Origin of the sequence: Pseudomonas pseudonitroreducens, from assembly GCF_021603645.1 — a bacterium.
Lineage (GTDB): Bacteria > Pseudomonadota > Gammaproteobacteria > Pseudomonadales > Pseudomonadaceae > Pseudomonas > Pseudomonas pseudonitroreducens.
On sequence record NZ_BQHJ01000013.1, the window covers coordinates 1 to 55,650 of the forward strand.

Sequence of the window (55,650 nt, forward strand, 5' to 3'; positions counted from 1 at the left end):
GGGAGCGCGGGCTCCTGAGGCACCACGACAGGAACCTCCTTGAGCGTCGGCTCCTGGGAGAAGGCATGCAGCCAGGACGACAGGGCCGCCAGAGCGTCGATCGCTTCCGCGAGCGGCTCGTCACCAGCTGCTGGCAGGGCAAGATCGAACTTCAGCGTTGCGGAGTTTCCTTCGTCGAAGAATGCCGGTCGGTCGGAGAAGTGCCCAGCGCTGGCCGAAATGAGCTCCGCAGCGGTGCTGTTTCCACCGCGCTTGTAGGCAGCCAGGACTTGCGTGCCGTCGCATTGGGCGTTTGCGAAGGTCCAGCCATGGATGCTCGTGGGTAGCTGGTACATTACTCGGCTGCAACCTTCGACGAAGGCTGGGACAGAGGGCCGTTTCGCCCAAGGGTGTTCCAGCGCCTGCAGGGGCTGTTTGGTGCCTGTTTCTTGCTCCAGCCGGGCTTGCTCCTCGAGGCGCTTCCGTTCTGCCTCCAGGCGCGCTTCGCGCGCGATCTGCTCCTGGTGCGCACGCCACTGTGTCCACGCCACAAAGGCGCCGATGACGATCACCGCGATGACGATCAACTGAGCCAGCTCCGCTTTCGACAGCCCGAATACCAGCGGTCGGAGGCGATACTCGCGTTTGAGTTTGGACGGCTGAAGCAGCTCCTGGATGTCCAGGGGCTCACCGCCCATCTCGAATTCTGGCGGGAGGTACTCGTGCTCGAAGTTGATGCCACGGCTGCGCTGTTGTGCAACGCGCCGGCGCACTTCCGCGGCGGTGCCGATGAGATCGCAACCAGGGATGATCCCGCCGTCATGTACGGCTACGACCGCGTAGCGATCCTCATCAGTTTCAACCTGCCAAGCTGCGATCCAAGAGTTGCCGAGCTGACCGGCAAGGGTCGCGGCCAGGCTGTACATGCCCTTGGTCACGCCCTCGGTGCGCGATACGAAGCCTGCCTGGATGATGCGCGGGGTGCGCCGTATGGCGACGATGTCCAGGTCGTTGTCTTCCCCGAACTTGCGCGCTTCTTTCATGTAACCGGTGAGACTGCCCAGCGGGTGCCAGCGCAGGCCGGTCACGAAGTCCCTGCCACGGTACTGAAGGATCTGGACTCGCGAGCCCGTTACCTTGGGAGCGTCAATGCTCATCATCGCCCCTTCAGAAGGTCCAGCAGGTGCGCTGCTTGGAGCTGCACGATACCTGGGTGTGCTGCCCGTCATCGTTGGCAGCCAGGTTGGCGGCTGCCTGCAGGATGTTGGGGACGAACTGGATGCTGCCGTTGAGGTTGTCCGGCAGGACGATCGGAGTTACCAGGACGACCAGGGAGCTGTGAGTCGAGGTGCGGCTGCTGCCGCCTCCCAGGCCAAAGAAGCTCGGACTGCCTACCCCGGACTTGGAGGCGTTCTCGCTGTTCTCGTCGAATCCGGTCAGCACCAGAGTCTCGCCGCTGCGCAGTAGAACCTTGGGTGCTGCGTTCTTGGTGTCGTAGTCGGCGTTCTGCACCTTCGAGCCGTTACTTTCGAACTCCTGGAAGGTGGGTTTGCTGCTCATGCTGAGCGTGATCATCAGCAGCATGTTTTCGCGATCCAGGAGCTTGGGCAGCAACATCATGTTGAAGCCACTGGTGATCGTCGCAGGCGTCAAGGAAGTGCTGGAGCCCACCGATGCAGTAGTCGTAGTTGAGCTGGCAGCGACATAGCTCTTCACGTTGCCGATCTGGATGGGAGCGGGCTGCAGGTTGAGCGTGGTTACCGAGGGGGACCGCACTTCGGTAACGCGGCCTTGCTCGGACAGCGCCTGCAGGATTGCTTTGGTGCCGGCCCAGGGCGAGCTGGAGGTATCTAGGATGCTCCCGGTGGCAGAAATAGCGTCGCTGCTGATGCCAGACACGGTGTTGGACAGCGAGAAGCCCCACTTCCCGGAGACCGACTTGTACACGGCGTCCCAGTTCACGGCGTTCTGGTCCGTGTCGGTAAAGTTCACCTCGGCAACCTTCACATTGAACAGCACCTGGCGGGTGATGGTCCGGTTCGTATCTCGGAGGTAGGCCGCAACTCTGTTCAGGACCTCGGGCCTGTCGCTGACGGTCATCGCGCCTGTCGAGCGAGATAAGAACATGCGCCCTTCCGGTTGGACGCTGAGCATGGCCTGGACGTTCTTCTCGATGTCGGCCAGCAGTGAGGTCTTGATGATGGAGGTGGTGCTCTGGTTGCTTCCGGATTCGCCCGTAGCACCAGAGCTCGTCGACGTACCGCTGTCGCCCGAGCCGGAGCCAGTTGACGTCACCAGTCCAGACTTCACGGTGCTTTCGATGACCTGGTCATCACCAAAGGCCCAGACGTCGAATGTGCGGGTCTCGAAGTAGGTGATTCGAACGCCCTGCAGGTCTGGATCGTAGTTCCAGGACAGGCCAAGGCGAGAAGTTGCCTGGTTGAGCAGCCCGGACACAGGGCCGGAATATTTGATGCCCGCAATCAGGCCGGCGCTGGACAGCCCGATGTCGAAGCTACGCGCGCCGCTGGGGGCGGAGCCGATAACGTTGGCCGGCATCAGGCCGGCCAGGCTGTCTGGGCCAGCGGAGCTGATCGGCGCCGGCGCGCTGTTGTTGCTGCCCGACTGCTTGGAGGACGTCAGGATGCCGGGGTTGAGCGCATCAGGTGCCACCAGTACCGGCAGGCCGGTCTGCTGGGTGATGTACTGGGCCACTTCGGTGATCGACACGGCCGACACGGGCCGGTAGGCAATGTCGTGGTCCTTGCCGAAGGGAAGCCCGCGCTTGGTCACCAGCGGCTGGGTCGATACCCATGGCTTGTTGCTGAAGACGACGGTATCGCGAGCTTGCTCGGGCTGCAGGTTCTGCAGGTATTTGGTGTACTGCCCTGCGGATTTACCCTCGAGCTCAGCGCGAGCAACAGAATCGTTCACGCGCTGCAGCGAGCAGCTGCTCATGAAAAGGGCCAGCGGCAAGATGGCCCAGCGTACCCAGGGGCGTGCGGTCATTTCTTCTTCCTCTCGTCGACGTGCAACACACGCTGAGAGTCGCTGCCATCAACCACGAAGGAGCGCGGAGCGGTGTCGTATAACGGGAACAGTTGCTTGATCGCCTCTTCGAAGGAGCCTTCGAAACGAAGCGGGGCCTGGATCGGGTAGTCCAGGTCGTCCTGGCTCCAGATCAGCGTCCAATTGGCGTTCTTGGCCCAGGCCTCGACGCTCTGGCGCAAGGTTGATCCAGTTTCGGCCGCCCATACCTGGGGCAGCGGCCGTGGGATCGGCGCGGGGAACGTGACCGGCGCAGGTTGAGCGACAGCAGCTGCAGCAGGCACTGGAGATTTCAAACTCGCTGGTACAGGGAGCGTGCTGGCAGGCTTGGGGGCAGCGCTCGAGGTCGAGGCTGCAGTGATAGGGCCATCCTTGGCGGGTGCCACTGGGGGGAGCACTGCGGGTTTGGCTGCGGCCGCCGGAGCGGCAGCAGCTGAAGTGGTGATGGCGGGGCTGGAGGGCACCGCGGCAACTACGACAGCGCCGGTGGCAGAGTCCGGTGCCGGAGTGGCGGTCTTGGTACTGGCAGGTTGCTGGGCGTACATGGTAGTCGCCGGCCGCGGAGGCTCTGGCAACTGGTAGCCAGGGCGAAGCACGAAGCAAACCTGGCGGTTCACCTCGTCGACCTTGACCTGCCAAGCCGGACCGGCCAGCACCTGCAGAGTGTTGCGCAGGGTCATAGGCCCCAGCTTGTACTGTGCAGCTGGCAACGGCCGGGTGTAGAGGATATTGACGTGCCCGGAGCTGGCGGGACACAGCGCGTAGCCGGAGCGCTCAACGACGTACTGCATCGCATCCCGAACACTGGGGCTCATGTTCGAGGGAATGGTGACGTCGATGATCTGGGCCATCAGATCGCGCTGACCAGCGTCCGGTTGTGTCGTGACCAGGGTGTAGCGCCCATACCGGACGACGGGCTCCTTCTCTGGCACACCCCCACTGGGATAAAGGTCGGGCGATAGCATTTCCGGATTGCGGCTGCTATCGAATGCGGGCTTGGGCGTCTCGACCGGCTGGGTAGTGCAGCCGGTGAGAAGCGCGAGCAACGAGAGAGTGGTCAACTGCCTGGTCATGTACCGAAAGGCCCCCTTTGATGATGGGGGTCACGTTCGCAGGCGCAGTGCCAGTACGCAGTAGGAAATAGATAACGCGGCGTAGGGGTATTTATTCCGGGCCTATGCCGCGATGGTGGCTGCCAGTAGAGACTTCGCCAGCGCCTCCTGATCTGCCTCAGGCTCGATGAGCTCCATGCTGACCTGGCGTTTTGCCAACAGCATCTGCCACAGCTGCTGGTCGATGGTGTTTTCCACCAACGGGATCTTCACGATGACCATGCGCAACTGGCCGTTGCGATAGGCGCGGTCTTCGGCCTGGTCTTGCTGGCCAGGCGTCCAGGGCAGGCCGAGGAAAAACACGTAGTTCGCTGCGGTGAGGTTGTTGCCGGTGCCGGCGGCCGACGTCGTGCAGATGAACACGCGGCAGTCGGGGTCTTCCTGGAATTTGTCGATGGCCTTCTGGCGCTTCTTCAACGTATCGGTGCCGACCAAGGTGACGTTGCCGATGCCGGCCTGCTCGCAGAGCTCTTTGAGCATCACCACCGTTGGTTTGAACTCGCAGAAGAGGATTACCTTGTCAGCCGGATCCAGCTCGCTGACCAGGTCCATGGCCACGCGGACCTTGACCTGCTCCAGGTAGCGCCTGAGAGCTCCAAGGCGAGCGAAGATGGGCCTGTCCTCAAGGCGCAGCGTGTCGTACATGCGACGCTCGTCTGCAGCCAGCTCCACGGGTAGCAGCTGCCGCTGCTTGCCCTTCAGGTTGGGCAGGACGTCTTTGCGTCGGCGCAGCATCCAGTCGCCGAGCTCGGCGCGCAGGTTCTGGCGGAACTCAGGGTTGCCGGCGAAGCGTTCACAGAAGTCCTTGAGCGACAGCTGGCCAACAGAGTGCCCCGAGAGCCGGAGCAGAGTGTGGAGCTCGGTCTCGCGGTTGAGCACAGGCGTGCCGGTGAGCAGGTAGCGATTGGGCACCTTCGCAGCAATGTCGAATCCATGGCGTGTCCACTCGGCCGTGGGTTCCTTCAACCTGTGGGCTTCGTCGATGATCATGACGCTGAAGCGTTCGGCCTGCACCACGAAGTCGCCCAACCGCTCGTAGTTGATGACCATCCACTCTGCAGTCGGATCGTCGTGCTGCAGTGCAACCCGGGCTTCGGGGTAGACCGCATGAATCTCGCGCTCCCAGTTGATCAACAGGGACGACAGCGTGATCACCAGGATCGGCACGCCTGCAGCGCGGATCTGCGCCGCAATCACCGCCTGGCGTGTCTTGCCCAGCCCCATGTCGTCGGCCAGCAGCGCGCTGGTCCGCTGCAGAAGGTGAGCGATCCCCACAGGTTGGTGGTCCAGGAGTGAATAGCCGCGCAAGGCCTCCGTGATCGCGCTTTCGGTGTACTCGGTACGCTCGATCGGCGAGACAGCCGCCAGGTAGATATCGGTGGAGACGTCTTCGTCTCCAGCCGAGGTTGTGGGTTCCTGGGGAGGGCCACCGAGGCTGATCCCGGGCACGTCCTTCGCCGGCGCAACAGTGCCATCGCTCAGCAGCTCCTGGACGACATCGAGGATCTCGAACTGGTCCTCAGCTAGTCCGAGCTCCAGGATCACGTTGCTGCGCACTAGCTCTGCAGAAGCGTCGATGCGCCACGAGCTGGAGTGACCGAGGAAGACGCCATGCATGCGCCGCGCTACCGCAACGACGCCGGGGTGGTAGTCGCCCGAGAGCAGCACACCGCCGTCTGCCAGCGGGGCGATACGGAGCATCAGTCCCCAGGTGAACGCATCCCGGATGGGCGAGGCCTGGGCCTGCTCCAACTTCTGCTGGAAGCGCTGCCAGGTTTCGCTGTAGCGGTCCTCGGCGAGCTCCTGCAGGCGGTGGAACAGAAGGTCCAGTTCGTGGAAAAGCTTGTTCTTGGGTAGCCTCCAGTACCGGTGGTAGGGGTGGTCGCCTCGACGGATGAAGAATCCCCCGCGGGCAAGCAACACCTTGTTGGCACCTTCCAGGAACGGCAGCTGGAGGCCGAAGTCGTAGCCGTCGAACACGACCTTGCCGAGCAGCTCCGGGGAGCGATTCATCATCCGTGGCCGCTTCATGCTGCCTCCAGATGGGTGCTCACCCAGTGGGCAACCGCGCCGGCCAGCCGAGATTGCCAATGAGAGTCGGCAAATCTGGTCATGTGCTGGGTGTGGTCCGGCCAGTCCAAGTTGACCTGAACCGATCCAGCTTTGATCTGCTGCATCAGCCAGGCAAAGGCTCTGCCTTCGGCTGAGTCCTTCGGCACGGGGTCGTTGCCATACGAGCGCAGCTGTGCGCACTCCAGGTGGTGGACGGTCCGCGCGCCCTGGTGTTCATGACTCTTTCGATTGAGGACCAGTTCGGCGGATGCAAGTGAGCGCCCATCGCGACGCAGAGAAATCAACCTGCAATCACCGCAGTAGGCTGAGAAGTCATAGGAATCGATGCAGTGATCGAGGGATACGTGTTCGCTCCAGAGATCGGACGGAGAGAGCAGCTCAACCGCCTCGATACCGTTCGGGCATAGCACGGGGCCATCGACCAGCAAGGGCGTCCACCTGGCCGACTCGTCAGACGCTTTCAGTTCTGGCTTTTCAGCGTCGATTTCTTCGCGAATCTCGGCGAGTGCCTTGTGGAAGGCCGACACCTTGTTGGCGAGTTGCCGGTAGCTGCTGCGCTGGAAAAACGCCGATGCGTTGAGCTTGGCCTGTTGAATAACGTCGTACTGAGCATGGTTCGCGAAAGCTAGTCCCAACTGCCGGAAGACTTCGCCGAAGTCCTGCAGGGACGCCATGATTCTTGGCCAAGCCGGGTCATTCCAGCTGCTGGGGCATCCAGAAAGCAATCGATTCAGGTCCCAACGCTGCTGGTCTTTTGGGAGAGAGTAGTCGGGACGAACTTCCCAGGGAATGTGGTTGAACAACTGGAAGAAGACCGTCCAGTCACCATGAGTTTTCGGACGGCGATTTCCGAGGGAGGCGCCTGCGAGGAGGGCATGCCAGCCCGAGTTCTTGCCCTCGCGTAAAACGTGCGCAAGCGCGCCGCCTGCGATTGACGGCCGGCAAGAGCCGATGAAGCGAATCGACGAAGGTTGTACCTGGAAGTACCACGCCAGAAAGTCCGTCAGCGATAACCCTGCGTCGACGGTATGTCCCAGCATCTGATCGAAGGCGACAGGAGCGAGATATTCCTTGTGCAAGTCGGTGAGCTCGTAGGGGGCCAGGTCGAGCCAAGGTACTTGCAAAAAGGTGCCGGTAGCGGAGCACGGCCAAGAGATTTGGTCGGGAAGCACAAGCAGCGGCAGCAAAATCGGTTGGGCCTTGAGCGCCTGCTGGCGTCGCTCTTTGCAACCGGAGGCCAACCAGTTGTAGAGGGCTGGAGAAGGACAGCGCACGGAGCGAATGGCAAACAGGATTTCAGGGTCGAGCTGGCTACAGAATCCCTTGAGGACTGCCCCTATCTGTTTCAGATAAAACCGGGTTCGTGGCCCAAAGTACCGGTGGTGGCTTCCTCGTTGCGCAGGGCTCGGAACGTTACGGGCGAACTTCCCGAGGTCGTCCGTCGCCATGCTGCCGGCGAGCTGATGAGCTTTTTTACAGTAGGACGTGAGGAAGGCTGTGTCGGCAAACACTCCGCCGGCCTGGTGCCATCTCAGTTCAGATTCCAGCCGGCTGATGAGTGCGATGGCGCCGTTGCGTGTGGGTTTCCTCAGAGAAACACGATCACGTGTGGAAATCGTCAGTGCCCTGATGATTTGGCCGTCATACCACTGAAGGGTATTGCCAAAACGCGCTATGCCAAATGGAGTTTGGTCCGGGCCATGCGTGCCATTGACGAACCAGGCTCGAGCAGTGGAGGTTCGCTGCAGATAGGTCCGGATGAAGTCAGTGCGCTGCCGACCTGCCAGGCCGAAATGCGTTGCCCAGGTAGTGGCTACTGCGCGCTGCCTCTCTGTGAAGCGACGAAGGATGGGGTCGACCGGGGTATCTATGACCGCTGACATGTGCATGCTCCTCGAGGAGCATGCAGGCTGTCAGGTGGGTTCTGGCGGGGACAGGGGAAATAGAGACCTGGAGAAGGCGGAATTCGCGGGTACGGCTGTTCCCCAGCACCTACATTCCACGCGGATTGTTCATATCAGGTTTGCCCTTGACCGAGGGATAAGCCACCTTGCATCCGGAAGACCTGTATCCCGTGCAGCCCCAGAAATCGTATTGCCCAGGTTTCTGCTTGTGGACGAGTGGTTCCCCGCATTTGCCGCACTTGTACTCGCTGCTGGTAGGCCGTGAATCCGGTGCGGTAGCGCTTCGTTGCATGGTGGCGGACGGTTGCGTCTGCAGCTTCTGGAGTTCCGCCCCGAGGTGCTCATAGAACCGGGCCACGACGGAGCTGTACGTCTCTTGGCCCTGGGCGATCTTGTCCAGGTCCTTCTCCATGCTGCTGGTGAACTCCAGCTGCAGGAAGGTGAAGTTGCCTTCCAGCTTGGCGATAGTTTTCTCCCCCAGCGGACCTGGGACCAACTTGCGCTTTTCCTCGACGACCAGGCCCTTGCCAGTGATGTTCTTGACGATTGCGGCGAAGGTACTTGGGCGGCCAATCCCCAATCGCTCCAACTCCTTGACAAGGCTGGCCTTGGTGAAGCGCGGCGGCGCCTTCGTCTTCTGGCTGAGCACTTCGCCCTGGTGAACCGGGAGGATCTGCCTTGGCTGCAGTTTCGGGACCGGATTCTTCGCAGGCTCGGCCCTGTCTTCTTCAGCGTCATCGCCCTTGAGCAGCTTCTTCCAGCCGAGGTAGGAAATGGTGCTACCAGTTGCGGCGAATCGCAGTGGGCGACTATCCGGCCCCTTGGCCAAGAGCTTTACGGTGCGCACGTCGTAGATTGCGTCCGTAAGCTGACTGGCCAGCGCGCGAATTCGGATGATTTTGTAGAGCGACTGCTCATCGGGCGTCTCGCCCGCTGTCTCGTCAGCCCAACTGGTCGGCGCGATGGCTGGGTGGCCTTGCTGGGCCGCATCGCCGGCTTGGAATACCCGGCGCTCCTCGACTGCCTCCAGCCCCATCTGGCGTGCAACAGCCTTCAGATGCGCCATCGCATCGTCATCCAGGTTGGGGTTATCAGTACGGTGATAGCTGATGACGCCCTGCTCGTAGAGCTTTTGGGCAATCATCATGGTCTTGTCCGGATCCCACCCCAAGGCCACGCTGGCTGCCTGCTGCATCGTCGATGAGATGAAGGGCGCGGGTGGCCCGCGGCGTTTCTTGCTGTCGGTACAGGACTCGACGATTACGGCGCGCGTCCCAGCGACCTGGCTGGCCAGTGTGCCGTCCTGGACGTAAGGGTGCTCCTCAGTCGCAAAGTCAGGAACGGTCACCCACTCTGCCTTCCACTTCTGCTCCGTTGCCTCATCCAGAAAGGTCAGGTCCACGCCGAAGTGGTGAACGACCTTGAAGTTGCGAATCTCGCGTTCACGCAGGAGCACGATGTAGACGGCGACAGATTGAACGCGTCCTGCAGACGTGGGTTCACCGAGAGTGCGTCGAAGCTCCTGCGTTACGAGGTAGCCCACCAGACGGTCCAGAACGCGCCGGCATTCCTGGGACGCTACCAGGGGAAGATCGATCTTTCGCGGGCTCGCCAGGGCCTCTCGTACGGCGGACTGGGTGATCTGGTTGAAGGTGATGCGCTGATAGTCACGAATCCCCAGCGTTTGCTGGATGTGCCAGGCGATGGACTCACCCTCACGATCCGGGTCAGTGGCGATGTAGATTTCAGTGGCTCTCTTCAGAGCATCGCGCATGCTTTTCACGTTGCGCTGGCTCTTGGGCAGCACCTCGTACACGGGGCGCAGGTTCTTGAGCACGCCGGTGGTGATCATGGTGCTGTCCTGGCCCTTCTCCGGCAGGTCGCGGATGTGGCCGCCGCTGGCGACTACCATCCAGTCCTCGCCAGGGCGCAGCTTCTTCATCATGGGACCGAGCTTCTTCAGCTTGCCCGGTGCCTCGATGATCATGAGTTTCATGGGGTGCCCCTATCCGTTGATCCAGGCCGCACTGTTGCTGCCGGCCTGGTCTGGTTCAACGCGAAATGGGCATTAGAGGCGGGATGAATTCGGCGGGAGGGTCGTTGTGGACTAGAGGTCCAGCGTCAGCTGCTGGGCCTGCCGGTACCCTTTCAGCCAGCTGGCCAACATGGCGGGGTGCTTGTAGGGGCAGGCATGCACGGGAAGCCCTTTCTGCGCAGCTTCTGCACCAGCGGCTGCAATGGTCAGGTGAGGATTGTTGAAGTGCCTCCTGTCGACCTTTTGCTCTGGTGTGGACTGACCTGACACAGTGGACCTCCCGCGAATGAGGTTGGCGCTGTAGGGCTCTTTACTAGTTGGAAGCCTTGTTGACTGTCACGACGAGATGATAGCGGCAGTTGACCGCTTGGATATCCTGCTTGTCCTCCCGGGCCCACCTTAAATCGCAGCCGAAGTCGATGCTCTGCTCATTGCCGAGGAGTGCCTGCTTGGGCTGTGTGGACTCCACGTCGAGCAGGCTGGTCTGCGGAGCTCCGGTTGCGGTCACACCGGCTGCCGGGTTTACAAAACCCAAGACTTCGACGCCATGTAGCCGGTAACTGAGTTGAACGCGGTCCTCAGACATGACGACAGGGGTGATGTTCAGGTCGTAGCCGTGGACGTAAGTGGCTGGAGTTAGGCGCAGCTGCTCGCCATCGGGCGTCACCTTCGACACATAGGAGCTTGTGACCTGAGCCTGCGCTTCTAGGGGGTGGCCATCCTCGACGTTGTCGGCGAATGACATAACCAGGTAGTGGTCCCGGTAGAGAGCTCCCGATACCGAGAGCATGTATTTCAGAGCCTTCGTGCTCTTTGCAGCCGTAGCATTAGTGTCTGCTTTGTCCGACTTCTCCGAGGCCCAACAGGGCGAGTGAGCAAGGAGGATGAGTGCAAAGCAGATGGCGGTCTGGAGCTGTTTCATGGTGTATCACCGAGTTATGAGGGGCGACGTGCGATGCCTCGCATCCAGCGGTTTCACGATGAGGCGCGTTGATGCTGGGCATGGCTCGGCAAAGCTCTTTCAGATGCAAGACTCGGCCTGTCCAGGGCAGAAAACACCCGGAAATGCGCATTGTGAGGAAGTGGATTTCCCCACTCCGCAGGATCGTTCCACAAGAGACCTGGGCAGGCGCTGCGTGCAGCGCCCCCTTTCGGCCCAGCTGTTTCGGGCTGAAGCACCGAGGCTGCCATTGGCACCAACACTGCCACTGTGCTCCTGGTTGAGTGGTTCCAGTGGAGCCAGTTGTTCAACCGCCCGCCATGAGATCAAGGCTTGGCTGAGTGTTGCGGGCCGCAACACCACCACGTCAAGCAAGGGCGAAGTGTTACGGGAAACAGTTGTGGAGTGGATATGAGGTGAAACGCCACGACTCAGCTGCTCTTGGCGAGGGAGCTACACGAAGGGACGCGATTTAGCGTGGGTCAGCCTGAGAGGGAATCTGACGCAGTTGGCCCAGGAACTCGGTGTTCGAGAGCTTACCGTCTACACGGTCCTGAAGTATGGGGAGGAGTAGCGCCTGCTGTTCTTTGCTCAGCTTGCGGTAGAGCTCGACGAGCTCGAGCTCCGAGGGGGTGATGGGCTTGTTCAACAATTGGGCCATGGCGGTTGCTGCAAAAGATTGGACTGAAGACAGGAATGACGGAGCAAAGTTCTTGCCACCTGCAGCTTCGCGAAGGGCGGCCTCACAAAATGGCTCGCCAGAAGAGGGCTGATTGGGTGGTGCAGAAGCCTCGCGATGGGACGTCCTTGTCCCCGGAAGCCTCGCGAAGGGGCGCGCTGAATTAAGGAGGGGGTTACAGGGGAATGTCGTCGTCAAATCCGTCGTAGTCGCGCATGTCCTGGGTAGGGTGCTGCGGCGCCGGCGGCTGACGATCAGTCTGAGGATTCTGCTGTTGCTGTTGGCCGGCCCCGGAGGCCAGGAGCGATACCTGGGCAACCCGATGGGGGAGGATCGCAACTCGGCTCGCCTCGACCTTCAGTGCCTGGACCTCCTCGCCAGTCTGTTTGTCCTTCCAGCTGTCCATGATGGCGCGTCCCTGGACCATGACCCGCATGCCTTTCTGGAACACAGAGGCGAAGCGCTCGGCATCCTGGTGCCACCACTCGACGTTGCACCAGAACCCTCCACGGTCCTTATAGCCACCTTGGCCGTCCGGGATCGAGTTGTCGAACATGATGTTGAGACGCAGAAGTTGCCGCGGGCCATTGTTGCCGTTGGGGAAGCTCTTGTACTCGGGCAGGGAGCCGATGTTGCCTTCCCATACTACGGGTGTACTCATGGTGGATCTCCGGTCAGTTGTGTTGCGATGGGTTCGTGTTCTGCTGCAGGCGAACCAGGTACTCGGCCTCGGCCTGGCCCATCTTCTCCGCGCACTCGGCGGCCTGTTTGGCGATGGAGTGGATGAGGCTCATCTGCATGTTGAGGATGATTCGTTGCTGCTCGAGCGCGAGCAGGTCCTGCAGCAGGTGGGATGGAGTCTTGGGCTGCCGCAGCATTTCCGCCCAGATGCCCACCCCCATCTTTCGGGACTGGATGTGCTGCCAGCGAAGGAAGGTGGTGCCGGCCTGGGTGTTCTGCTCTATCAGGCGGACGGGCAGCAAGCTGAAAGGATGACGGCGGACCTGGGCCAGCACTTCCTGGGCGAGCTCCTTCAGACCGACCTCCAGCGCCTGGCATTGCTCAGCTAACTGGGTCATCTCCCCCTTACCTTTAAAGGGTCTTAAAAGGCCTTTTAGTGAGGCACTCTGTTGCAGCCCCTGATAGGCAGTCTGTTGCAGTGGTCGGAAGAGAGTCTGTTGCAGCTCATGCTCCGGACGGCTGTGCGGCAGCATGGTGATCAGTCCTCGCCGAGATCTTCGTGGTCATCGGAGAAGGGCTCGCGTGGTTGTGGTTGACCGCGAGTGATCGGTGGGGCGAAGGAAGAACGTCGGGTGCCCTCCAGGATGTCCTGGGGAATCTCGCCATGACGCTCGTACATTTTCCGCGCCTGCTCGGCCTTGGCGTTGTTGGCGGCAAAGTCGTCGCGGCATGCACCGGAAAAGCGATAGAGCTGGGCCAGGCCGAAGAGGCTACGAAGAACGCGGGCGCCTTCGTCGATCCACAGCTCCATGTCGCGCCGGCCGATGAGACCAACGTGCTGAGCCAGGAGGATGCGTCGAACGATCTCGTCGTAGGAGGTCAGCAGGTAGACCGCCTTGAAGCCCAATGGGTTGGAGATGAAGAGAGGCAGCTTGACGGGCTGGATCGAGAGGTTATTGCCGATGGTGATCATCGAAGGCAACTGGGCCATGACATCGTCCAGGCGCTTGTCGATGACCTTCAAGGCTTCGTCCGACTCGTTGATCTTCTCCTCGAGCCGGATCATCCACCAGTCGGAGTAGGGATCGTCCTGAGAGGCACCACGCGACATCTGATTCATCTTCGAGCAGAAGCCTGCCAGTCCGAGGATGCTGGGCTTGCCTTCAGTCTGAGGGCGGCCCATCCAGATTCGCGCTGCGTGGTGCGTGTGGAGGGTGAGCTCAACAGCACTCCGCAAGGAGCCAATGTTGAGCTGGTAGTTGTCAGCCATGGGCACGGTTTCCTTATTAAGGTTGAGGAACGTGCCCATGCTGCTAATCAGCGGGAGCTGCCGCAGCAGGAAATGCTCAGTCCGCCAAACTCGATTTTGTTGTTGCCATTACTACCCCTGCCAAAACGTCCCTAATGGCGCCCAGATCCAAGCCAGCAACACACCGCCGGCGAGTAGAACAAGCCATGTTTTCCAACTGCGAAGGTAAGGCCAGAGTGCGAGCAGCGCGAATAGTGCCAGGTCGATGAGAAGTTGCCTTTGTTGCATGGGAAGCTCCGGTTGATTGATAGAGCTTCCAGTGTTCAAGGTGGGCAGCGCTGGTGGTGGCTTTTTACAACCACATTCCGACCGAAAAACGGAGCTGTTTCGACTCATCTCTATGTGGCTCCGTCCAGGTCGACCTCGGCGCCAAGGTCCAGTTCCTGCCTGAGTGTTTCGGCCCGAAACACCCAACTCGCTGTCGGCGCCGGCGGTCAGGTCCTGGTCCCGTGTTGCCAGTGGCAACACCTAGCTCGCCGTCGGCACCGAGGACCTGGTCCTGGTCGAGTGGTGTGGGCCGCAACACCCAACTCGCCCACGGCGCCGATGGCCGGGTCCTGACCGAGTGATGCGGGCCGCATCACCCAGTTCGCCGTTGGCGCCGAGGACCTGGTCCTGGTCGAGTGGTGTGGGCCACACCACCCAACTCGCCCACGGCGCCGATGGCCGGGTCCTGACCGAGTGATGCGGGCCGCATCACCCAGTTCGCCGTTGGCGCCGAGGACCTGGCCCTGGCCGAGTGTTGCGGCCCGCAACACCCAGTATGCCGTCGGCGCCGACGATCATGTCTTGGTCGGGTGGCGATCATGACACTGGCTGATCAATCCGTCGGTGATCCCCCCTGCCTCGGTTTCAGTTGTTGCCAGATCGTGCTTAGGGCCGATTTGGCCGTCTGCATCCCAGCCTGAGATGGTGGGGACTGAGGGCGGGTAACTGGCGGCGTAGGGGGGGCTGGTTGCGCTTGAGCGACCTTGGGTTGAAGTTGCGGGCTAGGCTGCCAGTCAGCGTTGAAGTCTCCGCGAATAGCACGCGTTGCAAGCGATGACAGGTAAGCCATGGGCTTGCTGACTTCGCCCTCGATGCAGCGATGTGCCCACTGACCCATCACGGGTTCCCTAAGGTCATCCGGGACCGTTTGCATGATCGATCGGGCCCTGCTCCGGTTCTCTGCGCTGAGCATTTCCAAGGCAATCAGCCAGTTCGCCGCGGCATTCCTTGGATTACCCGCGGGAAGTACAGAGCTTTTACAAACATCTTTGTGTGTATCTGTATACGTACTATATGAGTTCGGATTCCGAACTGAGGGTGTACTCGGTGAATTTCCACTGAGTTCGGATTCCGAACTGAGGGGTAGAGCGCCTTGTTTCGCAGGGTTCGCACTGAGTTCGGCATCCGAACTCAGTGACGCCTCGCTGATTTCGTACTGAGTTCGGATTCCGAACTCAGGGGCTGGAAAAGCGTGCAGCTTGCTCTCGACTGCCCAGGCCTGACCATTCAGACGCTCAGCAATCGTATCGACGTGCGTCGGAAGGCGGCGTCCTACGTCCGGGTCACCGGTAAACTCGCGCCAGGAAATCTCCGCCACTTCCTTGATGGCCTTGTTTTGATGCTCCATAGATTGGAGCAGCAGCTGCATGTAGTCCTTGTCGAACTCGATGGCTTCAGCTGGGGTTACAGGTTCATCATGTAGGAGGTAAACGTTGCCCTGCACCTGGCCGCTTACCTCATTGCGTACTCTGCGTCCAAGGCTCAGCCAGCGTGTGAGCCGGAGCACGGTCAATGCTTTCGATACTGTTTCCCTGGAAGCGTGTTTCCCGGGGTTCATCCCCAGATAGGGGCGGAGCTGGTCGTAAGTCGGGAATGCGGTAACGCCGTCTTCATTGACGAGCAAGCGGAAGACCTGCCAGCAGTTTCTTTCGAGTGGCGTCAGGCGGTTGTCGAGCAGCAATTTTCGTGGAACCGTCTCATGGGGGTTCCCGCTAAAGATGATCCCTGCGTACTGCGAAGGGGGGGCGGACTGGGTAGCGGTCTCCTGTGCTCTCTTCTTTTGCAAATGGGCCTCGAGGTGTCCCGAGGCCGAATCTAGGAGCGTTGAAATGGGGAACCGGGCGAGCTTCATCTTGCTTCGTCGCCTTCCTCGGAGGTGACAGCCACCACCTGTTGTTGTTCGTGGAGCAGCAGCATCTGGGCACTATGGCGCCACGGGTTTTCTTTGTTGGGCGGATAGACTCCCTGGCTGATCCAGCTCGTGATGCGATGCCAGATTTGAGCCAGCGTCAGCCCATCGGTAATCAGCTCTTCGGCGACCAGCATGGCAACGTCGAGCATGGCCAGGCTGTCCTTCAGGTCTACCTGGTTCTCTTCCATGAGGTGGACCCATCTGTGCCAGACCAGGTGGTCTTGGTCCTCTGAAAGCTCAGGCCAGCGACCTCTAGGCGTCTTCACCCCGATGACCGCACGCTGCAGAGCAATTTCTTGAGGCGACAGTCCGAAGAACTTGTTGAGCAGATTCGTGGTTGCTCCCAGGCGAATTGCGCGCTCGATCAGCCGCATTTCTTCTTCAGAACGCGCAGCGCCGGAGATCAGCTTCATGACGATGGACTCGTCGATGCTGACCTTGGCCCAGGTGACTGGGGTATTGAGCAGCAGGCTCATAATGGTAGGGTGCTGGATTTGGCCCAGTACCTCGGGGGCAAGCCCCATCTCGATACAGCGATTCAGCTGACCGTTGCGCATCAGGTTCAGTATCTGCGACAGCACAGCTTCGTTTATTGGCGACTTGGACATTGCGATTCCCTCCCGTAATCGTCCGCGATCAGCTGTCGAGGGCTGGTGTGTGCTGAGCGTGCTCTTGGATCTCCAGGTCGATGAGGCGACGGGCGAGGCGCACGATCCGGAACAACTTGACCAGTGCGCCGTCGCTCAGTCGACCTCGGTCGTCCGGGACCTGGTCTTTTGCCATCGGCTGCCCGAGGAGCAGTTGGCCGAGACCCGCAGCAAATTCGAACTCCATGAGGCCATCGCGGGCTTCGGGCTGATCCTCCAGTAGTTTCAGAGCGATTGCCGTTGCACCGCTGAGTGACTGGAGGAGCGTCACTGTGTGATGGGCAGTCGCGGTGATTTCAATTTCTTCCTGGGGCTGCCGGTAGGAGAACCCGATGCCGCCATCTACCTCGAAGATGTCACCGGGGGCGCCAACAGCCTGAAGTATTTCCACAGCCAGGTTGGCGATGTGCTTACGCAGTTGGTCGGCCGCATCGATCTCGCGCTCGATATACCAGAGGTCGCTGATGGGGTGCAGTCCACCGGCCTGGACCGGGATGGCGATGAGTGCATTGGCATTGAAGTCAGGCAGTTGCTCGCCATCCAGCGCGGCCATCTTCTGCTTCATTTCCACTACACGAGAGCTGATGTTCGCAGGGGCGGCGACATGACCATCGATTCGAGCCTGACGGTCTTCGGCAGTCATCTGGTTGATGTCAGGAGTAGTGGTGATCCGCGTCCCCTGCCGTGCTGGCAGGGACGGCGGGATGGTCGCTGGTGTGTTCTTGCTGGTCGGCTGGGGCGGTAGAGCGGGCACCTGGGTTTCAGTCCCGCCGGTTTCGGCAACTTGAGGTGGCGGCGGCGGAGGGGATGGAACTTCGACAACCGGAGTGCTACGGCGCAGTTGGTCCTGCTGCTGGGTGATCTCGAGCAGCACGTCCTCGTAGCCGATGCCGAGCGGCCCTTTCATTTGACCGATCAGCTCATCCTGGAAGCGCTGGAACAGAAACTCTTCGGAATCACCTTCAAACTGAGCCAGCACGTCCTGAAAGAGCATCTCGAAGTCGATGCCGGCACCTTTGTAGTGCTTTTCCCAGCAGGTGCTGGCTGTTTTACGCAGAGATAGAATTTTGCTGACTCTGTCCACGCCCAGACCGCTGTAGAGCATTCCCGGAATAGCAGGTAGTAGGTATCGAATAGCGTCGAGCATGCGGCTGATGTGGGATTGCGAAACGGGATAGCCATCTGCGGCTAGGCGTCGCGACAGTTCTCTTTGCGATACTGCTTGGCCAGTCTCTGCCTCATAGTGAGTTTTGGCCTTATCGATGCCCACAGCGCGCTCAATGAACTTGAGATCGCCTTTCAGGTCGTTCTCGGCCAAGTGCCCTACCAAGGAAAGAATCTCGCCCCGGGCTTGATCCCAAGGGCGGAACAGGCAGTGGAACCGATAAAAGCGCTCGTCGCCGGTCTCCTGGTAAAGCTCTTTCAGGATGGCCAGGCGAGTGTTGCCCCCGTTGCGGATGCGATGCTTTTGTTCGCCTGGTCGGCGAGTGACTGGCGGGGGCGTATCAAGGCCGCGGGCCTTGATGGAGGCTTTAATTTCCTCGTACTTCGGGTTGCGAGTCGTCCGAGGGTTGTCGTCATACGGAAGGACGTCATCCAGCGTCAGCACCATCGGGGTGTCAACGACGGGATCGCTGAGTTGCGCCACGGGAGCGGCCTGCGGCTGGAAGCCAGGCTTGAGCATGGCGTCTTTCAGGGAGATCGGCTCGGCCATGATTACAGTCCCCGCGCGTCGTTGGCGGAGTCGGCACCAGTAGGCTGCTGGGACAGCAGCCGGTCGATGACCTGGTTGGCTCGCTGGATCTGCGACTCCAGTTCGTCAACGCGCTCCAGGCGATGGAGGATCTCGCGATTCAAGGATCGGTCGTTGTCCTTGGCCAGCTCGGCAATGCGGCTTTTCATCCCACAGGGCATGCGGACTACGAATTTGTCTTCGGGCTCTTTGGTGGCGGTTTGGCGATCAGCGCTCATGTCATTTCTCCGGAATTCTGGCGGCAGGTTTCTCAGCGACGCTTCAGCTGGTCGTGCAGCTGGGTCGGGAGGCCACGAATGGTCAGCACGTCGCGCTCTCCGTCGTACTCGACCTTGCTGCCCAGCAGGTGGGCCTCAAAGCTGATCGACAGGCCTTCCGCGCGGCCAGTGAAGCGGCGGAACTGGTTGAGGGTGCGTTTGTCCGCCGGGAACTCTGGCGACAGGCCGTAATCCTTGTTGCGGATGTAGTCGTAGAAGGCGCGCGGCGCCTGGTCGTCCATCAGTTCGGAGAGTGCGTCCAGGGCCATCGGCTCGCCGATCTTGGCCTGGCTGGTGGCGTAATCCACTAGCACATCGGTCCTCTCGCGGGCCTGTTCTTCGGGCAGGTCTTCGCTTTCCACGAAGTCGCTGAAGGCCTTGAGCAGGGTGCGGGTCTCGCTCGGGCCGTCGACGCCCTCGGTGCAGCCGATGAAGTCGCAGAAGTAGTCCGAGACCTTCTTTCCGCTTTTGCCCCTGATGAACGAGATGTACTGTTTGGACGTCTTGTTGTTCTGCCACTCGGAGATGTTGATCCGCGCGGCCATGTGCAGCTTGCTGAGGTCAAGATGGCGCGAGGGAGTTACTTCTAGCGCCTCGGTCACCGCCACTCCTTCGCTGTGGTGGAGGAGGGCGATGGACAGGTAGTCGGTCATGCCTTGCTGGTAATGGCAGAACAGCACGTGGCCGCCAGTGGAGAGATTGGACTCCTCCATCAAATGCGCGAGCTGTTCCACTGCATGGCGGCTGAACTCGACAAAGTCCATGCTGCCAACCAGGAACTCGTTCAGCCAACCGCTTAGCGGGTAGGCGCCGGATTCGCCATGGAAAAGGCCCCAGGCCTTGTTCGGCTTGGCGTTGTAGCTCTCGTTGAGGTCGGCCATGAGGTTTTCCATAGCCTGGGAATCGACCAGCTCGACACCACTGATATGCAGTGCAGATGGGTTGCCGTCGGGCTTCTTGTCGATCAGGTGGACGATGGCGTGACGAATGGGCATTAGATGATCTCCTGACAGGACGACTGGGCCGCCTGAACGTCGGCGCGGCGGAGGCGCGCGAGAGCGTTGAGGGCCGAATGGCAGTCGCTGGCGGTGAAAGAGGTGAAGATGGGCAGCCGGCCAGGCTTGCTGAATTTGACGTGGCCGCCGGCGGTGCGGCTTGCGCTCCATCCGAGTTGTTCAGCAGTGATGACCAGGCGTTTCAAGCCTTCTTGGGCGCCGCGGAGGAAATTACGCATTAGCGGTTTCCTCCTGCTGCTGAAGCCAGGTCTCCATGTCCTGCAGGCCTGCTGGAAGGGTTCCGGTGCGAGCTGCCTCGAGGAGGCGCTCTACCAAGCGCTTCAGGTGCTTATCCAGTTGGTGCCGTTGGCAGGCAATCTCGTCATGCGATGAGCGGAGCAGTTGCACTTCTTCCTGCAGCTGCTCGAGGACCAGAGCACCGCCGGCGCCTGCAGGGCAGACTTCAGCTGCAGTCGCTCGGAACTGGGTGAACAAGCGTGCCTCCCAGTCCTGGCGGCAAGGCCAGAACCGGTGGCCGCGCTCCACGTTCCAGCCGCTGGTCCACGTGCGGCATTTTCCGCAGTCCGGGCAAGGCATCTCGCCGCCACCGTCCAGGTGATAACCGCAGTGCATGCAGATCCACGTGGGACCAGCACGCAGCAGCAGCTCAAGGCGTAGCTCGTTGTTGTGGATACGGTGCAGTGGGCGGAAGGTGGTGATCTCAGACATCACGACCTCCGCTCAGACTCCAGCGGCTCTCGATGTAGTTCGCTTTGTCACCAGGCTGCGCCGGCAGCTTGGCGATCACACCTTGGCCTTCGCCGAAGAGGCGGTCGGCCAGGCGCTGTGCAGCGATCTGATCGCTCCAGGTGCAGCTTGCGCGCTTGCCTTTCACGGTGTTGGTGAAGAACCCAGCTCCGTCGAATTTCACTACGCACTCGCGGGAGGTTGCGCTCATGGTGCGACCTCCTGGTTGAGAGCATCGCCGGCCTGGACAGCCACGATCTCAGGGGAATCGCCGGGATAGCGGGTTGCCAGTTCAGTGAGGAACTCGCGTGCAGCCTCCCGGGCACCGGGAATGCGAAACACCACAGTGCAGTGATGCGCTTCGGCCTGGCCGGAAAGAGAGGGGATCACTCCGACCTTGAGCGAACAACTGAACAGATACTTTGGAACCCAGACCGCCCAGAAGTAGTTGGAGAGCAGCGCGCCAGGTGCCTTCAGGCTGAGCTCTAGCGTGCCTGCGTCGGTTTCGAGGATCTCGATGTACTGCAGCTTCTCGAACTCCCTGAGCTCAGCGTGGAGCGCAGCAGGGGCGACAGTGCTGTGGTCACGACCGAGCCGCGTAATGACTTGGCTGAGGGCGTCGAGCTCGATGGCGTTCAGACCGGCGCGATGAGCGTGAGCCAGAGCAGAGGCTTCGAACGGAACGCCGGCGGCGATAGCAGGGAAAGCTCCATCAGCGCGCATGGTCCACCTCCTGCAGTTCATCGATGTCGTAGCTACCGCAAACGGGGCAGGTGAGGACCTCGATCTCGCCTTCAGGGCTGGTTTCGGCCGGAACGAACTGGCGTACGTTCTGCAGCGGATGGTGAGTCCCGCAGTTGCGGCACCAATGGGTGATGGGGGAGTGCTGACTGGACGTCATGCGAATGCTCCTTGCAGCTCATGCGCACTGAGATTGGCGAATCGCGTCTGCTGGGGGATGAAGGCGGTGCGGACGGTTCCGGTCGGACCGTTACGGTTCTTTCCGACGATCAGCTCTGCGATGCCTTTGGCCTCGGTATCGGGGTTGTACACCTCGTCCCGATACACGAAGAGGATCAGGTCGGCGTCCTGCTCGATGGCGCCGCTGTCCCTGAGGTCCGCGCAGATGGGGCGTTTGTTCGGACGGCGTTCGAGATCTCGGTTCAGCTGGGAAAGGGCTATAACCGGGCAATCCATCTCCTTCGCCAAGGCCTTCAGCGAGCGCGAGATCTCGCTGATCTCGTTGGCTCTGTTCTCTTGGCCGGGGCTGCGCATGAGCTGCAGGTAGTCGGCCATGATCAATGACGGTTTTCCGTAGCGACGAGCAGCTCGGCGCGCCTTGGCTCGAAGCTGCATCGGCGTGAGGTTGCCGGTATCGTCCATGACCAGCCGTGTTCCATACCCGTCCATGCGTGCCACGGCGCCGGTCAGTTTTTGCCAGTCCTCTTCCTCGAGTCTGCCCTTCAGCAGCCTTGAGAGATCAATACGTCCAAGAATGGCTAGCAGCCGATACACTAGGGCCTGGGCTGGCATCTCCATGCTGTACACCTGGACCGTCTGATCCGGGCGCGACTTCAGCGCAGCGTCGACGATGCTCAAGCAGAACGAGGTTTTGCCCATCGAGGGACGGGCGCCGACTATGACCAGGTCGGCAGGCTGGAGTCCCGAGGTCAGCTCATCGAGATCGTCCAGGCCAGTTGAAACCCCGGTCACCGTGACGTTGCCGTTGAAGTTCTGATCGATCTGGTCGACGACCTTGATCATTGTGTCGCGGACGTTCACGAACTCGGAGGTCGACCGGCCTTCACCCAGTGCGAACAGCTGCTGCTCGATCGACTCCTGGACCTCGTTGGCATCAGCCTGTTGGTCAGTAGCGGCGCGCGAGCACTGGTAGCCCAGGGTCATCAGCTGACGAAGGTGCGACCGGTTGCCCACGATCGCAGCGTAGTGCTGGATATTCGCAACCGACGGAGTGTTCATGGCCAGCTCAGCCAAATAGGCCAGGCCGCCTACTTCCTCATGAGCCTCCAGCGCTTCACCGATAGTGACGATGTCGAAGGGGCTGTTCTTCGAAGCAAGGTCACTGATCGCTTTGAAAATCAGTTTGTGCTCACGACGGTAGAAGTCCTCCTCCTGCAACTGATCGCCGACCAGGTCCCATGCCTCGTTGTCGAGCATCAGCCCGCCAAGGACACCCTGCTCAGCTTCAATCGAATGAGGAGGGGAGAGGTCCAGGTGGTTCATCTGGCACCCCCGTGCGCAAGCGCTGCCAGGGGATCCCGGCCGACACCACGACGCAACTGGGCCTTCTTGCCTGCCTCCCATCCAGCGTGCAACGAGCTGCGATCATGGCCCTTGGCAGGCGTCGAGCTTATGTTGGTGTGCTGGAGGTTCGGGTGGTGCAGGCTGAGATAGGCGCTGATTTCAGAGCGAGTGTCGGAGCTCATGCCCGTGGCGAATTGGTCGACCTTCTGCGCAACGGCACGTATCCAGCCTTCCGCGAACAGCTGTCCGCGGCGCCGCTTGGTCTTCAGCTGGCAACGCGATAGCTGGGCGACGTGCTCGCGGCGAGCTTTCTGCAGCTGGTTGAGCAGGCTGCTGTAGGTATACGCAGCCAGGTCAGGGCCCACACCCTTGCCCAGAAACTTGAAGCAATAGCCGTGACCGTGGCGGTAGTAAGAGAGGTAACTGCAGTCGAAGGCCTCAGCGCAGGCAAGGGCAAGCGAGTGATGCCAGTCTGCAGGAGAACGGCGGGTATGGGTCGGGACGCTGGCTTCGTCAACCAGGCTTGCGCGGATATCCTCATGCTCCAAGTTGTACTGGGACATGAGCGCGCGTGCCTGACGGAGCGCAGTTTCGACTTCATTCGGCGTGGCACCGTTGGAATTGGCCAGAGCCATCAGCTTGGCCACCTTGTCCAGGACTTTCTGCTTATCCATCAGGCCTGGCCCTCGCTCAAGGTGCTGAGAGGCTTGCGAGGCTCGTATTGCAGCTCCCACGTCGGATGGAACGGCATGGTGTGCTTGAGGCCATCCAACTGCACGTTCAGTCGGCAATCCTTGGCGCTGCGGATGGTGCCGAACTCCTTCTTCCCGCACCCGGTGTAGAGCACTCGCATCCCGCGCTTGGCCGGAACGCCGTACCACTTACGAGTTCTTTCCATTTGCCCGGCCATCACACACCTCCCGAAGCCAGCACTGCGGCGTTGGTCAGCGCGCGGAAGCTCTCAATTACGCCTTCACGCAACTCCTGCTCGGCGTGAATTGCGTTACTGCGGTTTTCGCTCCCGCCCTTCTCCGCAAACTCCTGCATTGCGTAGCGGAATTTGGTTATCAGGCTTCCGATATGTTCCAAGCCCCTCGAATAAGCCTGTCCCTGACGGCCCTCACACGCGATCAGGTCCGCTTCGCACTGAGCTGCAGGGCGGTCTGCCTGAGAGGGAACGTTGCTGCGCTCCACCCGGGTGTTCCAGGTGCGACGAGCTTCTGCAGCGTCGACCTCTACCTCGGTAGCCAGACCGCACCAGGTGCATTCCACGCGGTGGCCACATTCACTGTCAGTTTGCTCCGCCAAGCATCCGCAGCACGGGCAGCTGAGCAGTGGGCCGAACTGGAGGGAGTGCTCGGCGCGAGCATGGTCCATGGTCTTGAGGACCGCGCCCAGGGCGCTCTGGCTGCCAGCCAGCGCCGGCGAGTGCACTTCTTTGGTGGAAAGAGAAAGCTCCAGGCACCCCTTCTCGGAGACCTGGAAGTTGCTGCTGTGAAGTGAAAAGCCGACTCCGTTGATGGAGACGTTCAGGGGGAGATCGGCTGCAGTCGCATCTTGGCGCTGGATAGTCGCTAGGCGTCCCTGCAGCATTGCCAGCGTGACTGGCTTCTTGGCATCACCGTTCATGCCTGCCCCTCCTGCGAACCCGTCGAGGAAGGCGGCGGAGTGAAGCTGTTCAGCGCTTTGCGCCAAAGCTCGATTACTTCCTTCTCCTGGTTGGTCAAAGCAGCTTGGCTGACCTGGTCAGCCACCCGCTGTTTCATCGCAGCCAGGCGCTCTTCGACTTCGGAACCGTCGTCGTAGCTGAGCTCCTCCTGAATTGCGGTGATCAGTTCGGACCGTAGATAGGTGATCTGGAAGAAAAGGTCGGAGTAATTTCGTTCGCGCTTGGTGCCGAAGTGCACCCCAGAAGTGCCCAGGTCTGACCCGTGTTTTTGGCAGAACTGAATGGGGGAGTAGAAGGTATGGAGAACGCGCGCCCGGTTGTAAATCAGCGCGGTTTTCACGATTTCCAGCAGGTCCTCATTGGCATTCGGAGCTGCTGGAAGGGGATATTGAGCAGCAACCAGTTGCTTGGCGCGCTTATCGCGAGCCTCTCGGCGCCGTTGCGCTTCCTTCTCGGTACGTTGGCGCTTTTCTTTGGCATGCACGACGTTGTTGCCGACCGAGTCGATCAGATGCGCGGCATCGAGCAGGAGCTGCCGTTGGTCTGCTGTCAGGTGCTCCCCGAGTCGCCCCAATAGGCCGGATCTCGTAGTCCAGCGTTGGCCGATCTTGCGAAGCTCACCAGAAACAGAGGTCAGCTTTGTCTGGACGCTGCGAAGGTCCTTGGCGCTGTACAGCTCGCCTAGCTTCAGCACCACTTCAGGGGTGATCCCGCTGGCATGGGTGATATCGACAGGTTTCTTGGCCATTTCAGCGGCCTCCCTTGACGATCTGGGCGACCTTCTCCTCGGTCATCGCCTCGAAGCGGTCGCGCCACTCGGGGAAAACCTCGATGGCGAGGCTGCGGATGATGCTCAGTGCTGACGGCGCCTGGCGATTGGAGGGCTGGCTGTATTCCAGTCGGTGGGCAGGAACGCCCTGGGAGGCGGCCTTTCTGAAGACGACCGCCTGGGGGACGATGGTATCCAGCACGGAGACGTCTGGGTTGCCATCGAATACTTCGCGGACAGTCTCGTGGATCTGGCGGGCGTCTGCCGTTTGGTCGAGCCCGTTGATGATGATGTTTATGTGGGGGATGTTCAGCCCCAGGCGGCTGTAGGTATGAAGCCCCGCCATCATGTGCATGGTGCCGCGATTGAATTCTCGGGCCGCCAGCATGTTCGGTGGCAGGGGGGAGAGGGCGACGTCGGAGGCAAGCACGACCATTTCCAGCATGGCCGAGCGTGCGCCCTGGGTGTCAAAGAGCACTAGGTCGTACTGGTCAGCGAAAGCTGGCATCAGATTGGCGAGTCGCAACCGTCCGTCGGGAGCCTGGAGTAGGAGGTTGTTCAGCTGGTTGTTGATGTCGTTGGAGACAATCACATCCAGATTGGGGATGTTGGTGCGAGAAACAATCCGTTCCGGATCGGTGTTATTGAAGGCTAGGAGGTCGTAAAGACCGCCAGGAGCTTCATGGGCGAGAGGGTAGTAGGAAGATCCGGAAGGTTGGACCGGATCGAGATCGATCAGGAGGGTACGCAGTCCAGCATCTGCGACAAAAGCGCCCAGGTTGGTCGAACTGGTGGTTTTGCCGGTACCGCCTTTGGTGGAAATAATACCTGCTTTTTTCATTACAAATGCCTCTAATGTGGGTTGCATTAGAGGCTGCGTGCCTAGAGCTCTGGGCATTCACGGGGCCGGAGAACCCCTTCCTAGACGCTCCTAGTCCAATTGTCTTTTAACCAATTGGTCGTAGGTTCGAATCCTACACGACCCACCATCAAATCCTGTGAAAGCCCCGTGATCGAAAGATCACGGGGCTTTTGCCATGTGCCGGAAAAAGTCTGCGTACTGCCCTCTTCGGCGCATCGCGTCCTCCGGCGGTGGTGATAAAATCGCCGGCATAATCAGACCGTGCCTGTTGAGGTTTTCACACGATGTCCCAGATTTCCGAACGCCTGCTGGTCCAGGCCCATCTGGCGGCGAAACAGCCGCGGGTGCTGAGCGCGCAGGAAGAGGCCGGCTACCGGGCGGCCATCGCCGCTGAGTTGAAGGCGCAGAATGCAGTACTGGTCGCGCATTACTACTGCGATCCGGTGATTCAGGCGCTTGCCGAAGAGACTGGCGGCTGTGTTTCCGATTCGTTGGAAATGGCTCGCTTCGGCAACCAGCATCCGGCGCAGACCGTAGTGGTTGCCGGTGTTCGTTTCATGGGCGAGACCGCGAAGATCCTCAATCCGGAAAAACGCGTGCTGATGCCGACCCTGGAGGCGACCTGCTCGCTGGACCTGGGTTGCCCGGTGGATGAGTTCTCTGCCTTCTGTGATCAGCATCCAGAGCGCACCGTGGTCGTCTACGCGAACACGTCGGCGGCGGTGAAGGCGCGGGCAGACTGGGTGGTGACTTCCAGCTGCGCCGTGGAAATCGTCGAGCACCTGATGGACAACGGTGAGCCCATCCTCTGGGCACCGGACCAGCATCTGGGCCGTTATATCCAGCGCGAGACCGGCGCGGACATGTTGCTCTGGGACGGTGCCTGCATCGTTCACGAGGAGTTCAAGGCCAAGCAGCTGGAAGATCTCAAGGCGGTCTATCCGGACGCCGCGATCCTGGTTCACCCGGAGTCGCCGGAAGCGGTGGTGGAGCTGGCCGACGCCGTGGGCTCCACCAGCCAGTTGATCAAGGCAGCGCAGACGCTGCCGAACAAGCGCTTTATCGTCGCCACCGATCGCGGCATCTTCTACAAGATGCAGCAGCTGTGCCCGGACAAGGAGTTCATCGAGGCGCCCACCGCCGGTAATGGCGCGGCTTGCCGCAGCTGTGCGCACTGCCCGTGGATGGCCATGAACACCTTGGAGCGTACCCTGGCGTGCCTGAAGGAAGGCTCGGGCGAAATCTTCGTCGATCCGGCGCTGATTCCCAAGGCGATCAAGCCGCTCAAGCGCATGCTCGACTTTACCCAGGCGGCGAAGCTGAAGCTGGCGGGCAATGCCTGACGCACTCGGCACCATGAAAAAGCCCGGCCAATGCCGGGCTTTTTCTTCAAGGCTTTTGTAGGAGCGAGCTTACTCGCGAACCCACCACGGGAATCAGTGGCATCAAGCTGTTCGCGAGCAAGCTCGCTCCTGCAGGAAAGGGCTGCGTGATTACTCAGCGCCCCATCATCTCTTTCAGGATGCGTTCCTGGTCGCGGAACTCCTGCTGGCGTGCATCCAGGCGCGCGGCCAGGGTGAAGTTGCCGCCGGCGCGACGTTTGGCGAAGTCCAGCTGCTCGATCGCCTGTTTGTAGTCGCCGGTGAGCGCGTAATACTCGGCCCGCGCCTGGTACACGCCGATGGCGTTGCCGCTCAGGGTGCAGGCGTCGGCCAGGCGGTTCCACACGTCCGGGTCCAGCGGACGGCGCTGGGACAGTTTGAACAGCGTCTTCTCGGCGTCGGCGGCGCGATTGGTCTTCATCATCAGGTCGGCCTGGGCCTGGATCAGCGGGTAGCTTTCCGGATACTGGCCGAGCATCTTCTGTACCCGCGCCTGGGCGTCGGGCAACTTGTTGGCGGTGATGTCCAGATCGGACATGGCCAGGTTGTAGCTGATGTCGTTGGGGGCCTTGGCCAGCAATTGCTGGAGGTTGCTGCGAGCGTCGTTGAGCTGGCCGATCTTGGTCTGCGACAGCGCCAGACCATAGCGCGCGGCGTCGTTCTTCGGGTCCTCATCGAGCTGTGCGCGGAACTGTTTGCTGGCCATGCCCGGGGTGTCCTCGAACATCTGCTGGACGCGGGCGCGCATTAGTTCGTAGCGCAGCGAGTCCTCCTTGCCGCCCTTGGGATATTGCTCGGCACGGTTGCGGGTGTCGGCGATACGCGATTCGGTCACCGGGTGAGTCAGCAGGAATTCTGGCGGCTTGCCCTCGTAGCGGTACTGCCGGGCGAGGCGCTCGAACATGTTGGGCATGGAGCGCGGGTCGTATCCGGCGCGAACCATGGTAGCGACGCCGACACGGTCAGCCTCCTGCTCGTTCTGCCGGGAGAAGCGCAGCTGGTTCTGGATCGCCGCGGCCTGGGTGCCGGCGATGGCGGCGATACCGGCGTCACCGGCCCCCGCTGCGGCGGCAATGATGCCGGCCAGCATGGCGGCCATCACCGGTACCTGCATGCGCTGTTGCGCCTCGATGCCACGGGCGAAGTGGCGTTGGCTCAGGTGGCCGAGTTCGTGCGCCAGTACTGCGATGTATTCGCCTTCGGTCTGGGCATAGATGAACAGGCCTCCGTTGACGCCGACCACGCCACCAGGGGCGGCGAAGGCGTTGATCTGCTTGTCGCGGATCAGGATGAACGCCAGGCGATGGTCCTGCAGTTCGCTGGACTCCGCCAGGCGGTAGACGCTGGACTCGACGTAATCCTTGAGTTGCGGGTCGTTGAGCGTGTCGACCTGGTTGCGCAGCATGCTCAGCCAGGCACGGCCGAGCTGGAATTCCTGCTCCGGGGAGACGATGGACGAGCTGGCATCGCCCAGAGACGGCAAGTCGTCCGCCAGGGCCGGCGTGGCGAGGGCGACAGCGAGCGACAGCAGGGCAGGGCGGAGTACTTTCATGTACACGAGGCTCGTTCCGAGAAAGGCTCTACTTTAGCCGCACGCTAACGCCTATGCCTAGTTTGCAGGGCGGAAGTACGGCGCAATTCGAAATGGGTATTTTCGCTTCGTCTTCCTTTTAGGCCCTGATGCTGACGGCTTGATCAATGAACACTGTCCTGCCTGGGCCTGGTTACTTTTCCAAGGCTTTCGGTATTCTTGGGCGCCCTGACCGGAGTTCGTTTCGATGCCCGATTCCACGCCGTCCGTCCCCGCCTGTGACGCGGAGCTGGACGCCAGCGGTCTCAATTGTCCGTTGCCGCTGCTCAAGGCCAAGCTCGAGCTGAACAAGTTGCCCAGCGGGGCGGTGCTCAAGGTGATCGCCACCGACGCAGGCTCCCAGCGCGACTTCCGTGTTTTCGCCGATCTTGCCGGGCACTCATTGCTGCATGAAGAGGTCGAAGGCGGCGTCTATCGCTACTGGCTGCGCAAGAAGTAGCTCTGAAGTTTCCGGGTAACCGGGACGTTACCCTTTGTCGTTTCGTAGGCCCTTACATGCTCAAGGTTTTGCAGGACTGGATGCAGCGCTATTTCTCCGATGAGGAGGCGATAGTGCTGGCGGTCATTCTCGCGCTGGGGTTCACCGTCATCCTGGCCTTTGGCGGGATGCTCGCGCCGGTGCTGGCGGCGGTGGTCATTGCTTTCCTGATCCAGGGCATGGTGGGCGTGCTGGAGCGCCTGCGGGTGCCGCACCTGTTCGCGGTGTGGCTGGTGTATTCGCTGTTCCTCGGTTTGCTCGCGGTGTTCCTGCTGGTGTTGGTGCCGCTGCTGTGGAAGCAGCTGTTCACGCTGTTCAACGAGCTGCCCGGCATGCTTGGCGAGTGGCAGGCGACGCTGCTGATGCTGCCTGAGCGCTATCCGGACATGGTCACCGAAGAGCAGGTGCTGCGCACCGTCGAGGCGGCACGCAACGAACTGGGCCAGCTTGGCCAGTGGGCCCTGACGTTCTCCCTGTCGGGTCTGCCGGTAGTGGTGAACATCATGATCTACCTGGTGCTGGTGCCGATCCTGGTGTTTTTCTTCCTCAAGGATCGCCGCCGCTTCTACCACTGGTTCCGTCGTTATCTGCCGCGCGAGCGCGGGTTGATGAAGCAGGTGTGGAACGAGATGAACCAGCAGATCGCCAACTACATCCGTGGCAAGGTCATCGAGATCTTCATCACCGGCGTGGCGACCTACATCGCCTTTGCCGTGCTGGGGTTGAACTACGCGGCGTTGCTCGCGCTGCTGGTCGGCCTGTCGGTGGTCGTGCCGTATATCGGTGCTGTGGTGGTCACTGTACCGGTGGCGATGATTGCGCTGTTCCAGTGGGGCTGGAGTGATCAGTTCATCTACCTGATGGCGGCCCATGCAATCATTCAGGCGCTGGATGGCAACGTGCTGGTGCCACTGCTGTTCTCCGAGGCAGTGAATCTGCACCCGGTGGCAATCATCTGCGCGGTGCTGCTGTTTGGCGGACTGTGGGGCTTCTGGGGGGTGTTCTTCGCCATTCCGCTGGCGACCCTGGTGAAGGCTGTCCTGGATGCCTGGCCACGCCAGCCGGGGGTGGAGCCGCAGGTCAGCCCGATGATGTAAAAGAAAAAGGCCGCTGATCAGCGGCCTTTTTCATCTGTGCAGCGTAACGAACGCAGCTCTGGTTCAGCAGCTCACTTGTTCAGCGCCTGGGCGGCGGCGAGTACGGCATCCACGTGGCCGGGCACTTTCACGCCACGCCATTCCTGGCGCAGCACGCCCTTGGCGTCGATCAGGAAGGTACTGCGGTCCACGCCCATGTACTCCTTGCCGTAGAGCTTCTTCAGCTTGATCACGTCAAACAGCTGGCAGACGGCTTCGTCCTTGTCGCTGATCAGCTCGAAGGGGAAGCACTGCTTGGCCTTGAAGTTCTCGTGGGACTTGATGCCGTCGCGGGAGACGCCGAACACCAGGGTGTTGGCCTTGGCGAAGTCTTCGATCCTGTCGCGGAAACCCTGGCCCTCGGTGGTGCAGCCAGGCGTGCTGTCCTTGGGATAGAAATACAGGACGACCTGCTTGCCCTTGAGTTCGGACAAGCGGAATTCGACGCCGCTGGTGGCCGGGGCCTGGAAATCGGCGACGGGCTTGTTCAGTTCGACTGCCATGCGGTTTTCTCCTTGAAATCTGCCTTACGGATGTTGCGGGCGCCAGGGTTCGATCAGCGCGTCCAGGTTCAGTGCGTCGGCGAAGTCGAGGAACTGATCGCGCAGCCAGCTGATCTGCGTGCCGGCCGGCAGGGTCACGGTAAGGGTGGCATTGAGCATGCTGGTGTTGGTGTGCGGCGCCTGGTAGGTGTCACAGGTGAGGTTTTCCAGCTCGATGTTGTGATCGATGAAGAACTGGCACAGCTCGTTGAGGATGTCCGGACGATAGACAGCGCTGACATAGGCGACGTAGGGCAGGGCCTGGGCGCGAGTGACGTGGACGTTGCTGCGGGTGACGCTGAGGGTGAAGCCATGGCGCTTGGCCAGGGGCGACAGGCCGCCTTCCAGGCGGGCCAGGGCATCCCAGCTGCCGGAGACCTGCAGGACCAGAGCGCTGAACTCGCCGTGACGGGTCAGGCGACTGCTGACCACCGAGCAACGGTTGTCGATGCAGGTGCGGCACAGCACGCTGGTCAACTCCATCGGGTTCGGACCCAGAGCACTGATCAGAAGAAATTGTTCACGGGGGTGGGAGGCGGACATTCAGCTTTCCTGGGAGGGAGTGGCGGCCAGGCGGGCCGCATCGACAAAGGAGAAAGGGTAGCGAAAAGCGCCGATGAGGGGAATGACTGACCGCTCGCACGTCGCTGCGCTCACCTTGTGCGGGGCCGGTGGCGACAGTACCATTACGGCTTTCTTTTTCCGGCAGGAGCGGTTGCATGATTGCGGGCAGTATGGTGGCGCTGGTCACCCCCTTCGATGCTCAGGGTCGACTGGATTGGGACAGCCTCGCTAAGCTGGTGGACTTCCACCTGCAGGAAGGCACCAACGCCATCGTAGCGGTCGGCACCACGGGTGAGTCGGCCACTCTGGACGTGAACGAACACCTGGAAGTGATCCGTCGCGTAGTCGACCAGGTCAACGGCCGCATCCCGGTCATCGCCGGTACCGGCGCCAACTCCACGCGCGAAGCCGTCGAGCTGACCGAGGCTGCCAAGTCCGGCGGCGCCGATGCCTGCCTGCTGGTGACGCCGTACTACAACAAGCCGACCCAGGAAGGCCTGTACCAGCACTTCCGCCATATCGCCGAAGCCGTGGCCATCCCGCAGATCCTCTACAACGTGCCGGGCCGCACTGCCTGCGACATGCTGCCCGAAACCGTCGAGCGCCTGTCCAAGGTGCCGAACATCATCGGTATCAAGGAAGCCACTGGCGACCTGCAGCGCGCCAGGGAAGTACTGGACCGCGTCGGCAAGGAATTCCTCGTCTACTCCGGTGACGACGCCACGGCTGTCGAGCTGATGCTGATGGGCGGCAAGGGCAACATCTCGGTGACCGCCAACGTCGCCCCGCGCGCCATGAGCGATCTGTGTGCCGCCGCCATGCGCGGCGATGCCGCCGCTGCCCGCGCCATCAACGATCGCCTGATGCCGCTGCACAAGTCGCTGTTCATCGAATCCAACCCCATCCCGGTCAAGTTTGCCCTGCACGAAATGGGGCTGATTCCAGAGGGCATCCGCCTGCCTCTGACCTGGCTCAGCCCGCGCTGCCACGAACCGCTGCGTCAGGCCATGCGCCAGACCGGCGTCCTGGCTTAAGGAGCTCCCTCGCATGAAGCGACTGGCAGGACTGACTGCGCTCGCCCTGGTTATCGGCAACACCTCCGGCTGCGGCTGGCTGTGGGGCCCGGAAGGCTACTTCCGTGACCGTGGCGACGATTACCTCAACGCCCGCGAAACCGCACCGATGAAGGTGCCCGAGGGCATGCAGAGCAAACAGCTCGACCCGCTGCTGCCGATCCCGATGAATGTTGCCACCAGCACCGAGAAGGAAGGCGAGTTCGAAGTGCCGCGTCCGCAACCGCTGTCCGGCGCTGGCGAAGTCAGCGACTTCAGCCTGCAGAAGAGCGGCGATTCGCGCTGGCTGGTCGCCCAGCGCCCGCCGGCCGAAGTCTGGCCGGTCGCCCACCAGTTCTTCCAGGACAACGGTTTCTCGATCGCCAACGAGCGTCCGCAGACTGGCGAGTTCAGCACCAACTGGCAGCCGCTGTCGCAGCTCTCCGCGCCCCTGGCGCGCCGCCTGAGCAGCCGTGTGTCGGGTGTCGAGCCTGACAGCGAAGCGCGCGTTCGCGTACGCATCGAGCCGGGCGTGCAAACCAATACCAGTGAAGTCTACGTGCTGAGCGAAACCCGCCCGGCCGGCAGCACCGCCAGCGCTGACTGGCCGACCAAGCCGGTCGTGCCGAGCCTGGACGCCGCGCTGCTCGACGAAATGATCGCCAGCATGGCCACCAGTGCCGAGAAGGGCGGCTCCGTCTCCCTGCTCGCTGCGCACTCGGACTACGATACCCCCGGTGCCGTGCAACTGAACAAGGACGGCAGCGGCAACCCGGTGCTGACCGTGGATTCCGACTTCGACCGCGCCTGGGTCAGCGTCGGCCGTGCACTGGATCGTGCCGACATCCGCGTAGACGACCTCAATCGCAGCCTGGGCGTGTACTACGTCAACATCGCCGAAGGCGCGAAGAAGAAGGACGAAGACAAGCCCGGCTTCTTCAGCCGTCTGTTCGGCGGTGGCGAGAAGACCAAGGAAGAAGAGGACGCCAAGGCCCAGCGCTACCAGGTTCGCCTGACCAGCGTGAGCAATACCGTCCAGATCACCGTCGACAAAGACATCAACACCTCCGCACCGGCTGATGTGGCGCAGGGCGTGTTGGAAAAACTCCAGGAGAGTATGCGGAATGCACTTCGCGGTCCTGGGGAGCGGAAGCCGGGGCAATTCGGCCTTGGTGAGCAGTTCTGACACCCGGATACTGATCGATTGCGGCTTCCCGCTGCGTGAAACCATCCGCCGTCTGGCGCGCCTGGGCGTAGAGCCCGGGCAGCTCGACGCGGTGCTGGTCACGCATGAGCACTCCGATCACATCAACGGCGTCGAACTGCTGGCCCGGCACCATCGAATACCCGTGTACCTCAGCGCCGGCACCCTGCAGGGAATGCGCAAGCCGGTGACACCAGCGGGGCTGCTCAAATGCGGCGACCGCCTGGTACTGAAAGACCTGGAAGTCACTGCAGTGAGCGTCTCCCACGATGCGCGGGAGCCCCTGCAGTACGTGTTTTCCGATGGCCGGAAGCGCTTTGGCCAGCTCACCGATCTGGGAGCCGCCACGGCGCAGGTGCTGGAATGCTATCGTGGCCTCGATGCGTTGATCATCGAGGCGAATCACGATACCGACATGCTGGCCCGCGGTCCGTATCCCTACCCACTGAAGGTCCGTGTAGGCGGCCAGTGGGGACATTTGAACAACCGGCAGGCCGCCGAACTGGTGGCCCAGCTGGGCTGGGAAAGCTTGCAGCACCTGGTGCTGGCGCATCTCAGCGAAAAGAACAACTCGCCGCAGCTGGCCCGGCAAAGCTTCGTCGACACCCTCGGGTGCGACCCGGACTGGCTGCAGGTAGCCGATCAGCATTCGGGGCTCGACTGGCGCACCATCGCCTGAGCCCACCCCCTAAGCAAGCGGAGCCCATCATGGAAAAACGCGAAGAACTCTATCGCGGCAAGGCCAAGTCGGTTTACACCACCGATGACGCCGACCGCCTCGTCCTGCTGTTCCGCAACGACACCTCGGCGTTCGACGGCAAGCGCATCGAACAGCTTGATCGCAAAGGCATGGTGAACAACAAGTTCAACGCCTTCATCATGCAGAAGCTCGAAGCAGCCGGTATCCCGACCCAGTTCGACGCCCTGCTGTCGGACAACGAAGTTCTGGTCAAGAAGCTCGCCATGATCCCGGTCGAGTGCGTGGTGCGTAACTACGCCGCCGGCAGCCTGGTGCGCCGCCTGGGCGTGGAGGAGGGCCTGCAGCTCACCCCGCCGACCTTCGAACTGTTCCTGAAGAACGACGCTCTGGGCGATCCGTTCATCAACGAATCCCACGTCCAGGCCTTCGGCTGGGCGACCCTGGAGCAACTGGCCGAAATGAAGGCCTACTCCTTCAAGGTCAACGAAGTGCTGAACAAGCTGTTCGACGACGCCGGCCTGCTTCTGGTGGACTTCAAGCTGGAATTCGGTCTGTTCCACGGCAAGATCGTCCTGGGCGACGAGTTCAGCCCGGATGGCTGCCGTCTGTGGGACAAGGAAACCCGCAAGAAGATGGACAAGGACCGCTTCCGCCAGGGGCTGGGCGACGTGATCGAAGCCTACGAAGAAGTGGCCCACCGCCTGGGCGTGCCGCTGTAAACCGGCGAAATCACGCAAGCGCCTGATACCACGCAAAAAAATCCGAAAACAAAGCTTCGCGTTCGGACTTCAAGCTGGTATCATGCGCGCCGCACGGAGAGATGCCGGAGTGGTCGAACGGGACGGATTCGAAATCCGTTGAACCAGCAATGGTTCCTAGGGTTCAAATCCCTATCTCTCCGCCATTACATATGGCCAGAACCCCTGAAATGCTTAGCGTTTCAGGGGTTTTGTCTTTTCTGCGTCCGCTGTTTCCCGCCTATCGCTTCAATCACCCGCAATACCCATCCATCTTCTCCCTGTTCGCCTGCGTCGGGTTTGCCTGGTACTGCTGTAACCAGAATTGGCACTGGGCGCTGTTGAAGCGTTTGTCCTGTTCCGATTTCTCGATCTGGCGATTCTGTTGCTCCTGCACGGCCTGCTGGCGTTGCAGGTAGTGCTGGAACATTTCTTCATTGCTGCGAGGCGGCGGTGCAGTGGTCGGTGTCGTCATGGCGGGTGGATTGAGGCGGGTGGCGACGGCAGACGGCAGGTCCGGCCAGGCCAGCCAGGTAGTGGCTGCCACGGCCAGGCAGCCAAGCCAGATGCCGGTGGCAATGGCTAGGGTGAGTTTCCAGAAGCTGACAGTGGCGATGGGCGGTGGCATGGACGGGCGCTTTGGCTGGACAGGCCCCACAGATAACCCATCGGACCTCGTGAGGGGAAGAGGCAGGCCCGCGGCGCCGGAGTGCCGCGGGCGAGGGCTCATTTCGCTGTTGCGGCGGACTCGTAGGCTTCGAGGGCGCGCAGGGAGTAAATGTAGGCGGCACCGGCGTTGAGGGAGATGGCGGTGGCCAGGGTCTGCGCGATTTCGGCTTCGCTGGCACCCGCCTTGCGGGCAGCTTCGGCGTGGACGCCGATGCAGCCGTCGCAACGGGTGGTGATGGCCACGGCAATGGCGATCAGCTCGCGGGTCTTGGCATCCAGGGCATCACCGTCGGCCGCGGCGGCTTCCAGGGCCTGGTAGGCGGCGATCATCTTCGGGTGTTTCTTGCCCAGGGCGCCGAAGGCTTTTTTCACGGCGGGGACGTATTCAGACCAGTTGAACAGCATGATGCTTCTCCTTGCAGGCCGGTTGGGTTGGTGGCCTTGAAGCTTAGTCTGCGTCAGCCGGCGCGCCGGGTATTGTCTGTTCCGCTCAGATTTTTCATTGATGCGCTCGACTGGCGTTGGCCGGCCGTGGCTCGTCCAATCAATAGGCGTCGAGGATTTCGTAGCGCTGGCGAGCGCTACCGGAGCCGACTTCGACTTCGTCGCCGGGCTGGCGGTGGAGCAGGGCGCCGCCCAGCGGAGCGCGCGTGGTGATGACGAGGATCTCGCAGCCTTCGCACTGCACCTTGAGGCCGGCGCCGTCCGGGCCGAGGAAGATCCAGCGCGGCTGGCGCTGCTCGCTGACCAGTTGCACCAGGGCACTGGTCTGAATGCCCTGTTCCTCGTCGAAGTCGCGCAGTTGCAGGTTCTCGAACAGCGACAGCGCCTGGCGAATTTCCTCCACGCGGCGCGACTGGCCGGCGGCGAGGTAGGCAGCCTCCAGGCCAAGGGTGTCGTACTTGTTCTCGGCGATGTTTTCCTCGTGCGTCGCGGTCTCGTGTGCTGTCTGGGCGGCGCGCACGGCGACGCTCAAGTCTTCGGCGAGTCGGGCGAGGATCAGTTGGTAGACGCGGTTCTTGTCCATGGCAGCGGGCTGGCAATAAAGGCGCCTATCCTAGGGCCTTTGCCTGATGCCTGCGACTCTTTCCCGCGCGAAGCGGCACTGGCCTGGTGTGGCCCACGCCAGTGCCGACGCTGCGATCAGTAGCCGCTGAGAATGTTGACGATCACGCCGCTGGCGATGGCGACCAGGATGTAGTCGCCGTTGACGTACAGCCAGCGATGGTCGCGCGGCGGTGCGTACAGGTGGCGGGCATGCCAGTCGGTGACCCAGTAACGGTCGCCGCGATAGACCGGCTCCACGACGACGCCGCGGCGCCAGTCGCGATGGGGCACCGGCATCCCGGCCTGCGGGCGGTAGCTCGGGTTGCGGTAGGCGTGGGCCTCGTACTGTCCGGGGTGGTTCTGCTGCTTGTGGCCACCCTGGGGCGGGCGTTGCGGCTGTTGGTAGTGCTGTTGTTGCGGCCCGCGGTTGTCCTGCCGGTTCGGGCCGTTGTCCGGACCGGGGCCGGGCTGGGCGAAGCTGGCCAGTGGGCTGCCGAGCATCAGGGCGGCACAGATCAGGGCGACGGACTTGTTCATGGTGTTCTCCTGGCGCAACCGGCGGAGCGGTGCATTTTTTCCACTTACAGTTCCCGGGCGATCCGGGTACTTCATGAGACCGCAGCTCTGCGTCAGCGATTGCCAAGGCCAGGTAAATGTCTGGTAAAGAGTTTTATCGCTTTGTCAGTTGCCGGATACAGGTGGGGGCCGGGCTGAAGGGGCGGAGAGAGGGCTCCAGTCTTTGTGTGAGAACAGCATTTAGTGGTATGTTTGTCGCAAATGCACTTGATGGAGTTCCGCCATGAGCGCTCTGTTGAAGGAAAACCCGGCCGCCGATGCCGTCCTTGCCAAGGCGGTGTTGACTGCCCGCGAGCATCTGGCAATGACCCAGCAGGAGCTGGCCGCGATCGTCGGCGTGGACCGCAGCGCGGTGAGTCGCTGGAAGCAGAACGGCTTGCGCGTGGACAGCAAGACCGGCGAGCTGGCGCTGCTGCTGGTGCGTATCTACCGCGCGCTGTTTGCGCTGTTCGGTGGCAACCATGAAGACATGCGGCACTTCCTGCGTACCGAGAATCGTCACCTGGGTGGCGTGCCGCTGCAGTTGATGGAGCAGGTGCAGGGGCTGGTGGCAGTGGTCGAGTACCTGGACGCTATCCGGGGCAAGGTCTGAATGTCTTTCCAAGCTGGTGCCCGCCTTTGGGCGAAACATGAGGACTCGGTCGTCGCGCCCATTCGTGGGCGCCTGGTGCGCTTGGTGGAGAGCCAGGGCCAGGTGGCGACGCTGCAACTGGTGGACACCCTGGAAGAGCAGGCGCTGCTCGAGGAGTTGCTGGAAACCAGCAAGCCGCACATGCCTCCGCCCGCCGAGCCGCTGCACTATCTATTGAAGACACCGTTCCGTTATCCGCCGCTGCGCTGGGGGTCGCGCTTCGGCCGGCGCCATGAGCCGAGCCTGTTCTATGGCGCGCTCAAGCTGGAAACGGCCATGGCGGAGTCGGCTTTCTATCGCTTCGTGCTGTGGGAGGGGATGGCCACGCCGCCTCCCAGCGGACGGATTCTTTCCGAGCACGCGTCGTTCGAGGCGCGGTTCCAGGTACAGAAAGGTGTACGCCTGCATCTGCCGCCGTTCCGTGAACACGATGCACTTCTCGATCCGCAGGATTACAGCGTCACCCAGGGCTTGGGTAGTGCGATGCGCGAGGCGGGGGTGGAGGCATTCGAGTACCGCTCGGCCCGCTGTCCGCAGGGTGGTGTCAACGTGGCGTTGTTTGCTCCGTCTGCTTTCACCGAGAAGCGCCCGCGCAATTTGATGCCGTGGCTGTGCGAGACGACTGCCGAGTATGTCGCCTTCAAGCATGGTCAGGTGCCTGATAGCCCGCGTGTCTACCGTCGCGAGCACTACCTGGTGGACGGCAGGTTGCCGCATCCGGCCTGACCGTTCATCGTTTGGACACTAACGCGTCACGGTGAGCGGTGTATGTTCGGGAATGGCCAAGCAGGGAGCGCCAGACCATGGATATACGGATAGCGATCCATCCCAGCGACGATCGTCGCTGGCGCGTGTACCTTAATCAGTTCTTCTACGACTGCAGCAGCCGCCGCGTGGCGGAGCGTATTTATACGCGGGTGTGTGCGGCAGAGCAGTTGGCGATTCAGCTTCCCGAACCCCCTCGGATCATCCGGCCGCAGCGTGTGCCGCGCCGCCAGGTTCAGATCGCATGAAACTTTCCGGGCATTGCTGTCGGGTGACGGCGCTGGCAGCACGCGCCTCGCCTGGTTGAATGCATTGCCTTCCTGAGAACACTTCTTATCCACTGCCCTGAAACGGGGCGGTCGGCTGCTGCGTGGCGCGCACTTGTGCACAATGCTGACGCACTCTGTCAAGTCCCCGAAACATTGCACTTGGCCACCCTCCGAATTTCCTTGCGTTTTTTAACTTGTTGAAAAATAAAGAGAATTTTGATTGGTGAAAAAATCACCAATCTGTCATACGGCCCCAGTTCACTGGGGGTATGGACTGTTTTCAGCAAGTTCTCCACTGAGTTATCCACAGCTTCTGTGGATTGTCCCGAGCGCTTGCTCAGGAGCCTTGTCCCAGGGCCCTTGCAGCAGACGGAACCGCTTCCGGCAGGTGACTGTTAGACTGGCGCGATCCATTGCCACACCTCGGAGCCCTGCATGCCCCTCGATCTGTCCGCCCTGTTGTTAGGTGCGCTCGCCGGACTGTTGCCCATGGCGGCGCTCGCCTGGCGCCTGCAGGCGCGCAGGGTCGAGGTGGAACAGGAGGCAACCCTGCTGCGCGAGCGCCTGGCGACTGCGCAACTGGCGCAGGACGGGCTGTCCGCGCGGGCCGAGGCGGATCGCGAGGCCTTCCAGCGCCTCAGCGGCCGGCATGCTGAAGTGTCTGCCGAAGCGGCGGCGCTGCGCCGTGAAGTCGAGCTGGGCCAGCAAGAGCGTGCACGCCTGGGCAACGCCGAACAGGACTGGCAGGCCGAGCGCGCCGACAAGGAAACCGAGCTGCGCCGTCTTTCCGCCGAGCATGCCGCGCTGTCCGCCGAGCTGCGCGAGCAGCAGGACAATCACCAGCAACGACTGGGTGACCTGCAATCGGCGCGGGACGATCTGCGCGCACAGTTCGCCGAGCTGGCCGGGAAGATCTTCGATGAACGCGAGCAGCGTTTTGCCGAGTCGAGCCAGCAGCGCCTGGGGCAGTTGCTCGACCCGCTCAAGGAACGCATCCAGTCCTTCGAGAAGCGCGTGGAAGAGAGCTATCAGGCCGAGGCCCGTGAGCGTTTCTCTCTGACCAGGGAACTGGAGCGCCTGCAGCAGTTGAACCTGCGCCTGGGCGAGGAAGCCACCAACCTGACCCGCGCCCTGAAAGGCCAGAAGACCCAGGGCAACTGGGGCGAGCTGGTGCTCGAGCGCGTGCTCGAGCATGCCGGCCTGGAGAAGGGTCGCGAGTATGAAACCCAGGTCAGCTTGCGAGCGCCGGATGGCGAGCGCTTCCAGCCTGACGTGCTGATCCGCCTGCCCGGCGACAAGCAGGTGGTGGTGGACGCCAAGGTCAGCCTGACGGCTTACCAGCAGTTCATTGCCGCCGATGACGAGGTGATCCGCCAGCAGGCACTCAAGGCCCACGTGCTGTCACTGCGCAACCATGTGAAGGGGCTTTCCGGCAAGGATTACCGGCGCCTGGAGGGGCTGCACAGCCTCGACTTCGTGCTGCTGTTCATGCCTATCGAAGCCGCTTTTTCTGCGGCGCTGCAGGCCGAGCCGAACCTGTTCCAGGAGGCCTTCGAGCGCAACATCGTGATCGTCAGCCCGACCACGCTGCTGGCAACGTTGCGGGTGATCGACAGCCTGTGGCGGCAGGAGCGGCAGAACCAGAACGCCCGCGAGATCGCCGAGCGCGCGGGCGCGCTGTACGACAAGTTCGTGCTCTTCGTGCAGGACCTGGACGAGATGGGCTCTCGCCTGCAGCAACTGGACAAGACCTACGCCGCCGCGCGCAACAAGCTCTGCGAAGGACGCGGCAACCTGATCAGCCGCGCCGAGCAGGTAAAGCTGCTGGGCGCGCGGGCGAGCAAGAATCTGCCGACGGAGTGGCTGGAGCGGGCGTTGAGCGACGATGCGCCACTGGTGGAAGAGGGCGAGTAGGTCCGGCTTGCAAACGGACCTGTAGGAGCGAGCTTGCTCGCGAACACCTATCTCTCGTACACATCCATGTGGCCGACGGGTCCTGTTCGCGAGCAAGCTCGCTCCTATGAAGAGCCCGGCGTTGTTTCCGCGATGGGGCGTATGCGCTCCGTCAGAACAGCGAGTAAGGCCTGCCCGCCGTGCCATCGGCGAAGCGCTGCAGTCTGAAGGCGTGCAGATCCATTCCGGGGTCGCCCTTGTGTATCCACTGGCTCATCAGTTGGCCGACGATCGGCCCCATGGCGAAGCCGTGGCCGCAGAAGCCCGTGGCGATCAGCAGTCCGGGCACTTGCGCGGGTGCATCGAGCACCGGAATTCCGTCGGGCAGCACGTCGATCAGTCCCGCCCAGCTTTCCACGACTTTCACATCGCGTAGTGCCGGGAAGGCTTTCGCCAGGTTCTGCTGTGCCGTGAAGACACGCGCGGTGTTCGCCTTTACCTGCGGATCGCGCTCGCCCAGCACCGGGCCGTTGACGCGCCTTTCCGAGCCGGGCAGGCGCTGGCGCAAGTCGTGGAACAACGCGCCGTTGAGCTTGAAGGAGAAGCCCGCGCGGTGCTCCGGCAGGTGCGGCAGGTAGTGTCTCGCGCCGCGCAGATAGTCGAAGTTGAGGTCGATGTCGGCCTGGGTTTCGTCAGCCAGGTTGATGCTGCCGTCGGCACGCTGGCGGAAGCCGATGCCGTGGCCGATGAAGCTCTGGGCGCCCACGTCCGGGCCGGGGCTGGTGCGTGAAACGGTGCAGCGCACAGCCTGTTGCGGCAGCTCCAGGCCGAGGCTCTGCACCAGGCGCCAACTGCTGGCGCCCGCGCAGATCAGCAGGTGTCGGGTTTTCACATAGCCGCGCTCGGTCTGTACGCCGCAGACGGCGCCGGCGGCACGGTCGATGCCGGTGACGCCGCAGCCTTCGACGAACACGGCACCACGCTCAATGGCACGCAGCGCGTAGCCGGGCGCCACGCGCCGCGGTTCGGCCTGGCCGTCATTGGCGGTGTACAGGGCGCCCAGTGCGGGATCGCTCAACGTTGGCATCAACTGCGCGACTTCCGCGCGGCTCAGCAGTCGGGTGCCGAGGCCGAAGTTGGCGGCGACCTTCAGCCAGTCTTCGTACTTGCGCTGTTGCTCCGGTGTTTCGGCCAGATACAGGCAGCCGCCCTGGCGCCACTCCAGCGGCAGTTGCAGCTCCTCTTCCAGGCGCTCCCACAGCGGAATCGCCGCCATCATCAACGGCACTTCCGCCGGGTCGCGCGCCTGCTGGCGGACGAAGCCCCAGGCGCGGGTGGATTGCTGGCTGGCGATGCCGGCCTTGTCCAGCACCAGTACGCTCAGGCCCTGGCCGGCGAGCTGCCAGGCGCTGGCGCAGCCCATGATGCCGCTGCCGGCGATGACCACGTCCACCTGCTCGGGCAGGCGCTCCACGCGGGAGGAAAGGGCGGGGTGAAGCGGATAGGTTCCCATCGGCATACGGCGGCATCCCTGAATCGAATAACGGATGCCGCAGTATGCGATTGACCTGCGCCGCGCATCCACTGCGCGGGCGCGCCGACAGGCCCTATGACGCGCGCGCGGCCCGGCTGGCGGCCGGCGAACGGGCCAGGTAGTCCAGCGCTTCCTGGGTATTGGCCTCATGGTCGGGGTGGTACCAGGGCTTGAAATAGCGCAGGAAGCTGGTCGCCAGTGAGCTGATCTTCGGCAGTACGCCGGACTTCGAACCATCGCGCCAGATCGCGGCGAAGGAGCGCGGCCTGGCGATGCTCGGGTCCTGCCGCGACAGGGTGCGGGTGCCGAAGGCGAACAGGTAGATGATCAGCGGCCAGACCACGAACATCCACAACTGCCGGCTGACGAAGGTGCCGCCCAGGTGCACGTGCAGGTCGTGGGCGACATTGCGGTGCTCCACTTCCTCGGCGCCGTGCCAGCGGAACAGATCGAGCAGCACCGGGTCGGCCTTGGCGCGGTCCAGCGCGTCGGCTTCGAGAATCCATTTGCCGAGGATGCAGGTGAAGTGCTCCACCGCGGCGACGATGGCGCAGCGCTGGCCGATCCACCAGCGCTTGAGCCAGGGCGTGCGGTTGAACAGTTCGATGCCCAGCGGCGTGTCGCTGAGCAGTTGTTCGAACAGGTAGTCCATGACCCTGATGTAGCGCGTGGAGTCGATGCCGTGGTGGCTCAGGTAGCGCTCCAGAGCACCCGAGTGGGCGCGGGCGTGCATGGCCTCCTGGCGGATGAAGCCCTGCACGTCCTCGCGCAGCCGGCCTTCCTTCACGAAGGGCAGCGCCTTGTTGTACAGCCGGCAGAACCACAGTTCGCCCGCCGGCAGCATCATGTGGATGACGTTGATCGCGTGGGACGCCTCGGGCTCGCCGGGAATCCAGTGCAGCGGCGAGTCGCTGTAGTCGAACTGCACCTTGCGTTGCACGAGTTTGTGATGATGGTCGTTCATGGCAGTTCTCAGGCAGTGAGATTGAGACGGGCGAACAGGCGCGACAGCCAGGGCATGAAGCGCCATTGCAGGGCGCCCAGGTGCACTTCGCTGCCGACCTTCACCACTGGCTGGTTGCGTTCCACTGCGCGGGTGATGCGTTCGCCGACGGTGTCCGGGCTGAGCCGGCGCCGACGGTACAAACGCTGCACCTTGGCGCGGTGTTTCGCTTGTTGCTCCTCATCCAGGCCGGCGAAGCGCGTGGCCTGGACGATGCCGGTATCGACGAAGCCCGGGCAGGCCGCGCTGACGCCGATGCCATGGCCCGCCAGTTCGGCACGCAGGCATTCGCTGAGCATCAGCACCGCGGCCTTGCTGGTGGCGTAGGCCGGGTAGTTGCGCGACGGCGCGAAAGCCACGCCGGAGGCGACGTTGACCAGATGCCCCGGCTTGCCGGCCTCGACCATCTGCTGGCCGAACAACCGGCAACCGTCGATCACGCTCCACAGGTTGATGCGCAGCAGGCGTTCCCATTCCTGCGGGGTGGTCTTGAGCATCGGCCCGGCCATGCCGATGCCGGCGTTGCTGACCACCACGTCGGGCACGCCGAGGCTGCTCTTCACCCACTGCGCGAAGCGCTCCATGGCGGCGCTGTCGCCCACGTCCACGCAGTAGCTGTGAGCCGTCGCGCCGACCGCCCGGGCCAGTTCCGCGCTACGTTCGGCAGCGGCTGGGTCGATGTCCGCCGCCAGTACGCTGGCGCCGCGCTCGGCAAAGCTCAGCAGGGTCGAGCGACCGATGCCGCCGCCCGCGCCGGTGACCACCACCAGCTTGCCGGCAAAGGGGCCGGCGCCGGGTTTCAGTGCCGCGCGCTGCAGCTCCGGGGTGGCTTCGCCGCCCTCGATGTGGCTGACGAATTCGTCGATCCATTTGCCCAGCCGGGTCGGTTCGGCGAGTAGTTGCCAGTGTCCCGCAGTGACATCGCGGCGCCACAGGCGCGGGGCCCATAACGAGAGCTGCTGGAAGAGTTGCTGGCCGACGTAGCGGTCAAGGGTCGGCACGATGAGTTGCACCGGCACCTCGGTGTGGCGCTTGCGCGGCTTGAAGATCGAGGTGATGAAGTTGGCCCGATAGAGCTTCACGCCGTGCTCGCCATCACTGGCCTGGTGCGGGTTGCGCACCGGGTTGCGAATGCCTTCGACCTTGCGCAGATATTGCGGCCAGGCCTTCGCCGCGCCGAAGCGCCACGACAGCGACGGCAGCAGCGGCAGGTGGAAGTAGTAGATGTACCAGGAGTGCAGCAGCTGGCTGGCCATCTGCAGCAGGGCGCGTGGGGTCTTGCGGCGCAGACGGTCGCGCATCCAGAAACCGATGTGGTCCAGGCAGGGGCCGGAGACGCTGGTGTAGGAAGCGATGCGGGCACGCAGTTGCGGATCAGTGACGCTTTCCCAGGTCTGGATCGAGCCCCAGTCATGGGCCACCAGATGCACCGCGCGCTGCGGGCTGACGGCGTCGAGCACGGCCTTGAGGTCCTGGCTGAGCAGCTCAAGGCGATAGTCGCGGGTCTTGCGCGGCTTGTCCGATTCACCGGCGCCGCGCACGTCGTAGGCCACCAGCTGGAAGCGCCCCGAGAGGTGGCGGATCAGCGGCAGCCAGGTTTCATGGTTGTCCGGGTAGCCGTGGACGAACAGCACCATCGGCAGGTGCGCCTCGCCCCAGCGCCACACGGCCAGGCGTACGTTACCGGACTGCACGTCCAGCCGCTCCGGCGCCGGCAGGGTCTTCTCCAGCATGGCGTTCATGCCACCTCCCGCCGCGCCGGGGCGCTGATCAGGCCGCGCTCGGTCCAGCGGCGCACGTGGGGCAGATCGTCGTCCAGCCAGTAGGCGTCGTCCGCGGTGACCACCAGCAGCTCCTCGAACTTGGCGCCCACGCCGCGCAGGCCCAGGTGCGGTTCGACAGCCCAGAGGCCCGGGGTCGGGGCGTGCTGCGAACGGTCATTGCTCGACCACAGCGGCGACCAGCCCTCGCGGCGGCCGGTGATCAGGGCGTTTTTCATCAGGGTGGCGATGTTGCGCACGCCAAAGCGCGCGAGCGACGGGCCGGTGTTGCGCGCGCCGAGTTTTTCCACGCGGTGCGCCAGCACTTCGAAGGGATAGGCCTTGTGTCGCGGCAGGGTGCCCTGGCGGTGGCAGAGGCGGTCCACCGACTGGCTGACCTCGGCCAGCGGCAGGCGTTGGCGCACCTGTTCGACGATCAGGTTGCGGTGTGCCAGCAGGTCATCCATCAGCCGTTCCACCAGCAGGTTGTGGCCCAGCGCGCCGGAGTAGCCGACATCGGCGGTGTAGGCGCCCAGGGTCGGCGCGCAGTCGAGGATGAACGGCATGCCTTCCTCCAGCCGCTGCTTGCCGGGGTAGAAGGCCAGGTTGAAACCGCCCAGATGGCGCAGGCCGTCGAAGCCCTTGAACGAAGTGCGGCTGCCGAACCAGGCGAAGGGCTGGTGGAACCAGTCGCGCACGCCATGATCGAGCAGCCAGGTCTTCATCAGCGCGGCGGTTTCGCGCTCGCTGATGCCCGGGCGCAGGTCGCCGGCAATGGTTTCGCAGCAGCGGTAGGCCAGTTGCTGAATCTCGCGGAAGTGCCGCAGGTCTTCGGGGGTGGGCACCCAGGCGCCTTGGGACATGACTTTCTCCAGGCTGGTTGTTGTTATCGTTACATCGGGTGATGTCACGATCGATGCTGACCCATCGGTTGCCGTTGCGCCATGCGTGCGCGCCGTGCCTGGAGTGTTACCGGAGCGAAGAGCCCCTGACGGCGCGGGTTGCGGCCGGCAGGGCGGAATCGGGTGGGCGCACTTCCCGTCTTTGGTTGGGGCGCGCGGCTGTGTGGTGGATCACTTTGCAGCGAATGCCCTGGATTGTTCGGTGCATGCCTGGCTGGCTATCATCCGCCCCATGAGCACACCCCTGAATCTCCTGCAGCGCCTGCTGCAACGCCCGGACGACGCACCCTCCGTGATGGAGGACGAGCGCGAGTACTCGGTGGATGAACTGGCCCGCGAAGGCGGCACCACGGTGCGCAACCTGCGCGCCTACCAGGACCGCGGCCTGCTGCCACCGCCGGAGCGCCGGGGGCGCGCCGGGGTGTATTTTGCCGGCCACCTGCGTCGCCTGCGGTTGATCAACCGCCTGCTGGAGCGCGGCTACAACATCGCCAACATCAAGGAGTTGCTGCAGAGCTGGGAGCGCGGCCATGACCTGGACCACGTGCTCGGCCTCGACGAAGCCATCGTCGGCCCGTGGAACCTGGAGTCGCCCGGCAGCATCGAGTTCAGCGACCTGCAGGCGCTGTTCGGTGACGAGTTGAATGACGCGGTGATCGACCAGGCGCTGGCACAGGGCCTGCTGGCCTTCGATGGCGAGCGCATCAGCATCCCCAGCCCGCGTTTGTTCAACGCCGGCGTCGAGCTGTACCGTGCCGGCATTCCGCTCGCTGCGCTGCTCGACCACCTGGCCGTGTTGCGCACGGATACCGAGCACCTGGCCGCCGGTATCGTGCGGCTGGTGGTCACCCACCTGGTGGACAAGCCTGGCGCCGACCTGCTGCCCGGCGCGGCCGATCTGGAGCGTCTTGCCGAAGTCTTCCAGCGCTTGCGCCCGGTGGCGGAGCAGGTGGTGCTGGTGGAGCTGGCGCGCGGCCTGAAACGTTCAGCCAACGAGATGCTCGGCGAGCGCGTCGGGGAAATCCTCCGGCGCATGGAAACGCCGGACTAGAGCCTCAGCTTCTGCCGCCTGCGTGGGCCAGCTTGCCGCGTAGCCAGCGCCGCGCCGGGTCGTCCTCGCTGCTCTCCGACCAGATCTGCACGAAATCGAAACGGGCCAGTTGCAGTGGCGGTTCGAAGCTGGCCAGACCGTGGGCTGCAAGGTTTTCGGGGAGCATTCGCGCGGCGATGGTCAGGACCAGGTCGGTGCCCGCCAGCAGACTCGGCGCCACGCTGAAGTGCGGCACCGTGGCCGCCACCTGACGGCGCCGGCCGAGTTTTTCCAGATGGCTGTCGATCTCTTCCGCCGGGCTCTGCTGCAGGGCGACCCGCAGGTGCGGGGTGGCGAGGTAGTCGTCCAGGTCCAGGCGCTTGCGGCCGCCCAGGGTTTCGCGGGAGCACAGGCAGACAAAGCGTTCCTCGAACAGGCGTTGCACGCGCAGCCCTTCCGGCAGCATCGGGAATACCCCGAGGGCGCCATCCAGCTCGCCACTCGCCACCTGCTCGGCCATGCCCCCGCGCGAAGCCTGGCGGACGTCCAGGTGAATGCCCGGCGCTTCGCGGCGCAGGACCGGCAGCAGCGTCGGCAACACCACCCAGGCGCCGTAGTCGGACATGCCCAGGCGCAGCTCCAGCTCGGCGCTGGCCGGGTCGAAATCATCGCCCAGCACCAGCCGACGTACGCCACCGAGGATTTCCCGCAGCGGGCCGGCCAGCTCGAAGGCGCGGCGGGTCAGCTGCATCTGGTTGCCGGTGCGCACCAGCAGCGGGTCATCCAGCAGGTCGCGCAGGCGATTCAGCGCGTGGCTTACCGCCGGCTGGGTCATCGCCAGCCGCTCGGCGGCCCGGGAGACGTGGCGCTCTTCCAGCAGGGCATCGAGGATCACCAGCAGGTTGAGATCGATGCGGCGCAAGTCATGAATCGAGTGCATTCAGGTTGTACCAATCATTCATTTCCATGCGCTGGATGGATAGCAGAAGCTGGGCCCCATCGACAAGCCATGGAGAATCTTCGATGTCGAAACTGCTTCTGCTCTTGCCCGCCATCGCTGTGGGCGCGCTGGTTGCCCTGCAGGCGGGCAGCAACTCGCTGCTGGGGCGCCAACTGGGTCATCCGCTGAGTGCCAGCCTGACCTCGCTGGGTGTCAGCCTGGCGGCGGTGATCATTGCGCTACTCGCGTTTCGCGTGCCGCTCCCGGCCGCCGCAGGAATTGCCGCCACGCCCTGGTGGGGCTGGCTGGGTGGGCTGTTCGGTGCGGCGTATCTGACGGTGGCGGTGATGCTGGCGCCGCAGCTGGGCGCGGCAACCTTCCTCGCCTGTGTGGTAGCAGGGCAGATGCTGATGTCGGCGTTGTGCGACCAGTACGGTTGGGCAGGGTTTGCGGTGCGGCGCTTGTCGCCGGAAGGCTATCTGGCCATCGGGCTGATCATTGCCGGGGTGATGTTGTTGCAGTGGCGGGGGAGGGTGGCGTGAAGTATCGCTGGCTGCCGGCGTTGGGCGGGTTCGCGAGCAAGCTCGCTCCTACAGTCAATGCCGACTTTGGAGCTTTTTTTGTAGGAGCGAGCTTGCTTGCGAACCGCGCGAACCGCCGCCGCTGCGAACGAACGGCGGGCGGACTTATCTCAAGCTCAGATGCCGACTCAACAACGCCCGCAACGCCGCTGGCTTCACCGGCTTGGGCAGGAAGTCCAGCCCGGCCGCGTGGATCTGCGCCACCAGTTCGGGGCGGGCGTCCGCGCTGATCACCACGCCCGGCACCGGTTCACCCAGGCGCGTGCGTAGCCAGGCCATGAGGTCGGTGCCCAGTTCGCCGTCGTCCAGGTGGTAATCGATCAACGCCAGTTGCGGGCGCGCATCGCCGTCGAGCAGCGCCTGGCATTCCTCGCGGCTGCGCGCGGTGAGCACGCGGCAGCCCCAGCGGGTCAGCAGGCTGTTCATGCCGGTGAGGATACTGTCTTCGTTGTCCACGCAGAGCACCTGCGCACCGTTGAGCTGTTCCGGGGTTTCCACCTTGTGCCCGTTGAGCGGCGCCGGGGCCGGCTGGCGCGCCAGTGGCACGCTGACGCTGAAGACGCTGCCCTTGCCCGGCCAGGAGCGGACTTCCAGGCGGTGGCCGAGTACCTTGCACAGCCGGTCGGCGATCGCCAGGCCGAGCCCCAGGCCCTTTTCCGCGCGGGTCTGGTGGCTGTCCAGGCGTTTGAATTCTTCGAAGATCACCTGCAGCTTATCCGGCGGGATGCCCGGGCCGTGGTCCCAGACTTCCAGGCGCAGATGCCCGGCCTCGCGACGTACGCCGAGGAGCACATGGCCCTTGGCGTAGCGGAAGGCATTGGTGAGGAAGTTCTGCAGTACGCGGCGCAGCAGCTTGATGTCGCTCTCCACGCGCAGCTTGCTGCCGCGCACGTGGAAGTCGATGCCGTGCTCCTGGGCCAGTACACGGAATTCCACGCCGAGGGTGTCGTACAGGTTGCTCAGCGGGAAGGCCGCGACGTCGGCGCTGACGCGGCCGCCTTCCAGCCGCGAGATGTCCAGCAGGTCGGTGATCAGGTCTTCCGCCGAGCGCAGCGAGGAGTCCAGGTGGCGCACCAGCTCGGTGGCTTCCTCGGGCAGTTTCTCCTGGTGGGCGAGGGCGGCGGAGAACAGCCGCGCGGCGTTCAGCGGCTGCATCAGGTCGTGGCTGACGGCGGCGAGGAAGCGCGACTTCGACTGGTTCGCCGCCTCGGCCGTGCCCTTGGCCTCGGTGAGCGCCTGGTTCAGTTGCGATAGCTCGAAGGTCCGCTCCTGCACCCGCTGTTCCAGGCTTTCATTGGCGTCCTTCAGGCCCTGCTCGGCATCGCGGTAGTTGGTGATGTCGGTGAAGCTCATGACGAAACCGCCGCCGGGCATCGGGTTACCGATCAGCTCGATCACCCGGCCATTGGGGAACAGCCGTTCGGAGGTGTGCGGCGTGCCCTGGCGCATCCAGTACAGGCGCTTGGCCACGTGCAGGTCCGGGTCGCCGGGCCCGCACAGGCCGCGCTCGGCGTTGTAGCGGATGATGTCGGCAATCGGCCGGCCGACGTAGATCAGCCCGTCCGGGTACTCGAACAGCTCGATGTAGCGGTGGTTCCAGGCCACCAGGCGCAGCGACTGGTCGACCACGCTGATGCCCTGGGTGATGTTCTCGATCGCGCCCTGCAGCAGCGCGCGGTTGAACTGCAGCACTTCGGAGGCTTCGTCGGCGATCTTCACCACGTCCTCCACCTGCATCTCGCGGCCTTCGATGGCGGCCTTCACCACGGCGCGCGCGGACGAGGCGCCGAGTACGCCGGCGAGCAGGCGTTCGGTGTGGGCGATCCATTCGTCGTTGGCGTTCTGGCTGGGGGTGAAGCCCTTGCCCTGGCGGTAGGCGAAGCGGATGAAACTCTGCCGCGCGCGCTCCTCGCCGACGAAGCGGGCGGCGAGCATCAGCAGGTCTTCCAACTGCACCGCGAGCATCGAGCGCGAGCTGAGCTTCTGCGAGATTTCCTGGCCGATGAAGCGGCTGGCCTGCCAGTGCTCCGAGACGCGGGTGCGGGAGAACACCGAGACCAGCCCGAACAGCGCGAAGTTGCCGATCAGCGAAAGCAGCACGCCCAGGGTCAGCGGCTCGATGGACAGGCCGAACGGGCGGCCCGCCAGCCAGGCCAGGCCGGGGAAGGTTTCCAGCGGCCAGCCCAGGCCCTTGGCGACCACCGGCAGCACCAGCGTGTAGGCCCAGAGGAACGAGCCGGCGGCCAGGCCGGCGAATACGCCGCGGCGGTTGGCCTGCTTCCAGTACAGTGCGCCGATCATTGCCGGGCCGAGCTGGGCGATGGCGGCAAAGGCGATCTGGCCGATGGTGGCCAGGCTCGCGGTGGACCCCAGCAGTCGGTAGCTGACGTAAGCCAGGAGGAGGATCAGCGCGATGCTCACCCGGCGCACGGTCAGCAGCCAGTGGCGGAACACCTCGAAGGGCTGCTCGGCCTCGCCCTTGCGGCGCAGCAGCCAGGGCAGCAGCATGTCGTTGGAGACCATGGTGGACAGCGCCACGCTGGCGACGATCACCATGCCGGTGGCCGCCGAAGCGCCACCAATGAAGGCCAGCAGGGCCAGCGCCGGATGCGCCTCGGCCAGCGGCAGGCTGATCACGAAGGAATCGGGCATCACGCCGGCTGGCAGGTGCATCTGCCCGGCCAGGGCGATCGGCACCACGAACAGCGCGGCCAGCACCAGGTAGATCGGGAACACCCAGCGCGCCAGGTTCAGGTCGCGCGGTTCGATGTTCTCCACCACCAGCACGTGGAACTGCCGCGGCAGGCACATGATCGCGGTCATCGCCACGCCGGTCTGCAGCAGCATGGCCGGCCAGTGCACGGTCTCCTTCCAGTACTCGTTGAGCTGCGGGGCGACGCGGGCCTTGTCCACCAGGTCGCCGAAGCCGTCGTAGAGGCCGTAGGTGACGAAGATGCCGACGGCGAGGAAGGCAGTGAGCTTGACCAGCGATTCGAAGGCGATCGCCAGCACCATGCCGCGGTGGTGCTCGGTGACGTCCAGGTTGCGGGTACCGAAGACGATGGTGAACAGCGCGAGGATCAGCGACACGATCAGCGCCGTGTCCTGGGCACGGATGCCGGTGGAGTCGGGGCCGGCGCCGATCAGCAGGTTCACCCCGAGGACGATGCCCTTGAGTTGCAGGGCGATGTAGGGCAGCACGCAGACCACGCAGATCAGCGCCACCACCACCGCCAGCGCCTGCGACTTGCCGTAGCGCGCGGCGATGAAGTCGGCGATGGAGGTGATGTTCTCCTGCTTGCTGATCATGATCATCTTCTGTAGCACCCAGGGTGCGAAGAGCATCAGCAGCACGGGGCCGACATAGATCGGCAGGAATGACCAGAGCTGGTCGGCGGCCTGGCCGACGGCGCCGAAGAACGTCCAGCTGGTGCAGTACACCGCCAGCGACAGGCTGTAGACCCAGGCGCGGACACGCGGCGAAAGTGGGGCGCGACGGCGGTCGCCATAGAACGCGATGGCGAACAGGACCGCCATGTAGAGCAGGGCGACCGTTGCGATCAACCCACTGGACAACGACATGCTGACTCCGGAAATGAACTGGCTCCCCCGCAGGAGCGCTGGCAGCAGTTTCGCACCAAAGTCCGGAACTGTCAGACGCCTGCTACCAATGTCTCAGTGGCGCTGTGTCGCGTCTCACACTTGAGAGCTGGACGCGGGGCTGGTAGCTTGCCGGCCTTTTCGCGGTCCGTCCGTCGCACCCGCCCGGGTACGCGGCACTTCGACGGGCCGCTACGCTCTGATGTGAGCGATGATGTCGCGTCGTGTTTCGAGGAGGGCGCCATGTTCAGACCGTTACCCATCACCTTGCAGCGCGGGGCCCTGCGCCTGGAGCCGATGGTGGAGGCCGACGTGCCGGACCTGGTGACGCTGGCGGAGCAGAACCGCGATGTCCTGCAGTTCATGAGCGCTCCGGGGCGCCCGGACTGGTACCGCCAGGGCCTGGCCGACCAGCGCGAGGGCCGCGCCCTGCCGCTGGTGGTGCGCCTGGGCAACCAGATCGTCGGCACCACGCGGTTCATGGACTTCCTCCCGGCGCTGCCGGCCTGCGAGATTGGCGCCACCTGGCTGGACCAGGGCCAGCACGGCAGTGGCCTCAATGCCACCATGAAGTACCTGATGCTGCGCCACGCCTTCGATAGCTGGAAGATGGTCCGCGTGCAGTTCAAGACCGCCGCCAGCAACGAGCGCTCCCAGCGTGCCATCGAGAAGCTCGGGGCGGTGCGTGAGGGGGTGTTGCGCAACCATCGGCGCCTGGCTGGCGGCCGGCTCGACGACACCATCCTCTACAGCATCACCGACCAGGAATGGCCGCAGGTGAAGGCTGCGCTGGAAGCTGGGTTCGCCGGCTGAGTGATACTCTGCACCGCTTGCCCCCTCACCCTAACCCTCTCCCCAAGGGAGAGGGGACTGTTCGGCGCAGGAGGAAACTATCGTGTCAGCCGGCACAGACGGCTCCCTCTCCCTCTGGGAGAGGGCGGGGGTGAGGGAAAGCCCGGACGCCATTTTCCAGTAATGGCTGATATGCCTGCAGGGCACGGCATACGAAGAGTCCCTTGACGGGAGTGGTAGATGGCAGAAGACCACGCAAGCGGCGAACGCACCCGCTTCTGGCGCGCCCAGGAGCTGGGCGGCGTCGAGCTGCTGCACGCGCGCTACATCGAGCAGGTGTTCTCGCCCCATGTCCATGAAGGCTTCGCCTTCGTCATGATCGAGCAGGGTGCGCAGCGCTTCCACCATCGCGGCGCCGAGCACTTCGCCCCGGCCGGCAGCGTGGTGCTGATCAACCCCGACGAGGTCCATACCGGCTCCAAGGCCGACGAGGCCGGCTGGCGCTACCGCGGTTTCTACCCGGAGCTGGCGCAGGTTTCCGGCGTGCTGGAGGAGCTTGAACTGGGCAAGGGTGGCACACCGTCTTTCGATGCCAGCGTGGTGAATGATCCGGAGCTGGTGCAGGCGTTGTTCGCCGCCCACCGCCTGGTGGATTCCGACGCCACTGTGCTGCAGCGCCAGACCTGCTGGCGCGAGGCGCTTCTGCTGCTGTTCCAGCGCCATGCGCGAATTCCCGAAGCGCCGCCGGCGGGCAATGAACCGCTGGCGGTAGCGCGAGCCCGCGAGCTGCTCGGTGCAAGGCTGATGGAGCCGCCGTCGCTGGAGGAACTGGCCGCCGCCGTCGGACTGTCGCCCTTCCACTTCGCTCGGGTGTTCCGCAAGGCCACCGGGCTTCCTCCTCACGCCTGGCTCAAGCAGCGCCGACTGGAGCAGGCGCGGGCTCTGCTCAAGCAGGGTTGCATGCCGGTGAACGTGGCGATGCAGCTGGGCTTCGCCGACCAGAGCCATCTCAGCCGGCAATTCAAACAGGCCTATGGCGTCGGCCCCGGCGAGTACCGCCAGGCCTGCGCGCGGTCGTTCCGGTCGGCCTGATTCCCCGGTGCCATTTTCAGCCAGGTCCCGCCACTGAGGGGCTGCTGGCCAATTGCTGCGCCAGATGAACAGTCGTTCGGCATGCCGAAAAGAGAATCTGAGTCAACCGGAATATTTTTTCATTTGCGATACATTTGCATTTACAAAATTTACAATCAGTTCTAATTTGCCGCCCCTTCACGAAGTACCCGGGGAGGGGGAAGCATGTCGCACGTTCGTTCGTGGTCGCGCCTGGCGATCGCCGTTGCCCTGGCCACGCCGCTGCTGCCGGCGCAGGCCGAAGAAGACACCAAGGAACTGGAGACCGTCACCGTCGTCGGTGACTGGCTCGGCGAGGCCGACCAGCAGGTGGTGCAGAACCACCCCGGCGCGCGCACCGTGGTACGCCGCGAGCAGATGATCGAAGAGGGCGCGCAGAACGTGCGCGACGTGCTGCGCGGCATTCCCGGCGTGCAGGTGCAAGACAACAACGGCACCGGTGGCAGCGATGTTTCCCTCAACGTTGGCGTGCGCGGCCTGACCTCGCGCCTGTCGCCGCGCTCCACCGTGCTCATCGATGGCGTCCCGGCCGCCGTGGCGCCCTATGGCCAGCCACAACTGTCGATGTTCCCGCTGTCGGTGGGCAACCTCGACAGCGTCGACGTCGTGCGTGGCGCCGGTTCCGTGCGCTATGGGCCGCAGAACGTCGGCGGGGTGATCAACTTCGTCACCCGGGCGATTCCCAAGGAGTTCTCCGGCGACGTCGGCAGCACCGTGGAAACCGCTTCCCACGGTGGCTGGAAGAAGCTCTACAACGCCTTCCTCGGCGGCACCGCCGACAACGGCATGGGCGCTGCGCTGCTGTATTCGGGCGTGAAGGGCGCGGGCTACCGCGACAGCAACGACGCCACCGACATCGACGACGTGATGTTCAAGACCCACTGGGCGCCCACAGACGTCGACGAGTTCTCCGCCAACTTCCACTACTACGACGGCAGCGCCGACATGCCCGGTGGCCTGACCCAGGCGCAGTTCGACAAGGACCCGTACCAGTCGGTGCGCGACTACGACAACTTCACCGGTCGTCGCAAGGACGTCTCGCTCAAGTACAAGCGGCAGATCGACGACCTCACCCAGGTCGAAGTGCTGACCTACTACAGCGACAGCTTCCGTGGCAGCACCATCGCCAACCGCGACCTCAAGACCCTGGCGTCCTACCCGCGCGACTACCACACCTTCGGTATCGAGCCGCGCGTGTCGAAGATCTTCATGGTCGGCCCGACCACCCAGGAAGCCAG

55 protein-coding genes, 1 tRNA gene and 1 pseudogene (1 of these 57 only partly in view) are annotated in these 55,650 nt (G+C 63.1%); 17 read left to right on the forward strand and 40 right to left on the reverse strand.

The features are described from left to right. The 27 genes from pilO2 to L6D89_RS26655 form a co-directional block, all read right to left on the reverse strand. Positions 1-1,136 (reverse strand): type 4b pilus protein PilO2 (gene pilO2, locus L6D89_RS26525; protein WP_236201669.1); only part of this gene is annotated, 1,136 nt, incomplete at its 3' end. A 10-nt stretch (positions 1,137-1,146) separates the two neighbouring features. Beyond that, the gene (gene pilN / locus L6D89_RS26530) at positions 1,147-2,988 is read right to left on the reverse strand and encodes a PilN family type IVB pilus formation outer membrane protein (protein ID WP_043273972.1); all 1,842 of its coding nucleotides are present in this window, start codon (positions 2,986-2,988) and stop codon (positions 1,147-1,149) included. Continuing rightward, on the reverse strand, positions 2,985-4,100 hold the full coding sequence (pilL2, locus tag L6D89_RS26535; RefSeq protein WP_043273973.1) for a PFGI-1 class ICE element type IV pilus protein PilL2: 1,116 nt from the start codon (positions 4,098-4,100) through the stop codon (positions 2,985-2,987). The genes pilN and pilL2 overlap by 4 nt, the downstream gene beginning before the upstream one ends. A 102-nt stretch (positions 4,101-4,202) precedes the next feature. After that, complete coding sequence (locus tag L6D89_RS26540; protein WP_043273974.1) at positions 4,203-6,170, reverse strand: DEAD/DEAH box helicase; 1,968 nt, start codon at positions 6,168-6,170, stop codon at positions 4,203-4,205. Beyond that, positions 6,167-8,095 (reverse strand): hypothetical protein, encoded by a 1,929-nt coding sequence (locus tag L6D89_RS26545; RefSeq protein ID WP_051879436.1) that lies wholly within the window; start codon positions 8,093-8,095, stop codon positions 6,167-6,169. Before L6D89_RS26545 ends, L6D89_RS26540 begins: the two co-directional genes overlap by 4 nt. Positions 8,096-8,204: 109 nt before the next feature. Then, entirely contained in the window at positions 8,205-10,112 is a 1,908-nt protein-coding gene (gene topA, locus L6D89_RS26550; RefSeq protein WP_043273977.1) for a type I DNA topoisomerase, read from the reverse strand. A gap of 111 nt (positions 10,113-10,223) precedes the next feature. Then, positions 10,224-10,421, reverse strand: coding sequence for a ribosome modulation factor (locus tag L6D89_RS26555; RefSeq protein ID WP_043273979.1), 198 nt, complete (start codon positions 10,419-10,421; stop codon positions 10,224-10,226). Between the two features lie 43 nt (positions 10,422-10,464). Beyond that, the gene (locus L6D89_RS26560; protein WP_043273981.1) at positions 10,465-11,073 is read right to left on the reverse strand and encodes a hypothetical protein; all 609 of its coding nucleotides are present in this window, start codon (positions 11,071-11,073) and stop codon (positions 10,465-10,467) included. Between the two features lie 872 nt (positions 11,074-11,945). After that, positions 11,946-12,431, reverse strand: a complete 486-nt coding sequence (locus L6D89_RS26565) for a single-stranded DNA-binding protein (protein WP_043273983.1) — start codon at positions 12,429-12,431, stop codon at positions 11,946-11,948. 13 nt (positions 12,432-12,444) lie between these two features. Next, positions 12,445-12,984 (reverse strand): DUF3158 family protein, encoded by a 540-nt coding sequence (locus L6D89_RS26570; RefSeq protein ID WP_043273984.1) that lies wholly within the window; start codon positions 12,982-12,984, stop codon positions 12,445-12,447. A gap of 5 nt (positions 12,985-12,989) precedes the next feature. Continuing rightward, positions 12,990-13,721: a PFL_4669 family integrating conjugative element protein gene (locus L6D89_RS26575; RefSeq protein WP_043273985.1), complete on the reverse strand. Its 732-nt coding sequence runs from the start codon at positions 13,719-13,721 to the stop codon at positions 12,990-12,992. Between the two features lie 859 nt (positions 13,722-14,580). Then, a complete protein-coding gene (locus L6D89_RS26580) occupies positions 14,581-15,879 on the reverse strand; it encodes an STY4528 family pathogenicity island replication protein (RefSeq protein ID WP_065327869.1) in 1,299 nt (432 codons plus the stop codon). Beyond that, a complete protein-coding gene (locus L6D89_RS26585; RefSeq protein ID WP_043273986.1) occupies positions 15,876-16,547 on the reverse strand; it encodes a DUF2857 domain-containing protein in 672 nt (223 codons plus the stop codon). The genes L6D89_RS26580 and L6D89_RS26585 overlap by 4 nt, the downstream gene beginning before the upstream one ends. A gap of 28 nt (positions 16,548-16,575) precedes the next feature. Next, on the reverse strand, positions 16,576-18,300 hold the full coding sequence (locus L6D89_RS26590; RefSeq protein ID WP_043273987.1) for a ParB family protein: 1,725 nt from the start codon (positions 18,298-18,300) through the stop codon (positions 16,576-16,578). Between the two features lie 2 nt (positions 18,301-18,302). After that, a complete protein-coding gene (locus tag L6D89_RS32655; RefSeq protein WP_043273988.1) occupies positions 18,303-18,557 on the reverse strand; it encodes an Arc family DNA-binding protein in 255 nt (84 codons plus the stop codon). A gap of 32 nt (positions 18,558-18,589) precedes the next feature. Further along, entirely contained in the window at positions 18,590-19,591 is a 1,002-nt protein-coding gene (yejK, locus tag L6D89_RS26600) for a nucleoid-associated protein YejK (RefSeq protein ID WP_043273989.1), read from the reverse strand. Then, positions 19,591-19,830 carry a hypothetical protein gene (locus L6D89_RS26605; RefSeq protein ID WP_043273991.1) on the reverse strand — a complete coding sequence of 80 codons (240 nt, stop codon included), beginning with the start codon at positions 19,828-19,830 and terminating at the stop codon, positions 19,591-19,593. Before L6D89_RS26605 ends, yejK begins: the two co-directional genes overlap by 1 nt. Beyond that, entirely contained in the window at positions 19,823-20,320 is a 498-nt protein-coding gene (locus L6D89_RS26610) for a hypothetical protein (RefSeq protein WP_141678532.1), read from the reverse strand. Before L6D89_RS26610 ends, L6D89_RS26605 begins: the two co-directional genes overlap by 8 nt. After that, positions 20,313-20,549 carry a hypothetical protein gene (locus tag L6D89_RS26615; protein ID WP_043273993.1) on the reverse strand — a complete coding sequence of 79 codons (237 nt, stop codon included), beginning with the start codon at positions 20,547-20,549 and terminating at the stop codon, positions 20,313-20,315. Before L6D89_RS26615 ends, L6D89_RS26610 begins: the two co-directional genes overlap by 8 nt. Then, positions 20,546-21,061, reverse strand: coding sequence for a hypothetical protein (locus tag L6D89_RS26620; RefSeq protein ID WP_043273994.1), 516 nt, complete (start codon positions 21,059-21,061; stop codon positions 20,546-20,548). Before L6D89_RS26620 ends, L6D89_RS26615 begins: the two co-directional genes overlap by 4 nt. Next, the gene (locus L6D89_RS26625; RefSeq protein ID WP_043273995.1) at positions 21,051-21,239 is read right to left on the reverse strand and encodes a hypothetical protein; all 189 of its coding nucleotides are present in this window, start codon (positions 21,237-21,239) and stop codon (positions 21,051-21,053) included. The genes L6D89_RS26620 and L6D89_RS26625 overlap by 11 nt, the downstream gene beginning before the upstream one ends. Further along, positions 21,236-22,582, reverse strand: coding sequence for a replicative DNA helicase (gene dnaB, locus L6D89_RS26630; RefSeq protein ID WP_043273996.1), 1,347 nt, complete (start codon positions 22,580-22,582; stop codon positions 21,236-21,238). Before dnaB ends, L6D89_RS26625 begins: the two co-directional genes overlap by 4 nt. Then, entirely contained in the window at positions 22,579-23,277 is a 699-nt protein-coding gene (locus tag L6D89_RS26635; protein WP_043273998.1) for a DUF2786 domain-containing protein, read from the reverse strand. Before L6D89_RS26635 ends, dnaB begins: the two co-directional genes overlap by 4 nt. Next, positions 23,277-23,501 carry a hypothetical protein gene (locus L6D89_RS26640; RefSeq protein ID WP_236175872.1) on the reverse strand — a complete coding sequence of 75 codons (225 nt, stop codon included), beginning with the start codon at positions 23,499-23,501 and terminating at the stop codon, positions 23,277-23,279. The genes L6D89_RS26635 and L6D89_RS26640 overlap by 1 nt, the downstream gene beginning before the upstream one ends. An 11-nt stretch (positions 23,502-23,512) precedes the next feature. Further along, a complete protein-coding gene (locus tag L6D89_RS26645) occupies positions 23,513-24,232 on the reverse strand; it encodes a hypothetical protein (RefSeq protein ID WP_043274001.1) in 720 nt (239 codons plus the stop codon). After that, positions 24,229-25,020, reverse strand: coding sequence for a hypothetical protein (locus L6D89_RS26650; RefSeq protein WP_236201670.1), 792 nt, complete (start codon positions 25,018-25,020; stop codon positions 24,229-24,231). Before L6D89_RS26650 ends, L6D89_RS26645 begins: the two co-directional genes overlap by 4 nt. A 1-nt stretch (position 25,021) precedes the next feature. Beyond that, entirely contained in the window at positions 25,022-25,882 is an 861-nt protein-coding gene (locus L6D89_RS26655; protein WP_043274003.1) for a ParA family protein, read from the reverse strand. A 305-nt stretch (positions 25,883-26,187) separates the two neighbouring features. Here L6D89_RS26655 and nadA point away from each other — a divergent pair, with 305 nt between their 5' ends. After that, positions 26,188-27,246, forward strand: coding sequence for a quinolinate synthase NadA (gene nadA / locus L6D89_RS26660; RefSeq protein ID WP_236201671.1), 1,059 nt, complete (start codon positions 26,188-26,190; stop codon positions 27,244-27,246). A gap of 154 nt (positions 27,247-27,400) precedes the next feature. On the opposite strand, the gene L6D89_RS26665 is transcribed toward nadA, so the two are convergent. Then, a complete protein-coding gene (locus tag L6D89_RS26665) occupies positions 27,401-28,837 on the reverse strand; it encodes a M48 family metalloprotease (RefSeq protein WP_236171583.1) in 1,437 nt (478 codons plus the stop codon). A 226-nt stretch (positions 28,838-29,063) separates the two neighbouring features. Here L6D89_RS26665 and L6D89_RS26670 point away from each other — a divergent pair, with 226 nt between their 5' ends. Beyond that, positions 29,064-29,315: a sulfurtransferase TusA family protein gene (locus tag L6D89_RS26670; RefSeq protein WP_236201672.1), complete on the forward strand. Its 252-nt coding sequence runs from the start codon at positions 29,064-29,066 to the stop codon at positions 29,313-29,315. Between the two features lie 56 nt (positions 29,316-29,371). Then, complete coding sequence (locus L6D89_RS26675; protein WP_236201673.1) at positions 29,372-30,451, forward strand: AI-2E family transporter; 1,080 nt, start codon at positions 29,372-29,374, stop codon at positions 30,449-30,451. Between the two features lie 71 nt (positions 30,452-30,522). Here L6D89_RS26675 and L6D89_RS26680 read toward each other — a convergent pair whose 3' ends face one another. Together L6D89_RS26680 and L6D89_RS26685 are read right to left on the reverse strand one after the other, a co-directional pair. Then, on the reverse strand, positions 30,523-30,993 hold the full coding sequence (locus tag L6D89_RS26680; protein ID WP_236171578.1) for a peroxiredoxin: 471 nt from the start codon (positions 30,991-30,993) through the stop codon (positions 30,523-30,525). Between the two features lie 24 nt (positions 30,994-31,017). Continuing rightward, on the reverse strand, positions 31,018-31,575 hold the full coding sequence (locus L6D89_RS26685; RefSeq protein WP_236171576.1) for a glycine cleavage system transcriptional repressor: 558 nt from the start codon (positions 31,573-31,575) through the stop codon (positions 31,018-31,020). Between the two features lie 176 nt (positions 31,576-31,751). Between L6D89_RS26685 and dapA the strand changes: the two genes are divergently transcribed. The 5 genes from dapA (at position 31,752) to L6D89_RS26710 (ending at position 35,456) form a co-directional block, all read left to right on the forward strand. Next, positions 31,752-32,630: a 4-hydroxy-tetrahydrodipicolinate synthase gene (gene dapA / locus L6D89_RS26690; RefSeq protein ID WP_236171574.1), complete on the forward strand. Its 879-nt coding sequence runs from the start codon at positions 31,752-31,754 to the stop codon at positions 32,628-32,630. Between the two features lie 13 nt (positions 32,631-32,643). Next, a complete protein-coding gene (gene bamC / locus L6D89_RS26695; RefSeq protein ID WP_236171572.1) occupies positions 32,644-33,834 on the forward strand; it encodes an outer membrane protein assembly factor BamC in 1,191 nt (396 codons plus the stop codon). Continuing rightward, positions 33,773-34,531 (forward strand): MBL fold metallo-hydrolase, encoded by a 759-nt coding sequence (locus L6D89_RS26700; RefSeq protein WP_081520173.1) that lies wholly within the window; start codon positions 33,773-33,775, stop codon positions 34,529-34,531. The genes bamC and L6D89_RS26700 overlap by 62 nt, the downstream gene beginning before the upstream one ends. A gap of 29 nt (positions 34,532-34,560) precedes the next feature. After that, on the forward strand, positions 34,561-35,271 hold the full coding sequence (purC, locus tag L6D89_RS26705; protein ID WP_045210340.1) for a phosphoribosylaminoimidazolesuccinocarboxamide synthase: 711 nt from the start codon (positions 34,561-34,563) through the stop codon (positions 35,269-35,271). A gap of 95 nt (positions 35,272-35,366) precedes the next feature. After that, a tRNA-Ser gene (locus L6D89_RS26710) sits at positions 35,367-35,456 on the forward strand. An 86-nt stretch (positions 35,457-35,542) separates the two neighbouring features. Here the strand turns inward: L6D89_RS26710 and L6D89_RS26715 are convergent. The 4 genes from L6D89_RS26715 to L6D89_RS26730 all read right to left on the reverse strand — a co-directional run bounded on the left by L6D89_RS26715 (position 35,543) and on the right by L6D89_RS26730 (position 37,542). Further along, complete coding sequence (locus L6D89_RS26715; protein ID WP_236201674.1) at positions 35,543-35,917, reverse strand: hypothetical protein; 375 nt, start codon at positions 35,915-35,917, stop codon at positions 35,543-35,545. A gap of 98 nt (positions 35,918-36,015) precedes the next feature. Beyond that, positions 36,016-36,363: a carboxymuconolactone decarboxylase family protein gene (locus L6D89_RS26720; RefSeq protein ID WP_236171568.1), complete on the reverse strand. Its 348-nt coding sequence runs from the start codon at positions 36,361-36,363 to the stop codon at positions 36,016-36,018. Positions 36,364-36,502: 139 nt separating this feature from the next. Further along, entirely contained in the window at positions 36,503-36,985 is a 483-nt protein-coding gene (locus L6D89_RS26725) for a GreA/GreB family elongation factor (protein WP_236201675.1), read from the reverse strand. A gap of 116 nt (positions 36,986-37,101) precedes the next feature. Further along, the gene (locus L6D89_RS26730; protein ID WP_236171563.1) at positions 37,102-37,542 is read right to left on the reverse strand and encodes an RcnB family protein; all 441 of its coding nucleotides are present in this window, start codon (positions 37,540-37,542) and stop codon (positions 37,102-37,104) included. Between the two features lie 262 nt (positions 37,543-37,804). On the opposite strand from L6D89_RS26730, the gene L6D89_RS26735 reads away from it, so the two are divergent. The 4 genes from L6D89_RS26735 to L6D89_RS26750 all read left to right on the forward strand — a co-directional run bounded on the left by L6D89_RS26735 (position 37,805) and on the right by L6D89_RS26750 (position 41,160). Beyond that, a complete protein-coding gene (locus tag L6D89_RS26735; RefSeq protein ID WP_192430469.1) occupies positions 37,805-38,173 on the forward strand; it encodes an MbcA/ParS/Xre antitoxin family protein in 369 nt (122 codons plus the stop codon). Further along, positions 38,174-38,938 (forward strand): RES family NAD+ phosphorylase, encoded by a 765-nt coding sequence (locus L6D89_RS26740; RefSeq protein ID WP_236201676.1) that lies wholly within the window; start codon positions 38,174-38,176, stop codon positions 38,936-38,938. Positions 38,939-39,015: 77 nt separating this feature from the next. Next, complete coding sequence (locus L6D89_RS26745; RefSeq protein WP_236201677.1) at positions 39,016-39,225, forward strand: hypothetical protein; 210 nt, start codon at positions 39,016-39,018, stop codon at positions 39,223-39,225. A 570-nt stretch (positions 39,226-39,795) separates the two neighbouring features. Next, complete coding sequence (locus L6D89_RS26750; protein ID WP_236201766.1) at positions 39,796-41,160, forward strand: DNA recombination protein RmuC; 1,365 nt, start codon at positions 39,796-39,798, stop codon at positions 41,158-41,160. Between the two features lie 151 nt (positions 41,161-41,311). Here L6D89_RS26750 and L6D89_RS26755 read toward each other — a convergent pair whose 3' ends face one another. From L6D89_RS26755 to L6D89_RS26770, 4 genes are all read right to left on the reverse strand, one after another. Continuing rightward, the gene (locus tag L6D89_RS26755; RefSeq protein ID WP_236201678.1) at positions 41,312-42,658 is read right to left on the reverse strand and encodes an NAD(P)/FAD-dependent oxidoreductase; all 1,347 of its coding nucleotides are present in this window, start codon (positions 42,656-42,658) and stop codon (positions 41,312-41,314) included. A gap of 88 nt (positions 42,659-42,746) precedes the next feature. Next, positions 42,747-43,637 carry a metal-dependent hydrolase gene (locus L6D89_RS26760; protein WP_236201679.1) on the reverse strand — a complete coding sequence of 297 codons (891 nt, stop codon included), beginning with the start codon at positions 43,635-43,637 and terminating at the stop codon, positions 42,747-42,749. An 8-nt stretch (positions 43,638-43,645) separates the two neighbouring features. Continuing rightward, on the reverse strand, positions 43,646-45,418 hold the full coding sequence (locus tag L6D89_RS26765; RefSeq protein WP_236201680.1) for an SDR family oxidoreductase: 1,773 nt from the start codon (positions 45,416-45,418) through the stop codon (positions 43,646-43,648). Beyond that, positions 45,415-46,299 carry a M24 family metallopeptidase gene (locus tag L6D89_RS26770; protein ID WP_236201681.1) on the reverse strand — a complete coding sequence of 295 codons (885 nt, stop codon included), beginning with the start codon at positions 46,297-46,299 and terminating at the stop codon, positions 45,415-45,417. The genes L6D89_RS26765 and L6D89_RS26770 overlap by 4 nt, the downstream gene beginning before the upstream one ends. A 391-nt stretch (positions 46,300-46,690) precedes the next feature. On the opposite strand from L6D89_RS26770, the gene L6D89_RS26775 reads away from it, so the two are divergent. Then, the gene (locus tag L6D89_RS26775; RefSeq protein WP_236171980.1) at positions 46,691-47,389 is read left to right on the forward strand and encodes a MerR family transcriptional regulator; all 699 of its coding nucleotides are present in this window, start codon (positions 46,691-46,693) and stop codon (positions 47,387-47,389) included. A gap of 4 nt (positions 47,390-47,393) precedes the next feature. Here the strand turns inward: L6D89_RS26775 and L6D89_RS26780 are convergent, their stop codons facing one another. After that, complete coding sequence (locus tag L6D89_RS26780) at positions 47,394-48,308, reverse strand: LysR family transcriptional regulator (protein ID WP_236201682.1); 915 nt, start codon at positions 48,306-48,308, stop codon at positions 47,394-47,396. Positions 48,309-48,391: 83 nt separating this feature from the next. On the opposite strand from L6D89_RS26780, the gene L6D89_RS26785 reads away from it, so the two are divergent. Further along, positions 48,392-48,850 carry a DMT family transporter gene (locus L6D89_RS26785; protein ID WP_236201683.1) on the forward strand — a complete coding sequence of 153 codons (459 nt, stop codon included), beginning with the start codon at positions 48,392-48,394 and terminating at the stop codon, positions 48,848-48,850. Between the two features lie 144 nt (positions 48,851-48,994). Here L6D89_RS26785 and L6D89_RS26790 read toward each other — a convergent pair whose 3' ends face one another. Further along, positions 48,995-52,471 (reverse strand): PAS domain-containing hybrid sensor histidine kinase/response regulator, encoded by a 3,477-nt coding sequence (locus L6D89_RS26790; protein ID WP_236201684.1) that lies wholly within the window; start codon positions 52,469-52,471, stop codon positions 48,995-48,997. 232 nt (positions 52,472-52,703) lie between these two features. On the opposite strand from L6D89_RS26790, the pseudogene L6D89_RS26795 reads away from it, so the two are divergent. From L6D89_RS26795 to L6D89_RS26805, 3 genes and pseudogenes are all read left to right on the forward strand, one after another. Then, positions 52,704-53,302: pseudogene (locus L6D89_RS26795) on the forward strand (GNAT family N-acetyltransferase). A gap of 219 nt (positions 53,303-53,521) precedes the next feature. Further along, a complete protein-coding gene (locus L6D89_RS26800; protein ID WP_236171547.1) occupies positions 53,522-54,373 on the forward strand; it encodes an AraC family transcriptional regulator in 852 nt (283 codons plus the stop codon). 204 nt (positions 54,374-54,577) lie between these two features. Beyond that, positions 54,578-55,650, forward strand: partial view of a TonB-dependent receptor family protein gene (locus L6D89_RS26805; RefSeq protein ID WP_236201685.1) — the 5' end (the start) only. It continues 1,093 nt past the right edge of the window; the window shows 1,073 of its 2,166 coding nt (coding positions 1-1,073); its start codon is at positions 54,578-54,580; the stop codon falls past the right edge of the window.

Coding starts and splice junctions, on each gene's coding strand:
- pilN (WP_043273972.1), bottom strand. CDS start 2,988: ATGACCGCACGCCCCTGGGTACGCTGGGCCATCTTGCCGCTGGCCCTT.
- pilL2 (WP_043273973.1), bottom strand. CDS start 4,100: ATGACCAGGCAGTTGACCACTCTCTCGTTGCTCGCGCTTCTCACCGGC.
- L6D89_RS26540 (WP_043273974.1), bottom strand. CDS start 6,170: ATGAAGCGGCCACGGATGATGAATCGCTCCCCGGAGCTGCTCGGCAAG.
- L6D89_RS26545 (WP_051879436.1), bottom strand. CDS start 8,095: ATGTCAGCGGTCATAGATACCCCGGTCGACCCCATCCTTCGTCGCTTC.
- topA (WP_043273977.1), bottom strand. CDS start 10,112: ATGAAACTCATGATCATCGAGGCACCGGGCAAGCTGAAGAAGCTCGGT.
- L6D89_RS26560 (WP_043273981.1), bottom strand. CDS start 11,073: ATGAAACAGCTCCAGACCGCCATCTGCTTTGCACTCATCCTCCTTGCT.
- L6D89_RS26565 (WP_043273983.1), bottom strand. CDS start 12,431: ATGAGTACACCCGTAGTATGGGAAGGCAACATCGGCTCCCTGCCCGAG.
- L6D89_RS26570 (WP_043273984.1), bottom strand. CDS start 12,984: ATGCTGCCGCACAGCCGTCCGGAGCATGAGCTGCAACAGACTCTCTTC.
- L6D89_RS26575 (WP_043273985.1), bottom strand. CDS start 13,721: ATGGCTGACAACTACCAGCTCAACATTGGCTCCTTGCGGAGTGCTGTT.
- L6D89_RS26580 (WP_065327869.1), bottom strand. CDS start 15,879: ATGAAGCTCGCCCGGTTCCCCATTTCAACGCTCCTAGATTCGGCCTCG.
- L6D89_RS26585 (WP_043273986.1), bottom strand. CDS start 16,547: ATGTCCAAGTCGCCAATAAACGAAGCTGTGCTGTCGCAGATACTGAAC.
- L6D89_RS26590 (WP_043273987.1), bottom strand. CDS start 18,300: ATGGCCGAGCCGATCTCCCTGAAAGACGCCATGCTCAAGCCTGGCTTC.
- L6D89_RS32655 (WP_043273988.1), bottom strand. CDS start 18,557: ATGAGCGCTGATCGCCAAACCGCCACCAAAGAGCCCGAAGACAAATTC.
- yejK (WP_043273989.1), bottom strand. CDS start 19,591: ATGCCCATTCGTCACGCCATCGTCCACCTGATCGACAAGAAGCCCGAC.
- L6D89_RS26605 (WP_043273991.1), bottom strand. CDS start 19,830: ATGCGTAATTTCCTCCGCGGCGCCCAAGAAGGCTTGAAACGCCTGGTC.
- L6D89_RS26610 (WP_141678532.1), bottom strand. CDS start 20,320: ATGTCTGAGATCACCACCTTCCGCCCACTGCACCGTATCCACAACAAC.
- L6D89_RS26615 (WP_043273993.1), bottom strand. CDS start 20,549: ATGAGCGCAACCTCCCGCGAGTGCGTAGTGAAATTCGACGGAGCTGGG.
- L6D89_RS26620 (WP_043273994.1), bottom strand. CDS start 21,061: ATGCGCGCTGATGGAGCTTTCCCTGCTATCGCCGCCGGCGTTCCGTTC.
- L6D89_RS26625 (WP_043273995.1), bottom strand. CDS start 21,239: ATGACGTCCAGTCAGCACTCCCCCATCACCCATTGGTGCCGCAACTGC.
- dnaB (WP_043273996.1), bottom strand. CDS start 22,582: ATGAACCACCTGGACCTCTCCCCTCCTCATTCGATTGAAGCTGAGCAG.
- L6D89_RS26635 (WP_043273998.1), bottom strand. CDS start 23,277: ATGGATAAGCAGAAAGTCCTGGACAAGGTGGCCAAGCTGATGGCTCTG.
- L6D89_RS26640 (WP_236175872.1), bottom strand. CDS start 23,501: ATGGAAAGAACTCGTAAGTGGTACGGCGTTCCGGCCAAGCGCGGGATG.
- L6D89_RS26645 (WP_043274001.1), bottom strand. CDS start 24,232: ATGAACGGTGATGCCAAGAAGCCAGTCACGCTGGCAATGCTGCAGGGA.
- L6D89_RS26650 (WP_236201670.1), bottom strand. CDS start 25,020: ATGGCCAAGAAACCTGTCGATATCACCCATGCCAGCGGGATCACCCCT.
- L6D89_RS26655 (WP_043274003.1), bottom strand. CDS start 25,882: ATGAAAAAAGCAGGTATTATTTCCACCAAAGGCGGTACCGGCAAAACC.
- nadA (WP_236201671.1), top strand. CDS start 26,188: ATGTCCCAGATTTCCGAACGCCTGCTGGTCCAGGCCCATCTGGCGGCG.
- L6D89_RS26665 (WP_236171583.1), bottom strand. CDS start 28,837: ATGAAAGTACTCCGCCCTGCCCTGCTGTCGCTCGCTGTCGCCCTCGCC.
- L6D89_RS26670 (WP_236201672.1), top strand. CDS start 29,064: ATGCCCGATTCCACGCCGTCCGTCCCCGCCTGTGACGCGGAGCTGGAC.
- L6D89_RS26675 (WP_236201673.1), top strand. CDS start 29,372: ATGCTCAAGGTTTTGCAGGACTGGATGCAGCGCTATTTCTCCGATGAG.
- L6D89_RS26680 (WP_236171578.1), bottom strand. CDS start 30,993: ATGGCAGTCGAACTGAACAAGCCCGTCGCCGATTTCCAGGCCCCGGCC.
- L6D89_RS26685 (WP_236171576.1), bottom strand. CDS start 31,575: ATGTCCGCCTCCCACCCCCGTGAACAATTTCTTCTGATCAGTGCTCTG.
- dapA (WP_236171574.1), top strand. CDS start 31,752: ATGATTGCGGGCAGTATGGTGGCGCTGGTCACCCCCTTCGATGCTCAG.
- bamC (WP_236171572.1), top strand. CDS start 32,644: ATGAAGCGACTGGCAGGACTGACTGCGCTCGCCCTGGTTATCGGCAAC.
- L6D89_RS26700 (WP_081520173.1), top strand. CDS start 33,773: ATGCACTTCGCGGTCCTGGGGAGCGGAAGCCGGGGCAATTCGGCCTTG.
- purC (WP_045210340.1), top strand. CDS start 34,561: ATGGAAAAACGCGAAGAACTCTATCGCGGCAAGGCCAAGTCGGTTTAC.
- L6D89_RS26715 (WP_236201674.1), bottom strand. CDS start 35,917: ATGCCACCGCCCATCGCCACTGTCAGCTTCTGGAAACTCACCCTAGCC.
- L6D89_RS26720 (WP_236171568.1), bottom strand. CDS start 36,363: ATGCTGTTCAACTGGTCTGAATACGTCCCCGCCGTGAAAAAAGCCTTC.
- L6D89_RS26725 (WP_236201675.1), bottom strand. CDS start 36,985: ATGGACAAGAACCGCGTCTACCAACTGATCCTCGCCCGACTCGCCGAA.
- L6D89_RS26730 (WP_236171563.1), bottom strand. CDS start 37,542: ATGAACAAGTCCGTCGCCCTGATCTGTGCCGCCCTGATGCTCGGCAGC.
- L6D89_RS26735 (WP_192430469.1), top strand. CDS start 37,805: ATGAGCGCTCTGTTGAAGGAAAACCCGGCCGCCGATGCCGTCCTTGCC.
- L6D89_RS26740 (WP_236201676.1), top strand. CDS start 38,174: ATGTCTTTCCAAGCTGGTGCCCGCCTTTGGGCGAAACATGAGGACTCG.
- L6D89_RS26745 (WP_236201677.1), top strand. CDS start 39,016: ATGGATATACGGATAGCGATCCATCCCAGCGACGATCGTCGCTGGCGC.
- L6D89_RS26755 (WP_236201678.1), bottom strand. CDS start 42,658: ATGCCGATGGGAACCTATCCGCTTCACCCCGCCCTTTCCTCCCGCGTG.
- L6D89_RS26760 (WP_236201679.1), bottom strand. CDS start 43,637: ATGAACGACCATCATCACAAACTCGTGCAACGCAAGGTGCAGTTCGAC.
- L6D89_RS26765 (WP_236201680.1), bottom strand. CDS start 45,418: ATGAACGCCATGCTGGAGAAGACCCTGCCGGCGCCGGAGCGGCTGGAC.
- L6D89_RS26770 (WP_236201681.1), bottom strand. CDS start 46,299: ATGTCCCAAGGCGCCTGGGTGCCCACCCCCGAAGACCTGCGGCACTTC.
- L6D89_RS26780 (WP_236201682.1), bottom strand. CDS start 48,308: ATGCACTCGATTCATGACTTGCGCCGCATCGATCTCAACCTGCTGGTG.
- L6D89_RS26785 (WP_236201683.1), top strand. CDS start 48,392: ATGTCGAAACTGCTTCTGCTCTTGCCCGCCATCGCTGTGGGCGCGCTG.
- L6D89_RS26790 (WP_236201684.1), bottom strand. CDS start 52,471: ATGTCGTTGTCCAGTGGGTTGATCGCAACGGTCGCCCTGCTCTACATG.
- L6D89_RS26800 (WP_236171547.1), top strand. CDS start 53,522: ATGGCAGAAGACCACGCAAGCGGCGAACGCACCCGCTTCTGGCGCGCC.